General features: G+C 72.9%; 34 protein-coding genes (1 of these 34 cut by a window edge). 15 read left to right on the forward strand and 19 right to left on the reverse strand.

Annotation, left to right across the window (positions count from 1 at the left end; all coding sequences use genetic code 11):
- Nucleotides 1-218, reverse strand: partial view of a carboxymuconolactone decarboxylase family protein gene (locus tag CcI49_RS33130; protein ID WP_076833227.1) — the 5' end (the start) only. 361 nt of this gene lie to the left of the window's left edge; 218 of the gene's 579 nt are visible here — the first part of the coding sequence; its start codon is at nucleotides 216-218; the stop codon falls past the left edge of the window.
- 974 nt (nucleotides 219-1,192) lie between these two features.
- Entirely contained in the window at nucleotides 1,193-2,071 is an 879-nt protein-coding gene (locus CcI49_RS33135; protein ID WP_076833230.1) for an NAD(P)-dependent oxidoreductase, read from the reverse strand.
- Nucleotides 2,072-2,282: 211 nt separating this feature from the next.
- Here CcI49_RS33135 and CcI49_RS33140 point away from each other — a divergent pair, with 211 nt between their 5' ends.
- Both CcI49_RS33140 and CcI49_RS33145 read left to right on the forward strand, forming a co-directional pair.
- Entirely contained in the window at nucleotides 2,283-3,083 is an 801-nt protein-coding gene (locus CcI49_RS33140) for a TetR/AcrR family transcriptional regulator (protein WP_083749859.1), read from the forward strand.
- Nucleotides 3,084-3,150: 67 nt separating this feature from the next.
- On the forward strand, nucleotides 3,151-3,912 hold the full coding sequence (locus CcI49_RS33145) for an SDR family NAD(P)-dependent oxidoreductase (RefSeq protein ID WP_076833327.1): 762 nt from the start codon (nucleotides 3,151-3,153) through the stop codon (nucleotides 3,910-3,912).
- Between the two features lie 161 nt (nucleotides 3,913-4,073).
- Here the strand turns inward: CcI49_RS33145 and CcI49_RS33150 are convergent, their stop codons facing one another.
- The 3 genes from CcI49_RS33150 to CcI49_RS33160 all read right to left on the reverse strand — a co-directional run bounded on the left by CcI49_RS33150 (nucleotide 4,074) and on the right by CcI49_RS33160 (nucleotide 7,687).
- Nucleotides 4,074-5,372 carry an acyl-CoA dehydrogenase family protein gene (locus CcI49_RS33150; protein ID WP_054565561.1) on the reverse strand — a complete coding sequence of 433 codons (1,299 nt, stop codon included), beginning with the start codon at nucleotides 5,370-5,372 and terminating at the stop codon, nucleotides 4,074-4,076.
- Complete coding sequence (locus CcI49_RS33155; RefSeq protein ID WP_054565562.1) at nucleotides 5,369-6,511, reverse strand: acyl-CoA dehydrogenase family protein; 1,143 nt, start codon at nucleotides 6,509-6,511, stop codon at nucleotides 5,369-5,371. The genes CcI49_RS33150 and CcI49_RS33155 overlap by 4 nt, the downstream gene beginning before the upstream one ends.
- Nucleotides 6,512-6,721: 210 nt before the next feature.
- Entirely contained in the window at nucleotides 6,722-7,687 is a 966-nt protein-coding gene (locus CcI49_RS33160) for a hypothetical protein (RefSeq protein WP_241840376.1), read from the reverse strand.
- 193 nt (nucleotides 7,688-7,880) lie between these two features.
- Here CcI49_RS33160 and CcI49_RS33165 point away from each other — a divergent pair, with 193 nt between their 5' ends.
- Nucleotides 7,881-8,684: an enoyl-CoA hydratase-related protein gene (locus tag CcI49_RS33165; RefSeq protein ID WP_076833237.1), complete on the forward strand. Its 804-nt coding sequence runs from the start codon at nucleotides 7,881-7,883 to the stop codon at nucleotides 8,682-8,684.
- 200 nt (nucleotides 8,685-8,884) lie between these two features.
- Here the strand turns inward: CcI49_RS33165 and CcI49_RS33170 are convergent, their stop codons facing one another.
- From CcI49_RS33170 to CcI49_RS33190, 5 genes are all read right to left on the reverse strand, one after another.
- On the reverse strand, nucleotides 8,885-10,108 hold the full coding sequence (locus tag CcI49_RS33170; RefSeq protein WP_076833241.1) for a low temperature requirement protein A: 1,224 nt from the start codon (nucleotides 10,106-10,108) through the stop codon (nucleotides 8,885-8,887).
- Nucleotides 10,080-11,750, reverse strand: coding sequence for a HAMP domain-containing sensor histidine kinase (locus CcI49_RS33175; RefSeq protein ID WP_076833244.1), 1,671 nt, complete (start codon nucleotides 11,748-11,750; stop codon nucleotides 10,080-10,082). Before CcI49_RS33175 ends, CcI49_RS33170 begins: the two co-directional genes overlap by 29 nt.
- Complete coding sequence (locus tag CcI49_RS33180; protein WP_076833247.1) at nucleotides 11,743-12,609, reverse strand: response regulator transcription factor; 867 nt, start codon at nucleotides 12,607-12,609, stop codon at nucleotides 11,743-11,745. The genes CcI49_RS33175 and CcI49_RS33180 overlap by 8 nt, the downstream gene beginning before the upstream one ends.
- 316 nt (nucleotides 12,610-12,925) lie before the next feature.
- Nucleotides 12,926-14,284, reverse strand: a complete 1,359-nt coding sequence (locus tag CcI49_RS33185; RefSeq protein ID WP_076833250.1) for a DUF1501 domain-containing protein — start codon at nucleotides 14,282-14,284, stop codon at nucleotides 12,926-12,928.
- Nucleotides 14,285-14,400: 116 nt separating this feature from the next.
- Nucleotides 14,401-15,798, reverse strand: coding sequence for a DUF1800 domain-containing protein (locus CcI49_RS33190; protein ID WP_054565567.1), 1,398 nt, complete (start codon nucleotides 15,796-15,798; stop codon nucleotides 14,401-14,403).
- A gap of 422 nt (nucleotides 15,799-16,220) precedes the next feature.
- Here CcI49_RS33190 and CcI49_RS33195 point away from each other — a divergent pair, with 422 nt between their 5' ends.
- Nucleotides 16,221-17,387 (forward strand): acyl-CoA dehydrogenase family protein, encoded by a 1,167-nt coding sequence (locus tag CcI49_RS33195; RefSeq protein WP_076833255.1) that lies wholly within the window; start codon nucleotides 16,221-16,223, stop codon nucleotides 17,385-17,387.
- Nucleotides 17,388-17,444: 57 nt separating this feature from the next.
- Here CcI49_RS33195 and CcI49_RS33200 read toward each other — a convergent pair whose 3' ends face one another.
- Nucleotides 17,445-18,278, reverse strand: coding sequence for an alpha/beta hydrolase (locus CcI49_RS33200; RefSeq protein ID WP_076833259.1), 834 nt, complete (start codon nucleotides 18,276-18,278; stop codon nucleotides 17,445-17,447).
- Nucleotides 18,279-18,529: 251 nt separating this feature from the next.
- A complete protein-coding gene (locus CcI49_RS33205; protein ID WP_076833263.1) occupies nucleotides 18,530-20,134 on the reverse strand; it encodes a WS/DGAT domain-containing protein in 1,605 nt (534 codons plus the stop codon).
- 1,064 nt (nucleotides 20,135-21,198) lie between these two features.
- Between CcI49_RS33205 and pdhA the strand changes: the two genes are divergently transcribed.
- The 7 genes from pdhA to CcI49_RS33245 all read left to right on the forward strand — a co-directional run bounded on the left by pdhA (nucleotide 21,199) and on the right by CcI49_RS33245 (nucleotide 28,985).
- Nucleotides 21,199-22,386, forward strand: a complete 1,188-nt coding sequence (gene pdhA, locus CcI49_RS33215; RefSeq protein WP_076833266.1) for a pyruvate dehydrogenase (acetyl-transferring) E1 component subunit alpha — start codon at nucleotides 21,199-21,201, stop codon at nucleotides 22,384-22,386.
- The gene (locus tag CcI49_RS33220) at nucleotides 22,383-23,366 is read left to right on the forward strand and encodes an alpha-ketoacid dehydrogenase subunit beta (RefSeq protein ID WP_076833269.1); all 984 of its coding nucleotides are present in this window, start codon (nucleotides 22,383-22,385) and stop codon (nucleotides 23,364-23,366) included. Before pdhA ends, CcI49_RS33220 begins: the two co-directional genes overlap by 4 nt.
- Before the next feature lie 5 nt (nucleotides 23,367-23,371).
- Nucleotides 23,372-24,934, forward strand: coding sequence for a dihydrolipoamide acetyltransferase family protein (locus CcI49_RS33225; RefSeq protein WP_076833333.1), 1,563 nt, complete (start codon nucleotides 23,372-23,374; stop codon nucleotides 24,932-24,934).
- Between the two features lie 83 nt (nucleotides 24,935-25,017).
- A complete protein-coding gene (gene pheA, locus CcI49_RS33230; RefSeq protein ID WP_054566481.1) occupies nucleotides 25,018-25,965 on the forward strand; it encodes a prephenate dehydratase in 948 nt (315 codons plus the stop codon).
- A gap of 54 nt (nucleotides 25,966-26,019) precedes the next feature.
- Nucleotides 26,020-27,471, forward strand: a complete 1,452-nt coding sequence (locus CcI49_RS33235; RefSeq protein ID WP_076833336.1) for a CoA transferase — start codon at nucleotides 26,020-26,022, stop codon at nucleotides 27,469-27,471.
- Between the two features lie 296 nt (nucleotides 27,472-27,767).
- On the forward strand, nucleotides 27,768-28,613 hold the full coding sequence (locus tag CcI49_RS33240) for a pentapeptide repeat-containing protein (RefSeq protein ID WP_054565573.1): 846 nt from the start codon (nucleotides 27,768-27,770) through the stop codon (nucleotides 28,611-28,613).
- A 147-nt stretch (nucleotides 28,614-28,760) separates the two neighbouring features.
- A complete protein-coding gene (locus tag CcI49_RS33245) occupies nucleotides 28,761-28,985 on the forward strand; it encodes a hypothetical protein (RefSeq protein WP_054566483.1) in 225 nt (74 codons plus the stop codon).
- A gap of 36 nt (nucleotides 28,986-29,021) precedes the next feature.
- Here CcI49_RS33245 and clpB read toward each other — a convergent pair whose 3' ends face one another.
- The 5 genes from clpB to dnaK are packed head-to-tail and all read right to left on the reverse strand — an operon-like array spanning nucleotide 29,022 to nucleotide 35,783.
- Nucleotides 29,022-31,664 carry an ATP-dependent chaperone ClpB gene (gene clpB, locus CcI49_RS33250; protein WP_076833273.1) on the reverse strand — a complete coding sequence of 881 codons (2,643 nt, stop codon included), beginning with the start codon at nucleotides 31,662-31,664 and terminating at the stop codon, nucleotides 29,022-29,024.
- A complete protein-coding gene (locus CcI49_RS33255; protein WP_076833277.1) occupies nucleotides 31,655-32,080 on the reverse strand; it encodes a chaperone modulator CbpM in 426 nt (141 codons plus the stop codon). Before CcI49_RS33255 ends, clpB begins: the two co-directional genes overlap by 10 nt.
- A 16-nt stretch (nucleotides 32,081-32,096) precedes the next feature.
- Nucleotides 32,097-33,140: a DnaJ C-terminal domain-containing protein gene (locus CcI49_RS33260; RefSeq protein ID WP_076833339.1), complete on the reverse strand. Its 1,044-nt coding sequence runs from the start codon at nucleotides 33,138-33,140 to the stop codon at nucleotides 32,097-32,099.
- Nucleotides 33,137-33,814: a nucleotide exchange factor GrpE gene (grpE, locus tag CcI49_RS33265; RefSeq protein WP_076833280.1), complete on the reverse strand. Its 678-nt coding sequence runs from the start codon at nucleotides 33,812-33,814 to the stop codon at nucleotides 33,137-33,139. The genes CcI49_RS33260 and grpE overlap by 4 nt, the downstream gene beginning before the upstream one ends.
- Complete coding sequence (gene dnaK, locus CcI49_RS33270; protein ID WP_076833283.1) at nucleotides 33,807-35,783, reverse strand: molecular chaperone DnaK; 1,977 nt, start codon at nucleotides 35,781-35,783, stop codon at nucleotides 33,807-33,809. Before dnaK ends, grpE begins: the two co-directional genes overlap by 8 nt.
- Nucleotides 35,784-36,156: 373 nt before the next feature.
- Here dnaK and CcI49_RS33275 point away from each other — a divergent pair, with 373 nt between their 5' ends.
- Nucleotides 36,157-36,660, forward strand: coding sequence for an Hsp20/alpha crystallin family protein (locus CcI49_RS33275; RefSeq protein ID WP_054565578.1), 504 nt, complete (start codon nucleotides 36,157-36,159; stop codon nucleotides 36,658-36,660).
- A 381-nt stretch (nucleotides 36,661-37,041) separates the two neighbouring features.
- Nucleotides 37,042-38,370 carry an aminotransferase class I/II-fold pyridoxal phosphate-dependent enzyme gene (locus tag CcI49_RS33280; RefSeq protein ID WP_083749861.1) on the forward strand — a complete coding sequence of 443 codons (1,329 nt, stop codon included), beginning with the start codon at nucleotides 37,042-37,044 and terminating at the stop codon, nucleotides 38,368-38,370.
- On the opposite strand, the gene CcI49_RS33285 is transcribed toward CcI49_RS33280, so the two are convergent.
- A complete protein-coding gene (locus CcI49_RS33285) occupies nucleotides 38,260-39,177 on the reverse strand; it encodes a hypothetical protein (RefSeq protein WP_076833286.1) in 918 nt (305 codons plus the stop codon). The two genes, CcI49_RS33280 and CcI49_RS33285, sit on opposite strands and share 111 nt — an antisense overlap.
- 10 nt (nucleotides 39,178-39,187) lie before the next feature.
- Complete coding sequence (locus CcI49_RS33290) at nucleotides 39,188-39,949, reverse strand: helix-turn-helix domain-containing protein (RefSeq protein WP_076833289.1); 762 nt, start codon at nucleotides 39,947-39,949, stop codon at nucleotides 39,188-39,190.
- Between the two features lie 140 nt (nucleotides 39,950-40,089).
- On the opposite strand from CcI49_RS33290, the gene CcI49_RS33295 reads away from it, so the two are divergent.
- Together CcI49_RS33295 and CcI49_RS33300 are read left to right on the forward strand one after the other, a co-directional pair.
- Nucleotides 40,090-41,265: an alpha/beta hydrolase fold domain-containing protein gene (locus CcI49_RS33295; RefSeq protein ID WP_076833292.1), complete on the forward strand. Its 1,176-nt coding sequence runs from the start codon at nucleotides 40,090-40,092 to the stop codon at nucleotides 41,263-41,265.
- A gap of 142 nt (nucleotides 41,266-41,407) precedes the next feature.
- Complete coding sequence (locus CcI49_RS33300) at nucleotides 41,408-42,769, forward strand: phosphoribosyltransferase family protein (RefSeq protein WP_054565581.1); 1,362 nt, start codon at nucleotides 41,408-41,410, stop codon at nucleotides 42,767-42,769.
- Nucleotides 42,770-42,969: the final 200 nt, after the last annotated feature.

The following is a 42,969-nucleotide window of genomic DNA, read 5'->3' on the forward strand; positions in this document are numbered from 1 at the left end:
AGCGTGAGCGTCGTGCCGCGCAGGATGTGGCCGTTGAACGTGAAGAACGCATGCGCCAGCTCGGGATGGTGGGCCATCGTTCCCAGCGTGTTCAGGGCCTTCGAGCGCCCCTCGGTGGGCAGCGGAGGATGCCGGGGCGCCGCCGGGGTCATCGCCGCGAGGGCCGCGCGCATCTCCTTCGGCCACTCCCGCAGGGGACGCGGTTCGATCCGTGCCATGTCGACGGCTCCTCTGCCCTCAAACCCAGAACATGCCCTTGAACCCAGCACACGCCCGACAACCAACCGTGATAGCCGTCACACCGGACGCCTTCAGGCCATCATCCCCGAGCCCGGCCCCGGAGGCACGCGATTGATCGAGCCTGTCCGGCAGATCGATCGGAGCCCATGCGATCACAGCCGATTCGACCGACCCGCGATACTGCGGCCAAAAAATGCCTATCACCTGGGCTTCAGCTGGTCAAGAGCCGCGGATTCGACCTTCAGCCGGCCATCGGGACGGGTTCGGCAGCACCCGCACTGGCCGCTCTTACCATAGCGCTCCCAGCCGCTGTAAGGAAGTCTGAGAGAACCTCATATGTCTGGTTCGAGAATGACACCACCACGCACCTGTACCCCCACCCTGGGCTCACGGTGAGGCCTGGACCGGGGCCGAACCGCACGCCCGCGACAGGGCTCCGCAGCCGGCCGCGGACGACACCTGACCCGACTTCCTTCTGCCGGTTTTGACATGTCAGTTGAATTCTTTGAATATGAGAAGCTTCTTTCCGCTCGATGTCGAAGCATTCCGGCAGCCGCGCCCGGCGGCACGACAAGATCTCCGGGCGAAGTTTCCCGATCGGTTCCGGAGGAATTCCGCAGGAACTCCTCGGCCGTATCTTTGCCAGCCACCAGTTTCATTCGGCGGCGGCATCCAGGACGCTTCCCGGATTTCTGCACACTTCCTCACCGAGGCCTCCCCGGGAAGGCACGGGCTCCGACTCGCCCCCTGCCGACACCGGGGCAAGGACCCAGAGGATTTCGGCCGCCGGAGATCCTGCCGCACAATCCCCGCCGCACCCACCTAGCCACAGCTCGAAGATCCGAGGATTCTGGCTGTTCTGTCGAGGCTCAGGATTTCGCCACACGCTCTGGAAAGACCAGAATCTTCGACTCCTCCGGCTCCGGCCGTGGGGTGCGTGGGTGCCGCGGGTTCAGCCGCCCCGGACGAAGGGGTAGATCCGGGTGAAGTCGGCCCCGGCCTCGGCGGCGGCGAACTGCTTCCACAGCCGCGCCGTGACCGGAGCGACCACCGGGGTGCGGCCGACCTCGCCGACGGCCTCCAGGTACAGCGCCACGTCCTTGGCCATCAGCGTGTTGGCGAAGCCGGCGGCGTAGCGCCCGGTGAGCACGTGGTGGGGGAACTTGTCGCTGGTCGCCGTGTTCTGGCCACTGGCAGCGTTCAGGACGTCCAGCATGGTGGCCATGTCGAGCCCGGCCGCGGTGCCGAACGCGACAGCCTCGCTGGTGGCGATGAGCGCGGTGGCGGAGAGGAAGTTGTTCGCCAGCTTGAGCGCCTGGGCGAGCCCCGGCCGCGCGCCGACCCGCCGGCACCGGTCGCTCAGACCGGCGAGAACAGGCCCGACCGCCGTGCAGTCGTCATCCGAGCCGGCGAACATCACCGCGATCGTGCGGGCGCGGGCCCCCGCGACACCGCCCGACACCGGGGCGTCGACATAGCCGATGCCCGCGCCGGCCAGCAGTGCCGCCACCTGCCGTGCCGCCGCCACCCCGATCGTCGAGGTGTCCACGACCCGGGTGACCCGCCGGGGCGACCGCCCGGCGATCCGCTCGGCGACCTGGTGGCTGGCCGCGCCGTCGGGAAGGCTGAGCACCACGACCTCGGCCCGCCCGGCGACCTCGGCGACCCCGCCGGCGCCGGCGGCACCGGACGGCACCCGCTCCGGACCGGCCGGGTCGAACGCCACGACCTCGTGCCCCGCGGCGACCAGGTTCGCGGCCAGGGCCCCGCCCATGCTGCCCAGGCCGACGAAGCCGACCACCGGCCGGCCACCCGAACCCGCGTCCGTCATCGCACGTCCCTCCCGCCGCCGTCTCCCGCGGCCCCAGCCCCGGCGCAGCCACAGCCACAGCCACAGCCAAAAGTACACGTCTACGTATATTTGACGTTCATCACAGCAGAGGCTGGCGGGGACGGCAAGCGGCAGGAGCCTCGCAGGCCGTCCTGCCGGACGATCAGCGCAACGGCTTGACAATAAGTATACGCATCGGTGTACTTGTCGCATGAGGTCGGAGGCCGAGGCCATCGAGGTCGGCACCAGCGGAGCGAGTACCCCGCAGGCGCGCACCACCCGGGCCGGCGCCGTTAGGGCCGACACCAGCGGTCCCGGCACCACCGATCCCGGTACCACCGGGGCCGGGGCGGCGGGGCGGTCCCGCACCGGGCGGCCGACACCGACCGAGGCCGCCGAGATCACCGCACGCCTCCGTCGGGCGGCCGTCGAGATCTTCCTGCGGGACGGCTACGACCGGACCACGATGGAGGCGGTCGCGCAGGCCGCGGGGATCACCAAGCGCACCCTCTACGCCCGCTTCCCCGACAAGCGGACCCTGTTCCTCTCCGTGATCTCCTGGGCGCTCGCCCGGCACGAGAACGACCCGGTCGAGCTCGACACGGTGCCCGACGACCTGGCCGAGGGCCTGACCGTCATCGCCCGGTCGCTGCTGGCCCGGGCGGTCGACCCCGACCTCGTCGCACTGCACCGGATGGCGATCGCCGAGGCGGCGCGGTTCCCCGAGTTCGCCGCACATTCCCGCACGCTCGCCTGGTCGCCGCGGCTGCAGGCGGTCATGAGCCTGCTGCGCCGGCACATCGAGCGGGGCACGATCGTCGTCGACGACGTCGAGATCGCCGCCGAGCAGTTCATCGCCCTCGTCAGCATGTCTCCGGCCTGGCTCGCCACGTTCGGCGTCACTCGGGATCCCGAGGTCAGCGAGCGGCACCTGCGCCACGCGGTCGCGCTCTTCCTCAACGGAGTGCGCCGCCGGGACGACGCCGGCCTTCCGGCGTCGCGGTCACGTTGACGTCTGACGCGCTGACGCGCCGGCGGGTTTCCTCGCCGGCGACCACCCAGGAAAGGACGTGATCGAGATGGCCGGGAACCCTGCCGGCAAGGTCGCCGTCGTCACCGGTGGCGCCTCGGGGATCGGCCGCGCCTGCGCGGTACGCCTCGCCCAGGACGGCGCCCGGGTGGCGGTGCTCGACCTCAACGGCGGCGAGGCCGAGGGCGTCGCCGAGGAGATCCGGGCAGCCGGCGGGACGGCCCTGTCCGCCACGGTCGACGTCGCGGACCGCGCGAACATCGACCAGGCCCTGGCCGACGTCCGCGAGCGCCTCGGCCCGGTCGCCATCCTGGTCAACTCGGCCGGCAAGGAGGGCTTCAAGCGCTTCCTCGACATCACGATCGAGTCCTGGACGTCGATCCTCACCGTCAACCTGACCGGGACGTTCCACTGCTGCCAGGCCGTCGTCCCCGACATGGTCGAGGCCGGATGGGGCCGGATCGTCAACATCTCCTCCTCCAGCGCCCACAGCGGCCAGCCGTACATGACCCACTACGTCGCCTCGAAGGCGGGCGTGATGGGCTTCACGAAGGCGCTCGCGCTGGAGCTCGGTCCGGCCGGCATCACCGTCAACACGATTCCGCCCGGGTTCATCGACACCCCGATGACCCGCCGCAACGAGGAGCGGGGCTTCTTCGGCTCGACCGTCGACGAGCTCGCGGCCCGCACACCGGTCCGCCGCGCGGGGCTGCCGCAGGACATCGCCGCGGCCTGCTCGTTCCTCGTCTCCGAGGAGGCCGGCTACATCACCGGCCAGGTCATCGGTGTCAACGGCGGCCGCAACACCTGAGCCGGCCGGCCGGGCCGCCGACCACGCCGACGGCCACGCCGCCGTCAGCAGGCGGCTGACCGGGCGGATTGTGGCCGGCTGACCGGGCCGAGCAGAACGAGCGCGGGCCCCGTCCGGAATGTTCCGGACGGGGCCCGCGTCGCTGTACAGGTGCGCGCCGGTCAGCGGCGGCTGGAACCGCCCCGCGGGACGTCGCGGAACGCGACCCCGCGGTCCAGCGCCTGCTCCCGCGGCATGCCGAGCACCCGCTCGGACACGACGTTGCGGGCCATCTCGGTGGTGCCACCGCCGATGCAGCTCACCTGCCGCAGCAGGTAGTCGTTGCCGCATTCGGCGGTCGCGCCGTCGGCATCCTCCCAGGCCGCGCCCGTGCCGCCGGCGATCTCGAAGGCCAGCGTCGTCGTCCGCGCGGCGACCACACCGGTGAACAGCCGCCCGACGGCCGCCGACTGGTCCGGGATCCGGCCGGAGCGCAGGCCGGCGGCGACCCGCTCCTGCAGGGCGTGGGTGACGACGTCGAGGGTGCGGCCCTCACCGATGAGGTCCCGGGCCAGCGGGTCGTCGAGGCGGCCCGCGTCCCGGGCGATCTCGACGAGGTGGGCGGCGCGGATACTGCCGCGTGCCCCGCCCTTGGGAATGGTGACCAGGGGCGAGTTGTGCAGCATGCGCTCGTGGAACATCCACCGGGTGCCGACGGTCCAGCCGTCGTCGATGTTGCCGACCCGGTCGGAGTCCGGCACCCGCACGTCGGTGATGAACTCCTGGCAGAACTCCTTGTTGCCGTTGAGCATCTCGATGCGGTTCACCTCGATGCCGTCCTGGTGGATCGGCAGGATGAAGACCGTCAGTCCACGGTGCTTCGGCACGTCCCAGTTCGTGCGGGCGAGCACCAGGCCCCAGTCGGACCACCAGGCGCCGGTCGTCCAGATCTTGGAGCCGTTGAGGATCCAGTCGTCACCGTCCCGGACCGCCGTGGTCAGCGCCGCGGCGACATCCGAGCCCGCGCTCGGCTCGGACAGGAACTGCATCCACAGTTCCTCGCCCCGCAGGATCGCCGGGATGTGGCGGCGCTTCTGCTCCTCGGTGCCGAAGTCCAGGAGCACCGCGGCGCACGGCGAGAAGGTCGGCGCCTGGATCTCCGACGGGTACTCGTACCCGGAGATCTCCTCGCTGAAGGCGGCCTGGTGCTCGGGGGTGAGGCCCTGCCCGCCGTACTCCTTGGGGAAGCAGATGCCGGCGAAACCCGCGTCGAAGAACATCCGCTGGATCTCGCGCTGGCGAGCGATGGAGGCGAGCTCCTCCTCATCGCTGTGGCTGGCCCGCATCACGCCGACCAGGGCGTCCGCTGAGAGCGGCGCCAGGTTCGAGCGGATCCAGTTCCGCGCCCGGAGCCGGAAGCTCTCGACGTCCTCGATGTCGCTCGCCGTCGCGGCGCTGCCGCCTGTCGCGCCCGTGCTCATGCTGACCTCTCCTTGAGGTGCTCGACCACACCGGCGATGCGCTGCCGGTGCTCGGCCGGTGTTCCGAACAGTGCCCGGTCAAGCACGACCCGGCGCAGGTAGAGGTGCAGGTCGTGCTCGAAGGTCACACCGATGCCACCGTGCATCTGGACGCAGTCCTGCAGCAGCTCGGACCCGTAGTCGCCGATGAACGCCTTGGCGATGCTGACCAGCTCGGCCGCGTCGGGCGACTGGGCGTCCACCGCGGCGGCCGCCTTGTCACTGATGGCGTGCGCCGCCTCCAGCCACGACTTCATGTCCGCGAAGCGGTGCTTGAGCTCCTGGTAGGAGGCCAGCGGCCGACCGAACGAGTAGCGCTCGAAAGCCCACTGGACGGTCAGGTCGAACGCGGTCTGCATCGCGCCGACGCTCTCCGCGGTCAGGATCACCAGCGCGATCTGGAGCTGGCGCTCCACCTGCTCCGCGGCACCGCCCAGCTCACCGACGACGGCGCTGCGCGGCACCCGCACACCGTCGAACCGCACCGTCGAGAAGCGCCGGGTCAGGTCGACCGTCTTCAGCGGGGTGATCGTGATCCCGGGTGCGTCGGTCGGGACCAGCACCTGGGTGAGGCCCTCCTCGGAGCGCCCGGTGACCAGCAGGTACCCGGCCTGGGCGGCCGACTCGACCGGCCGCTTCACCCCGTCGAGGACAATCTCGTCGCCGTCGACCCGGCAGGTCAGCGTGACCGTGCCCAGCCGGTCGTTCGGCGCCGGCTCCGTGTGCGCCCACGACGCGATGGTCTCCCCGGCCAGCAGCCCCTCCAGGACCGCCAGGTGCGCCTCACCGCCGGCCGCGCTCAGCGCCGCGGCGACGACGTTCGCCGACGCCAGCGGGCCCGGGGCCGACCGCACGCCGAACTCGTAGGCGGCGATCGTCAGGTCGACCAGGGGCGACCCGCTGATCGACCCACCGCCGTGTTCCTCCGACACCAGCAGGGACGTCCAGCCGAGCTCCGCCCCGGCCTGCCAGTAGCCCGCGTCGAAGCCGGCGGGGTCGTCACGAAGCGCCCTGATCCGGTCGACCGGGACGCGGTCGGTCAGATACCGGGCCGTCGCCTCCCGCAGGACTTCCTGATCAGCGTCCAACTCCAGCAGCACAGTCTGATACCTCCAACTTGCTCGAGCCCTCACGCGACATCCAGGTCCGCAGGAGGTGACAAAAACTTATAGGCGTATTTGACCGGCGTTCAACCCTTGCCGCGACATCGGACGTCCGGACCCGGAGCGGACCCCCCAGCAGCAGCGATACTGGCCTGCGCCGGGTGCCGCCAGCAGCCGACCAGCCCCGCAACTGGGACACCGGTCAGCTCACCCGTCAGCCGTTCCGGCGGCAGCCTCGGCGGCGCTTCCGGCGACCGTCCCGGTGGCGCTTCCGGTGGCGCTTCCGGTGGCGCTTCCGGCGCTTCCGGCGGCGGTCCCGGTGGCGGCCTCGTCGTCCGCGCCGATCTCGAAGTCGTACTCCAGTGGGACGATCGACCGGTACGGCAGAAAGGCGAGCTCCTCGTACGCCCCGCGGTGGGCCGGGTACCGGCCGACGGCCCGCCAGTACACCCTGGCCCGGTCGATCCGCTCCATCACGGCCGCGGGATCGTCCTCGCACAGCAGCAGGTGCAACACCAGGTCGGAGGCGTCGGAGGCGCCCCGTTCCTGTGCCGACGGCCACTGGCCCGGATCGACCCCCGGCGCGGCCCCCGAATCAGCCTCCGGACGAGCCGCGTCGTCGGCCCAGCCCAGCCGGACCGCGGCGAGCACGCCGGGCACCGCGGCCAGGTCGGGCAGGTGCACCCGCTCCCACCAGTCCACCGCCTCGCCCAGCCGGTCGGCCGACGGCGCCCGCCCCAGCGCCACGATCACCCCGCGGTGGGCCAGGTACGGCACGGCCACCGGACGGACCAGGCAGCCGGGCCGGGTCCACGCCGAGGTGACCCGCCACCGCGAGTTGTGCCGCGCCCGGCCGGGCCGCCAGAACCGCCCGGAACGCAGGATCGTCCGGTCCAGCGCGAGCCAGCCCTCGCGGGCCTGCTCCCCGCACATGTCGAGCGGCCCGCCGAACCAGTAGGTGGTCAGGTACGGCGGATGCCCGCCGAGCAGGTCCGAGCGGACGATCCCCGGCGCGGCGCGCAGGTCGCGAGCAGCCACGTAGCGGCGGCCGGCCAGCACGTCCGGTTTGGCGAGGTGCTCGGGCATGTGATCGAGGTCGTACCAGCGGTTGTACTCCGCGGTGAACTCCGCCGGGATCTCCAGCAGCGCGAGCATCATTCCGGTGATCTCCACACCAGCCCCTTCCAGTCGCCCGTTTCACCCTGGCACCCGGCGACCGCACGGGCCCGGGACGCCACCGGTCGCCGGTGTTTGGATCTGTTGACCCTCGGTGTACTGGTGTGGGTCAATGCGGCATCGGCACCGAATTTCGGGGGCCGTCGATCACGGTTTGCATCCGTCCGCCTGCTTCCGGCGAAGGAGACCGATGCGTCCCGAGCATGTTGGGTACGACGTCGTCGACGATCACATCGGTGTCATCACGTTCCGCCGACCCCGCGCCGTCGAGGAGCACGGCGCCCGCGGCGCCCACCACGCGCAGCTCCTGCGCGAGCTGGACGACGCCTGGCAGACCGCCGCGGCGGACAGTCGGGCTCGGGTCATCGTGCTGAGATCAACCGGCCCGAACTTCTTCGCCGGGCCGGGCGGCTCCGGCGACCGCGCGGGAGCCGGTGCCCGCGCCGGAACCGGTGCCGGTGTCCGCGGCAGCGACAGCGCGGTGGGCGCCGCGGCCGGCGCGTGCGGTGGCGACCACGACTGGGAGGTCCGCCAGCAGCTCCACTACGCCCAGGTCTGGCGCGACATCCCGAAGCCCGCGGTCGCGGCTGTCCAGGGCCGGTGCATGGCCGGCGGGGTGTTGCTCTGCTCCCCCTGCGACCTGGTCGTCGCCGCCGACGACGCCGAGTTCGCCCGCCCCGTGACCGGCACGGCCGGCGGCACAGCCACGGCAGGCCGCACGGCCACGGCAGACGGCGCGGTCACGGCAGACGGCGCGGTCACGGCAGACGGCGCGGTCACGGCAGACGGCGCGGCACAGGCAGGCGACCCGGTCACGGCAGGCGGCCCGGCTTCGGTGGGGGGCCCGGCCGGGGCAGGCAGCTCGGCTTCGGCATGCGCCATCCTGACCGCCGCGCAGGCTCAGGACCTCGGCCTCGTCACCACGGTCGTGCCGCTCGCCGCACTGCATCGCACAGCCCTCGCGCTGGCCCGCGACCTGGGCGCGAGCCGGTGACCACCGAGGCCGTAGCCACCCGACGAACGCCGCTGGACGCCTGAGCGTGATGGCCGGGGAGGCTCGCACCGCAACGCAAAACCGGTAGTTCACACCAAAAGGCCCGCAGACTTGCCTGGCGACCCGCAAGCAAGAAGAATCTTGGTCGTCGGAACAACCGAAATCCTTCACTGCTGCGACTCGCCGAGCCTCCGCTGGCCTCAGGCGGCGCGGGCCCGCCGGTCGTCCAGGACCACCACCAGCGCGACGAGCGCCCACACCGGCACTGCCGCCAGGACCGCGAACCAGGGCAGTGGCAGGCCCGCCGCGGCCGCGGCCGCGATGGCGGCCAGTGCGCCGCAGGCGATGATGACGACGCCGAGGCCGGTGATCGGGAACGCGTGCAACGGGGCATGCAACACCCATACCAGCAGCAGGAACACGATGACCGGCAGCGCGATCGCGAACCCGACGACACCGTCGGACACCTTGATGTGGTGGACGAGCGTCTCCGCCGCCACCTCCAGACCGGCACCCAGCGCGGCCAGCGCGGCGAAGACACCGTAGTGGCCGTAACCCCAGCCGAACGCCCGCTCCGGGTGGCGGGCCAGCCCGTGCCCGGCGGGGGCCGCGAAGTACAGCCACCAGCATCCGAAGAGCAGCAGCAGACCGCCGGCACCGAGCAGGACGGTGTCGGTGGTCGCGCCCGCCTCGACGGCCGGCGCGAGCGCCCGGGACGCGGCCAGCACGCTCTCCCCGAGCACGATGATGACGAACAACCCGTAACGCTCGGCGATGTGATGGGGATGCCAGGACGTCCGGGCGGCGCGCTCGGCCCACGGCGGGACGGCCAGCTCCAGCGGCACGAGTACGAAGAACGCGATCAGCCCGGCGGTGTCCGGCAGCGCGAGCCGGGCGAGCCAGCCGGCCTGGATCACGGCGGTGCCCAGCGCGTAGCGGTACGCGGTCGCCCGGCTGGCCCGATCGCCCCGACCGGCACGCACCCACTGCGTGACCATCGCGACCCTCATGATCACGTAGCCGACCGTGACGGCGGTGTAGTCGGTGTCGTCGAAGGCGGCCGGCACACCCGCCGCGAGCACCAGCACCCCGGCCATCTGCAGCAGGGTCAGCAGCCGGTACGGGACGTCGTCGCTGTCATAGGCGGAGGCGAACCAGGTGAAGTTCATCCAGGCCCACCAGATGGCGAAGAAGACCATCACGAAACCGACGACACCGTGGCCCAGGTGGTCGTCGGCCACGGCATGCCCGAGCTCCGCCGCCGCGGCGGCGATGGCCACCACGAAGGTCAGGTCGAACAGCAGCTCCAGCGGGGTGGAGGCCCGGTGCGGCTCCTCGGCGGAACGCGCACCCATCGGCAGCCGCCACCGGCGCCCGGCGGCCGGGCTCGCCGGTTCACTCGCCGGTCCAACGGTCTCCGGCATACACGCCCCCTTCGTGGTCGGTCGCTGTGGCATCGTCGCCTACCGGCAGCGAGACACCGAAGGCGGCGCCGCCCTCCGGGGCGTGGCCGGCGAAGGGGGTGCCGCCGAGCCGGCGGGTCAGGCCTGCGACCAGCGCGAGACCCACCCCGGTCGAGACCGGCCGCCGGCCGCGGTAGCGCTCGAACAGCGCCGAACGCTCGAAGGCGACGGCGAGGTCGTCGTCGGTGAGGCCGGGACCACCGTCACGGACCTCGATCACGGCGGTGACCGGGGCGGCGACCGGGTCCGCGCGCAGCGCGATCACCACCGGCTGGCCGGCCGGCACCACCCGCAGGGCGTTCTCCGCCAGGCCGTCCACGATCTGGCGGAACCGCATCGGATCGGTGCGGGCGGTCACCGGTGCGCCGGGCAGCTCGACCCCGAGACGGACACCGGCAGCCTCGCAGCGGGGGCGCCAGACCGCGGCCGCCTCGGACACCAGTGCCCGCAGGTCGACCTCGGCGAGATCGACGCGGAAGTCGTCGGCGCCGAGGCGGGCCAGGTCGAGCAGGTCGCTGACCAGCCGGTCCAGGCGCTGGGCCTCGCCGAGAATGATGCGCCCGGTGCTGGTGACGTCGGCCGGTTCGGTCACGCCGTCCGCGAGGGCCTCGGCGAAGCCCCGCACCGCGGTCAGCGGTGTGCGCAGCTCATGCGAGACGGACAGCAGGAACCTGCGCTGGCGGTCCTCGCTCTCGGCGAGCGCGGCGGCGAGACCGTCGAGCGCCGCGCCGACGTCCGCGACCTCCGCCGGCCCGCAGCGGGTGGTCGCCGGCTCCGCGACCACCCGCTCCGAACGGCCCACTCGCCCCAGACTTCCCAACCACCCGGGACTTCCCAACCACCCGGGACGGCCCACCCGCCTCGGACCTCCCGCCCGCTCCGGGGCCACGTGCGCCGGGGCCGCATGCTCCGAGGCCAGGTACTCCGAGGCCAGGTGCTCCGAGGCCAGGTGCTCCGGGCGCACGGCGGCCCGCGGGTCACGGTCTCGGCGCCCGGCGGCGAGCTGGTCGGCGACCTCGGCGAGGCGCCGCAGCGGCCGGGCGAGCCGGCGGGCGAGCAGCAGCCCGACGGCCGTCGCCGCGGCGAGCCCGCCGGCCAGCGCGACCCCGAACCGCCGCAGCATCGCGCCGGCCAGCTCACCGTTCTCGGCCGCGGGCTGCACCAGCGCGATGGCCCCGCCGCCGTCGAGCGGCCTGGCCGCCACGATCACCCGCCGGCCACCGACCGTGCGCGCCGCGCCGACGTCCTGTCCGGCGCCGATCCTGGTGAGGACGTCCGTGGGCAGTGCGAGGCCGCGGCCGGCCCCGGGGCCCTGGCGGGTGATCGGGCGGCCGTCGGCTGTGACCCGCACGAAGGTCACCCGCTGGGCCGCGATCGTCCGGGCCACCCCGGCTCGCAGGTCCGCCGTGGCGTTCGGCCGGGCGAACAGGGTCGCGACGACGTCCGCCTGCCGGCCGAGCGCGCGGCGGGCCTCGTCGTCCGCGGCGCCCCCGACCAGACCAGCGAAGATCGTTCCGGTGAGCGCCACCGCCAGCACGGCGACGGCGGTGGTCGCCAGCGCGATGCGCGCGGCGAGGCCCGCGGGCCGCCGGGCGTCACGCATCGGCGGTGTAGCCGACGCCGCGGACGGTGCGCAGGGGGCTCGCCGGGCCGAGTTTCGCGCGCAGCTGCGCCACATGGACGTCGACGGTCCGGCTGCCGGCCGCCGCCTGGTAGCCCCAGACCTCCGCCAGCAGGCGGTCCCGGGTGTGCACCAGGCCGGGCCGGCGCATCAGCACCGCCAACAGGTCGAACTCGGTGGCGGTCAGGGTCACCTCCCGGTCGCCGGCCATCACCCGGCGGCGGTCCACATCCAGCCGGACCTCGCCGGCGCGCAGCAGGCGGCCCGGTTCGGAGCCGAAGCCCGAGTCCGAGTCCGGGCGGCTTGGGCTTGGGCTCCGGTCGGGAGCCGGGTCCGGGCTTGCGCTCGACCTCGGGTGGTCCGTGACCGCGCCGGGCGACGACGAACCCCACGCTGGCGTATCCCGCGCCGGCGCTGCCCCGGCCGCCGCTGCCCTGGCCGCCGCCGCGGGCCCGGACGTGCGCCGCAGGACGGCCCGCAGCCGGGCGACGAGCTCCCGCGGGGAGAACGGCTTGGTCAGGTAGTCATCGGCACCGAGCTCAAGTCCGACGACGAGGTCCACCTCCTCGTCCCGGGCGGTCACCATCAGCACCGGAACCCAGTCACCGTCGGCACGCAGCGCGCGCAGCAGCTCGCGGCCGTCCAGGCCGGGCAGGCGGACGTCCAGGATCACCGCGGCGGGCGCGAGGGCGCGCGCGGCGGCGAGGCCGGTCGGGCCGTCGGTGCGGATCTGGACCTCGAAACCCTCCCGGGCAAGGTACATGCGGATGAGCGCGGCGATGTGCGCCTCGTCCTCGATCACGAGGATCAGGTCGGCGCGGTCGGCGCTGTCCGCGGGCACGCGGGTATCCACCGGTCTGAGTGTGCTTGCCGTGGTCGGCCGCGCCGGCACCGGCTGCGCTCGCCTCCCTGTATCGACCTCGCGGTCCGTGCCCAACCGCCGCACGGCGACCCACCGGGGATCCCGCGCCCCCGCACAGCGCGCGCAATTCACCCCACTAGCCGCAAACAGGACAAATGGTCGCTTGACAACCCGCAAGAAGGAAGGACTTTGGTCGTTGCAGCAGCCAAAATCCTTCGTTCTTTGCTCGGTGGACGCGGCGGCCCGAGGCTCGGGATTCCGTGACCGGACCGGATGCACCCGCACGACAGGCCGGTCAGAGGAACGCCAGGCGGGGAAGGCGTGCGTCCGAGCCGAGGACGACGTCCGCCTCGGTGCCGAGCACGCCTTCCAGCAGGGTCGCGTACACCGAGCGGAAGTCGGTGGTCACCCGCAGGTCGCCGTCGTCGAGCGCGGTGAGGCTGGGCTGCTCGCCGAAGCAGCCGCCACGCACCGGGTGGCCCAGGATCAGCACGGGGCCCGCCGTTCCATGATCGGTTCCTCCGCTGGCATTGGGCACGACCCGCCGGCCGAACTCCGAGTAGACCATCGTCGTCACCGCGCCGGCCCGCGGGTCGGCGGCCAGGGCCCGGTCGAAGCGGGTCAGCGCGGCGTCGAGCTCGCCGAGCAGGCGGGCGTGGGTGCCGCTCTCGGCGGCGTGGGTGTCGAAGCCGCCGAGGCTCACCGAGTAGACCCGGGTCGGGACCCCCGCGGCGATCGCCCGGGCCACCAGGTCGAGCTGCACACCCAGCTCACCGCCATCACCGCCGTCATCCCCGGCTGCGCCGGCACCACCGGCACCACCGGAAGCGGCGGAAGCGGCGGAAGCGGCGGAAGCGGCGGAAGCGGCGTCGTCCCCGCCGGGCGCCGCGCCCTCGAGCTGGCCGGAGGTCCCCGCGGCGCGCTCGGGGGCGTCGGCCAGCACCGGCCCGAGCGCTCCGGCGACCGTGAACATGTCGGCCCCGGACCGCGCCACCCGGGCCCGCAGCGGGCTGTCGGCCGGGTCGGGGCGATACAGCGTCCGCAGCAGCTCCCCCGCCCGGCCGTCCGGCGCGGCGAACTGGCCGGTGGGGACGGCCGCGCCGACCGCGTGCTCCCCGACGAGCAGTGGCGGGAGCGTCGGCCCGATCGCCAGCGCGAGCAGCGGATCACCGCCGGACGACCCGGCCCGCGTCGCCGTGGCGTCCAGCCACCGCCCGATCCAGCCGGAGGTGGACGCCGTGCGTGGCGACGCCGACTGCCAGATGGCCATCGACCGGAAGTGGCTGTGGTCCGGATCGGGGTAGCCGACTCCGGACACGACCGCAAGCCGGCCCGCGTTCCACAACCCGGCGAGGCCGGACAGCGCCGGGGCGAGCGCGAGGCCGTCGGCGAGCGGGTGGACGTCCTGGGCCGCCGCGGCGAGGTCGCCGCGGGCGGTGCGGTACGCCGGGTCCTCGATGGGCACGACGGTGTCGAGCCCGTCGTTGCCGCCGTAGAGGGTGACGATCACGAGAATCCCGGTGCCGGCCGCGAGCGGTCGCCGGGTCGCCGCGTCGTGCAGGACATCCCAGCTGACGGCCCCGGCCCCGGCGGCGACGGCCGCCGCCCCGGTCACGCCGGAGGCGAGGAGGAAACGGCGGCGGCTCAGCGGCATGGCGGTCCTTCCGGTTCGGGACGGGGTCGCGGTTCGGCAAGGCCGCGGTTCGGAGCCGGAGCCGGGGCTGCGGAGCCGGAGCCGGGGCCGGGTTTCGGGGCTGGGATCGGGATCGGTCAGGTGACGACGTACTCGGGCGCGAGCAGGGCGAGGGTGACCAGCTGCCGCGGGTCGTCCCGGGCCGCCGACAGCGCGTCGCGGGTGCGGGTGCTCCACGCCGGCACCGAGAGCAGCCGGGCCGCGGCGTCGACCCGTTCACCGGGCGGGACGTCCGCCACCGCCGACAGGTCGGCCAGGCCGGTGACGGCGGTGGCGAACCGGGACCTGGTCAGGCTCGCCGCTGTCGTCAGCCAGGCGCCGCCGGCCGGCCAGCCACCGACGCTCGGCGGGATGAACGGGACCTGCCCGAGGCCGCGCAGCACCGCGATCAGGCGGCTCGGCGCCGCCGCCCCCGCCGCACCCGTCGCCGCCCCCGGCTCCGGCACCGTGAGCCGCAGCGCGCGGAGCACACCGACGACGTACTCCACCGGCTGGACGACCAGCTGCCCGGCGGTGGCGCGCAGGCCCGGCGCGAGCAGCAGCGCGCGCAGGGCCGCGCCGGTGTCGAGACCGGGACCATAGGCGGCCAGCAGCCCGGCGATGGCCGGATCGCCCGGTGCCACCGGTGCCGCGTACCGGCTCCACAGCCGGGAGCACACCCAGCGTGGGGACGCCGGCGTGTGCGTCACCAGGTCGATGACGTCCTCGCCGCCGAGGTTCCCGGTCTGCCCGAGCACGGTCTTGGTGCCGGAGTCATGCTGGCGGGCCAGCACGGTGAACCGCCCGGACCGGTCGGCCCGCCAGCCGGTGAACGCCCGCGCGGCCTCGCGGACGTCGGTCTCGCCATACGCGCCGATACCGAGGGTGAACAGCTCCATCAGCTCGCGGGCGAAGTTCTCGTTCGCGTTGGCCTTGACGTTGCGGCCGGCGTCCAGCCAGAGCAGCATCGCCGGATCCTGGGCGACCGCGAGCGTCAGCTCGTCGAACCGGCCGCGGCCGGCGCGGCGGAGGATCTCGTTCTGCGCCAGCATCAGGGCCGGTGACCGCACCTTCTGGATGGAGGTGGCGAAGTGGCCGTGCCAGAAGAGAGTCAGCTTCTCGGTGACCGGGTCGGCGGTCGCCACCATGCGGCGCAGCCACCAGCCGATCAGCGCCTCGGTGCGCTCCCGCAGGCCTTTCGCGTAGGCGGCACGGGCCGCCTTGTCGGCCAGGTCCGGGGGTCGGTGGTCGGCCTCCCGGTCGAGGTCGGGGGGTGCCACCGCGGCGGGATCCGGGCGGTCGCGTGCTCGCAGCAGGGCGTCGACGGTCGCCTCGAAGCCGGCCTTCTCGGCGGCGTCGAGCTCGTCCGGGCGGGCGCCGAAACCGGCCCGGCGGAACAGCAGCGCGAGGGCCGCCCGGCCCTCGGCCGGTGCGGGCGGGCTGGCGGCCCGGCCCGGTGTGGCGGCGGTTGGGCCGGATGTGGTGGCGAGAGCCATGGCACCGAGGATGGCGGCGCGACATCAGGAACCGGCGAGGGTCCTGTTCGGGTTCGGTAAGGATCCGAATCGGCCCATGCCGGGCGCGAGTCGCCCGCGTGAGGCGTTTCGCGACCGGGTCGGCTGCCGTCCGGGACGCTTCCGGACGTGGCGATCTCACCGTCTCCGGATCGGCGTCCCATCACCGGCGCCGGTTCCGGCACAGTCGACGAATGCGACGCCTTCGGGGCTCCCGCGTCGGCGACGGGTTTCCCCGAACGGCCCATACTGTCACACTCCGCCACCGATTAGCATACGGAATGCGATGTTCGTCTTTGGCGAATCAGATGCGCAGCGGCGCCCGGCGCGGGATTGTCTGTCATGGCGGATCCGCCGGGTCCCGCCGCCGTCCCGCTCAGCCTCGTCCAGTGGAAGGTCGACCGATGCACTTCGAACTCACGTCGGATCAGGAGCAGCTCAGGGCCGGGGCGCGCGAGCTCGCCCGCAGCTTCGGGGACGACTACTGGGCGGACAAGGACCAGAAGTGCGAGTTCCCGTGGGAGTTCTACAACGCGTTCGCCGAGGGCGGCTGGCTCGGCATCGCCATCCCGACGGAGTTCGGCGGCGGCGGGCTGGGCATCACCGAGGCGGCGCTGCTGCTGGAGGAGATCGCGGCGTCGGGCGCCGGCATGAACGGGTGCAGCACGATGCACCTGACGATCTTCGGCCTGAACACCATCGTCAAGCACGGCAGCGCCGACCTGCAGAAGGAGATCCTGCCGAAGGCGGCGGACGGCTCCCTGCACGTCTGCTTCGGGGTCACCGAGCCGAACGCCGGTACCGACACCACCCGGATCTCCACGTTCGCCCAGCGGGTCGACGGCGGCTATGTGATCAACGGCCGGAAGGTCTGGATCACCAAGGCCGGCGACTCGCAGAAGATGATCCTCATCACACGGTCGACGAAGCGTGAGGAGGTCACCCGTCCCACCGACGGCATGACCCTTTTCCTCATCGACATCGACCGGGAGAAGATCGACCTGCGGGCCATCCCGAAGATGGGCCGCAACGCCGTCTCCTCCTACGAGGTGTTCATCGACAACCTCTTCGTACCGGACAGCGCGCGTATCGGCGACGAGGGCAAGGGCTTCAGGTACCTGCTGGACGGGCTCAACCCGGAGCGCATCCTGCTCGCCCACGAGGCGCTGGGGATCGGGCGCGCGGCCATCGAGAAGGCGACCCGGTACGCCAAGGAGCGGGTCGTGTTCGAGCGGCCGATCGGCCAGAACCAGGGCGTTGCCTTCCCGCTCGCCGAGGCCCAGATCCGCCTCGACGCCGCCGAGTTGATGGCGCGCCAGGCCGCGTGGCGCTACGACCAGGGCCTGCCCTGCGGGCCGCAGGCGAACATGGCGAAGTGGCTGTGCGCCGAGGCCGGGTTCCAGGCCGCCGACCAGGCCGTCCAGACCCACGGTGGGATGGGCTACGCCCGGGAGTACCACGTGGAGCGCTACTTCCGGGAGTCCCGCGTCATGCGGATCGCGCCGGTCAGCCAGGAAATGGTGCTCAACTACGTCTCCCAGCACGTGCTCGGCCTGCCCAAGTCGTACTGAGCCCCAGGCCCCGGATGGCCGGCGGGTCCCCTCCCGCCGGCCCCGGGAGCGCCGGGCTCAGGCCCGGGTGGAGGAGACGAACTCCAGCAGGTCGGTGCTCAGGCGTTCCCGATGGGTGGCGGGCAGGCCGTGCGGACCGCCCTCGTACACCTTGAGCGTCGCGTCCTTGATCAGCTCCGCCGAGCGCTTCCCGCCGACCTCGAAGGGAACCACCTGGTCGTCGTCGCCGTGGATGACGAGGGTCGGCACGTCGAACGCGGCCAGGTCCGGCCGGAAGTCCGTCGCCGAGAAGGCGGCCACGCACTCGTAGGAGCTGCGCAGGCTGGACTGCATGCCCTGGGCCCAGAAGGAGTCGCGGGCCCCCTGCGAGACGTTGCTGCCGGGCCGGTTCGCGCCGAAGAACGGGCCGTCGGCGAACTCACGGTAGGCTTGGGCGCGGTCGTTGACCAGGCTGGTGCGGATCCCGTCGAAGACCTCGATCGGCAGGCCCTCGGGGTTGTCGTCCGTCCGCAGCATGAACGGCGGCACCGCGGAGACCAGCGCGACCTGCGCCACCCGGAACGTGCCGTGCCGGCCGATGTAACGGGTGACCTCTCCCCCGCCCATCGAGAACCCGACCAGTGTCACGTCGTGCAGATCGAGGTGGTCGATCAGGGTCGAGAGGTCGTCGGCGAAGGTGTCCATGTCGTTGCCGTCCCACGGCTGCGACGAACGGCCGTGCCCGCGACGGTCATGCGCGACGACGCGGTAGCCGTGGGCCGCGAGCGCGGCCGCCTGGGACTCCCAGCTGTCCGCGTTCAGCGGCCAGCCGTGGCTGAGCACCACGGGACGCCCCGTGCCCCAGTCCTTGTAGTAGATCTCGGTTCCGTCCTGCGTCGTCACGGCCGCCACGATCGTCCCCTTCTCCGCGTGGGTGGGTGGGGGTTACCTCCCCCTCCCTCACGCTAGGCCCGCCCACGGGAGAACGCGCACCGATCAGGCACCGACCGGCACCGCTCGGGCGGGGCTCGGCGGGGCTCGGCGGGGCTCGGCGGGGCTCGGCGGGGCTCGGCGGGGCTCGGCGGGGCTCGGCGGGGCTCGGCGGGGCTCGGCGGGGCCGGCCGGCGGCTGCGCGGGCAGCCACCGGCCGGCTCAGGCGGCTGTCAGGCCGCGGCGGGCCGGCGGCGCCACGGCCGGAGCAGGCCGCCGGGATCGCGGGCGACCACGCCCGTCACCGCTCCCGAGACGGCACCGCTGACGGTGCCGGTCATCATCGCCGTCACCGCGGCCGCGGCGGTGGGCAGGCGCTGGGCCGGCACGCTGACCCGGGCCCGCGGGGCGCAGTCACGCAGCGCGGCGAGCTCGTCCAGCCACAGCTGCGCGAACCGGTCGTGGTTCGGCACGCTGTCGCTGGCGACGACCATGACGCCGACCCGGTCGTCGACACCGAACATCGCCACGGCCAGATGCTGGCGCCCGACCAGCAGCGGACCCATGCCGATCAGGCCGGTCATCCGCCGGCCGGCGACGGACAGCGGGCCGCGGATGGTCCGCGCGTTGGTCGCGACCAGCGCCATCTTGCTGATCTGGGTCGGGTAGCTGCCGACACTTGCGAGCATGCGCTTGCTGGCGTACCGCGCCATGGCCGGGAAGTGGGCCCGCTCGACCAGGCCGAGGCCGCCCTTCTTCATCCGCGCGGTCGCCTCGGCGGTCCGGGCGAGACGCCGGGCCGGGTCGGGCTCGCCGCAGTACAGCGGAACCCGCACCCCGGTGTTGTAGTTCGACAGGACGTCCTGCTCGGCCAGCGTGCGGATGCTCACCGGCATGAGCGCGTGGACGGGGCGTGACCCGGTCTCCCAGTCGGCCGGTGACCAGGCGCGCAGCGCGCCGGCGACCGCGGCGAGGTACACGTCGTTCACGGTCACCCCGTGCTGGCGGGCGATCGACCGCAGGGTGCTCAGCTCGGTGGTGACCCAGCTGTGCCGCGCGGGGCCGGACGGCGGGCCGCCCCAGCCGGCGAGGCGGCGGGTCGGCAGCAGGCAGCCGATGCCGCGGCTGACGAACTTCGCGTACTCGACCGGGCGGGGGCGGCGGATCGTCTCCGGCAGGCCCAGGTCGATCCGGTCGCTCTCCCCGAAGAGCAGGTACATGACGCGGTAGAGCGCCATCCCGTCCTGCTGGATGTGGCTGGAGCGGTAGACCATCGCCGTCCGGGTCGCCGCCGGGTCCGGGTCGCGAAGCAGGTAGAGCATCCACGGCGGCCGGGTCATGTCGACGGGCCGGCTGACGATGCTGTCGACGGCCGCCTGCAGCCGGGCGTCACCGAAGCCCGGGTCCCCGTCGGTGCGTGCGTCGGCGGCGGCGCCTTCCCCTGCGCCGGCACCGGCGTCGGCACCCGCGTCGGCACCGGCACCCGCGTCGGCGGGCGGCAGGTCGACGACGACGATGTGGTGGTCGAGGTCCACCCCGGGGTCGGAGACCCAGCGGGTCTCCTTCGCCGAGGATCCCCGCTCGGGCGACCAGATCGTCACGGTCTCCAGCCGGTCGGTCAGCATTCGCGCCCGCGGGTCGCGCAGCCGTTCGGCGATGTGCGCCCGCAGCTCGTCGATGCCCACCTGGGGACCGTCGAAGAACAGCAGGGCGCCGATGTCCTGGTGCTCCCCCGGATTGCGGTCGACGAACGCGAGATACGCCCGGTCGCCGGGGGTCAGCGGGCGCACGTGCGCCGGCGTGTAGTCGGTCTTCCTGAGCGCGCCGAGCAGAGCCATCAGACGCTCCCCCAGCCCGTCCGCGGGCGGTGGGTACAGGTCTGGACCGTCCGGCCCTCAGCCCTGACAAATGAGCGCAACTGTGCGCAAAACGTACCTATACCCATGAACCAATTACAACTGGTCACTAACGCGGTGAGCGTGGCTGTGTCGGACGTCTCCACGCCAGCGTTGTGACACGCACGGCAAGAGGGTTGTCGCAAGTAGCGATGAAGAAGGGTGAGCTGCGGATACGCCGCGTTCCCTCATGACAACGGTACAACCGGCCCGCGGGCACCTAGGTGGCTCGGCACCGGCGCGGCGGCGGCGAGCGGCTCAGTTCCAGTGCGCCGCGGGGCTCATTCCCAGTGCACCGCGAGGCCGTCCCGACGCCCGAACCGCTCCAGGTGCGAGCCCACGACGTCCTTCACCACGTCGAGCTCCTCGGGTTGCCCTTCGGCGGAGCCAGGCGTTCCGGGCGGGTCCGGGCCTGGGCCCCGTCACCCCGACCACCTGCCCGGATATCCGCCGGTAAAAGACCCGGCCCGACCTGGGACGGGAAGGCGACAACACCGGAGGGCACCTTCGGCAGGCACTCCCGAGACGCTGGTCACAGCCCTCCAGAAGGCGCCGCAGAGCGTGTTCATCCAGGATTCCCTCCGGCGGGGGCCCCGATTCCCGGCCGCGCCGGACGAGCCGGCGGCCACGGCGCCCGCATCGCACCGTCCTAGGCCTTTCTCCCCGCGAACAGGCCGCCCAACCACGAGCCGCCAGAGCCCTGACCAGGCATAACCCATGCCCGCGCCGGGTTCGGGACGAACCCGGCGCGGCAACGGAAATCGGTTTCAGCCGCAGCGGCGACCTTCTTTTCCGGCAGCTTCCCGAGTTCCCCGGGCTTTCTTCCGACGGCCGGCCACACCATTCTCCGGCGATTTCCGGCACGGCTCCGCCCAGGCCCCAGGGTGATTCTGAACACGATCCGCCCCCGCACCCGAGGCGGAAAATCGGTTGGCAGCGACCGACCACCGCCGCAGTTCTGGTCCGCCACCACAACCGCCTCCGCCACCAACCGCCGAAGGTGGACCTTGACGATCCTCGACGCCAACACCACCCCCGGGCTCGCCGGGCAGCCGAGCTCCCACGGCCCGCGGCGCGACGCCGCGCCGCTGCTGCCCGAGCGTGAGCCGGTCCGCGTGCTCGGAACGGAGGCGGCCGGCACGGTCGACCCCGACCTGCTGCGCGATCTGCACCGCCGCCTGGTGCTGGGGCGCCGTTTCAACCAGCAGGCCACCACGCTCGCCCGGCAGGGCAGCCTCGCGGTGTACCCGTCGTCCACCGGGCAGGAGGCGTGCCAGATCGCCGCCGCGATGGTGCTGCGCGAGACGGACTGGCTGTTCCCCACCTACCGCGACACCCTCGCGGTGATGGCCCGGGGCGTGGCGCCGATGGACGTCCTGGCGCTGATGAGAGGTCACACGCACTGCGGCTACGACCCGCGCCGGTACCGGACGGCCCCGCTGTCGACCCCGCTGGCGACCCAGGCCTGCCACGCGGTCGGGCTCGCGCACGCGGCCCGGCTGCGGGCCGCCGGCGATCCGGGCGGTGGTCACGACGTGGTGGCGCTCGCACTGATCGGCGACGGCGGGACCAGCGAAGGCGACTTCCACGAGGCGCTGACCTTCGCCGGGGTGCTCAACGCGCCCGTGGTCTTCCTCGTGCAGAACAACGGCTACGCGATCTCGGTGCCGCTGGCCCGGCAGAGCGCGGCGCCGACGCTGGCGCACAAGGCGGTCGGCTACGGCATCACCGGCCGTCTGGTCGACGGCAACGACGCGCCCGCCGTGCATGCCGTGCTCGGCGCCGCCGTCGAGCACGCGCGGTCGGGCCGGGGCCCGGTCCTCGTCGAGGCCGTCACCTACCGCCTGGACGCGCACACCAGCGCGGACGACGCGACCCGCTACCGGACGTCCGAGGAGGTCGAGGCCTGGCGCGCCCGCGACCCGCTCACGCTGCTGGAACGGCACCTGCGCGGCGCCGGCCTGCTCGACGACGCGGGCCTGGCCGCCGTGACCGCCGCCGCCGAGGAGCTGGCCGCCTCGATGCGGGCCGCGGTGGCGCGGACGGAGGAGCCCGACCCGCGCTCCCTGTTCGCCCATGTCTACGCCGAGCCGACCAGCCAGCTCCGGGAGCAGGCCGCGGCCCTGGCCACCCGGATCGCGGACGAGGCCGCGACCCCGGCGACCCCCGCGACGCACGCCGAGGCCCGGGCATGAGCGGCGCCGGCGGAACGACCATGGTGCAGGCCCTCAACACCGCGCTGCGCGACGCGCTGCGCGAGGACCCCGACGTGCACCTGCTGGGTGAGGACATCGGCGCCCTCGGCGGCGTCTTCCGGGTCACCGACGGGCTCGCCGCCGAGTTCGGGACCCAGCGCTGCCTGGACACCCCGCTGGCCGAGGCGGGCATCCTCGGCACCGCCGTGGGCATGGCCATGTACGGCCTGCGCCCGGTCGTGGAGATGCAGTTCGACGCCTTCGCGTACCCGGCGTTCGAGCAGCTCGCGTCGCATGTCGCCAAGATGCGCAACCGCACGGCGGGCCGGCTGCCGCTGCCCGTCACGATCCGGATCCCGTACGGGGGCGGCATCGGCGGGGTCGAGCACCACAGCGACTCCAGCGAGGCGTACTACGCCCACACCCCGGGCCTTCATGTCGTCACGCCCGCGACGGTCGCCGACGGCTACGGTCTGCTGCGCGCCGCGATCGCCTCCGACGACCCGGTGGTCTTCCTGGAGCCCAAGCGCCTGTACTGGTCCAGCGAGCGGTTCCCGCCGACCGCGGTGGCGCCGATCGGCCAGGCGGTGGTGCGCCGGCCCGGCACCGACGCGACCCTGCTGACCTACGGGCCGTCACTGCCGGTGTGCCTGCGGGCCGCCGAGGCCGCCAGCGCCGAGGGCCTGGAGCTCGCCGTCGTCGACCTGCGCTCGCTGGTGCCGTTCGACGACGAGACGGTCTGCGCGGCGGTGCGCGCCACCGGGCGTGCCGTGGTGGTGCACGAGTCGGTCGGGTTCGCCGGGATGGGTGCGGAGATCGCCGCCCGGGTGACCGAACGCTGCTTCCACCACCTGGCCGCCCCGGTGCTGCGGGTGACCGGGCTCGACATCCCGTACCCGGCGCCGCTGCTCGAACATCACTACCTGCCCGGCGTGGACCGGATCCTCGACGCCGTCGCCCGACTCCAATGGGAGCAGTGACCTCCGTGGCCGCGGTACGCACCTTCACCCTGCCCGATCTCGGGGAGGGACTGACCTCCGCCGAGATCGTCCGCTGGCTCGTCGCGGTCGGGGACGTGATCGTCATCGACCAACCGGTGGCCGAGGTCGAGACGGCGAAGGCCGTCGTCGAGGTCCCCTGCCCACACGGCGGTGTGATCACCTCCCTGGCCGGGCCGGCCGGGAGCCAGCTCCCGGTCGGCGCGCCCCTGGTCACCGTGGCCGTCAGCGAGGCCGTTGACGAGGCCGCCGCGGGCGAGACGCCGGCCGGCCCGCCGCAGCCTCCGGTCGCCCCGGCACAGCATCCGGCCGGCCCGGCACAGCATCCGGTCGCCCCGGCGCAGGCTTCGGTCGGCCTGGCTGCCGCGCCCGACGCCGGCGGTCCCGATTCCGGGGGCCCGGGCAGTGGCGGCCCGGGCAGTGGCGGCTCGGGCAGCGTGCTCGTCGGGTACGGCGTCCGGGACGAGCTCGGTGGCTTCGGCACCGCGGGCAGCACCGCGGCCGTGACCGGTGCGCCGCCGCCCCGGACGGGCGCCAAGGTCATCTCACCGCTGGTCCGCCGGCTCGCGCGCGACCACGCCATCGACCTGACCAGGCTCACCGGCAGCGGACCGGACGGCCTGATCCGCCGTGGGGATGTCGAAAGCGCCATCGCCGCCAGCCGGTCCGCGCAGCCGACGACATCCACGCATCCGGCGGCATCCGGCCAGCCGGCGACGTCCACCCAGCCGCCGGCCGGAGCCGGGGCCGGCACGGGCGCCGGGACGGGCGCCGGGACGGGCGCGATCACCGGGCCCGTCGGTTCCGCGGAACCGTCCGTCGTCGCCCTCAGCCCGCTGGCCCGGCACGCGGCGGAGACCTTCGTCCGCAGCCGGCGCGAGGTCGCCGACGCCACCTGCTGGGTCGATGCGGACGCGACCGCCCTGCTGGCGGCCAAGAAGGAGCTGAACGAGGGCACCGGCGCCGGAGCCGGGGCTGCGGACGGTGCTGCACCGGCGGACGGCCCCATCGGCCTGCTCGCGATCATCGCGCGGATCTGCGTCGCCGCGCTGCTGCGCTTTCCCGACCTGAACTCCCAGGTCGTCACCGATCTGGACGGGCGGGCGACCGCGGTGCGCCGCCACGGTGCCGTCCATCTGGGCTTCGCCGCGCAGACGCCGCGCGGCCTGGTCGTCCCGGTGGTCCGTGACGCGCACGCCCGCAGCACCGCCGCACTCGCCGCCGAGATCACCCGGCTGACCGCGGCGGCCCGGGCCGGCCGGCTCACCCCCGCCGACCTCGCCGGCGGCACGTTCACGCTGAACAACTACGGCGTCTTCGGCGTCGACGGTGCCACGCCGATCATCCACCACCCCGAGACCTCGATGATCGGCATCGGCCGGATCATCCCCCGGCCGTGGGTGGTGGACGGGGCGCTGGCGGTCCGCAGCGTCACACAGCTGTCGTTCACCTTCGACCATCGGGTCTGCGACGGGGCGACAGCGGGATCGTTGCTGCGGTTCGTCGCGGACGCCGTCGAGGCGCCCGCCCGCCTGCTGAGGTTCCTTTGACGACCCGCCCGGTCCTGCCGGTGTTCGACGTTCCCCGGCAGGCAGGCGACAGCCGCCGCCGGCCCCGTCCGGGAAAGGATCTTTTGCCTGCTCACCCGCAGCGATGCACCTACCTCGGGCCGGAGGGGACCTTCACCGAGGCCGCGCTGGGCACGCTGCCCGAGGCCACCACCCACGAGCTGTTCCCGTCCGCGACGGTGGCCGCCGCACTGGACGCCGTACGCGACGGCGACGCCGCGGCGGCGCTCGTGCCGATCGAGAACTCGGTGGAGGGGCCGGTGACCGCAACCCTCGACGAGCTCGCCACCGGCCAGCCGCTCACGATCCGTCGGGAGGTCCTGCTACCGATCAGCTTCGCGCTGCTGGTACGTCCGGGCACCACCCTGGACGACGTCAAGAGCGTCACCGGTCATCCGGTCGCCCAGGCGCAGGTGCGGCGCTGGCTCGCCCGGCACCTCCCGCACGCCGTGTGGGAGTCGGCGGCGTCCAACGCCGAGGGAGCCCGGCTGGTCCGGGACGGCCGCTACGACTGCGCCTTCGCCGGCGAGTTCGCCGCGCGCCGCTACGGGCTGGAGGCCCTGGTCACCGACGTCAACGACGCCGCCACCGCGACGACCCGCTTCGTCCTGCTCGGGCCGCCGGGCCGGGCCGCGGCGCCGACCGGCCGGGACAAGACCTCGGTGGTCGTGTGGCCGGAGGCCGACGGCCCCGACGCGCTGCTGGAGGTGCTGCGGGAATGGGCCGTGCGCGGGGTCAACCTGCTGCGGGTCGAGTCCCGGCCGACTGGCGAGGGCCTCGGCCGGTACTGCTTCTCCATCGACGCCGAGGGCCACATCGGCGACCGGCCGGTCAGCGAGGCCCTGATGGGCCTGCACCGCATCAGCCGCAAAATCCGCTACCTGGGATCATACGAACGCGCGGACCGGGCGGACGCGACGATGCAGGCCCGCCGGGCCGAGCGGAGGTTCGCGCTGGCGGCGGACTGGCTCGCCCGGTGCCTGCACGGTCTCGGCGACAACACGGAGCCCTGACCTGGGAGACCGCGACGGGGAACGGGGGTGGGTGGCGTGGTCGGTGGCGGCCCGATGTCCGGGGTGCGCGTGCTGGAGGTCGCCACCCATGTGTTCGGGCCGGTGGCGAGCGCGGTCCTGGCCGAATGGGGTGCCCAGGTCGTCAAGGTCGAGCATCCCGGGACGGGCGATCCCTACCGGGCCCTGACCACCGTCGGCCTGCATCCCGAGTACCGGGGAGTCGATCCCTACTTCCAGTCCGCGAACCGGGGGAAGCGGTCGGTCGGCATCGACCTGACCCACCCGCGGGGACGCGAGCTGCTCGACCGGCTCCTGGCCGGCAGCGACGTGTTCGTGACCAACCTGCGTGAGGGCGCCCGGCGCCGGCTGGGCATCGACGTCGACGACATCCGCGGGCGGCACCCGTCGATCGTCTACGTCCGGGCCAGCGCGTTCGGTGCCCGCGGGCCGGACGCGCACCGCGGCGGCTACGACGCCGGGGCGTTCTGGGCCCGCAGCGGCATGCAGCACCTGCTCGGCGCACCGGGCACGGCGGATGCGGCGGGTGCGGCGGGTGCGGCGGGTGCGGCAGGCACGGCGGACGCGCAGTGGCCGGGGCCGCCGCGGCCGGCCTTCGGGGATCTGGTCGCCGGGCTGGCACTGGCCGGCGGGGTCAGCGCCGCCCTGTACCGCCGGGCGACGACCGGGGAGGGCGCGCTCGTCGACGGATCACTGCTGGCCGCGGGCCTCTGGCAGGTTCAGCCGGACATCATCAACGCCTGGATCGACCAGGCCGAACGCTCAGCCGCGGAACCCGCCGGCGGCTCCGCGGAACCGGACGGCAGCACCGAACCGGGTGGCAGCCTGGAACCGGCTGGCAGCCTGGAACCAGGCGGCTCCGCGGAGCCTGGCGACACCGTGGATCCCGGCGGCACCGTAGATCCCGGCGGCACCGCGGAGGAACCAGACGGCACCGCGGAACCTGGCGGCTCCACCGGCGCCCGGTCCGTCCGGCGCCGGGCCTGGAATCCGCTGATGCTGCCGTACCGGACCGCCGACGGCCGCTTCGTCGCGCTGATGATGCTGTCCCCGGACCGCAACTGGCCCGCGCTCTGCGATGCCCTGGGCCGGTCCGACCTGGCCACCGACCCGCGTTTCGTGGACCTCGACGCCCGGCGCCGCAACGCCCCCGCCTGCGTCGACGAGCTCGACGCGATCTTCGCCGCACGCCCGCTGGCGGCCTGGCGGGAGGCCCTCGCCGGATTCGGGGGCGAATGGGCGGTCACCCAGCATCCGGGTGAGGTGCACGATGATCCGCAGGTGGCCGCCAACGGCTATGTCACCGAGGTCCAGACGGGCGGCGGCTTCGGGATGCCGATGGTCACGACCCCCGTGCAGTTCGACGGACGTCCAGGAAGCCCTACCCGCGCGCCCGAACACGGCGAGCACACCGAGGACGTCCTGCTCGAACTCGGGCTGACCTGGGAGGAGATCCTGCGCCTCAAGGAACATGGCGCGATCCTCTGACGGCAGCTCCCCCGTGCCCGGCGGCCCGACCCACCCAGGCTCGGGCTCGGCTCGGGCTCGGCTCGGGCTCGGCTCGGGCTCGGGCTCGGCTCGCCGGAAGAGTGAAGGATTTTGGTCGTTCCAAGAGCCAATATCCTTCGCTCTTGCCCGGCAGCAACAGCAATCCCGGCGGCAACCCTGAGCTCGCGAGTTGCTGTCGGCTCCCCAGCGACCAAGATCCCGGGCGGTGGCGGCCAGACGATCGGTTGGGCGCAACTACTCCCCTGTCAGCCACAATGTGGCTAATCTCACCGTCTATGACGCGGGACGAGCACAACGGGGCGCTTCGGCCGTACCAGGCGGTGCGGCCGTCGGAGGAGTTACCCGTCACGTCAGCGTGGTGGAGCCACCCACTCACCGGGCTCCTCGCCGCGATCCGCGCACGGCCCGCTGGTGCCGCGGTAACGGCTGGAACCCCTGGAACCACCGGAACCACCGGGGCCGGACGCTCCGAGGCGGGGGCCGGCCGTGCTGGCGCCGACCTGGCCGGCCGGACCTTCACCGGCCGGAACCTGCGCGGGGCAGACCTGCGCGGGGCCTTCCTCAGCGGCGCCGACCTGCGCGGAGCGGACCTGCGCGGGGCGTGCCTGCGCGGTGCCGATCTGCGGGACGCCGACCTGAGCAGCGCCGCGCTGTCCGGCGCGGACCTGCACGGGGCGCTGCTCGTCGGCACCTATCTCAGCCGCGCGGACCTGCGCGGCGCCGATCTGGGCCGGGTGTACCTGCGCCGGGCCGATCTGCGTGGCGCCTTTCTCGGGCGCGCCGACCTGCGGGGAGCGGATGCCGCCGAGATCGTCCTGCGCGGTGCGGTCCTGCGGGGCGCCGATGCGACGGACGCCGTCCTGGACACCGCGGACCTGCGGGGGGCGGACCTGCGTGGGCTCCGGCTGGCCGGTGCGCGCCTGCTCCGCGTCGATCTGCGCGGGGCGGACGTCCGTGACACCGACCTCGGCGAGGCTGTCCTCTGCGCCGCCCGGCTTGATCGACTGCGCTGGTCCACGACGACGACCTGGCCCCGCGACGAGTGGGCTCACCGGGTGCGCTCGGCCTCCCATCGGACCTCCCCCGACGTGTTCGAGGTCGTCGACGGCTCCGCGCGCTGACCCGCGCCGGTTCCCTTCCTCGCATGACGCTTCGGCCTTACCAGTCGAGTCCGAGACGGGTTCGTCCTACGATCTGCTGATGAGGCTGAGCCTGATGAAGCTGAACCCGCGGCGCACGACCACGGTGTGTGCTCCGAGGTCGGCCTGATGGGCCTGTTCCGGCGCCGCCCCGACGCGGCGCGTGACGACGATCCGGCCCCGACCTTCGGCGGGCGGACGCTGAGCCGGCTGTTCGGTGTCTCGTGCACCGAGTGCCGGCTCGGGCCGGCGTCGTTCACCCGGGTCGCGGCCGAAGCCTACGCCTGGGCCAACACCCACAACGAGCTGCACCACCCGGCCAGATCCTCAGCCCGGGTCGTCACGCACCGCTGACCACGGCTCACGACTCACGGACCGCTGACCACGGGCTCACCCGCCGCCGACGGCGACGGCAGCCGAGCGCGGTGCCTGGTGAGCGAGAGCCAGATGTTCGCCGGCGAGGTCGATCACGATACCCGACCCGTCCGCCACCTCGCCGGCGACCAGGGCCCGACCGATGCGGGTCTCGACCTCCCGCTGGATGAAGCGGCGCAGCGGCCGGGCGCCGAACACCGGGTCGAAACCCTCCCGGGCGATGAACTCCCGGGCCTCGTCGGTGATCTCCAGTGTGATCCGACGCTCGGCCAGGCGGACGCGCAGGTCCGCGAGGAGCAGGGTGACGATCCGCTCGATCTCGACCAGGGTCAGCGGCTTGAACAGCACGGTCTCGTCGAGCCGGTTGAGGAACTCCGGCCGGAACCGCTCCCGCAGCTCGGCCGTCACCCGGGAACGGGCCTCCTCGTCGATGTCGCCGTCCGGCCCCACCCCGTCGAGCAGCCACTGCGAGCCGATGTTCGAGGTCATGATGATGACGGTGTCGGAGAAGGAGACCGTGCGGCCGCGGCCGTCGGTGAGCCGGCCGTCGTCGAGGACCTGCAGCAGCGTGTTGAAGACGTCGGCGTGCGCCTTCTCGATCTCGTCGAGCAGAACGACGCTGTACGGCTTGCGGCGCACGGCCTCGGTGAGCTGGCCGCCCTCCTCGTGGCCCACGTAGCCGGGCGGCGACCCGATGAGCCGGCTGACGGTGTGGCGCTCCTGGTACTCGCTCATGTCGATGCGGATCATCGCGTCCTCGGAGTCGAACAGCGCCTCGCACAGCGCGCGGGCGAGCTCGGTCTTCCCGACGCCCGTCGGGCCGAGGAACAGGAACGATCCGACCGGGCGCCGCTGGTCGCGGATGCCGGCCCGGGCCCGGATGACCGCGTCGGCGACCAGCCCGACGGCCTCGTCCTGGCCGACCACCCGCTCGTGCAGGATGTCGTCCAGGCGCAGCAGCTTTTCCCGTTCGCTCTCGACGAGGCGGGTGACGGGGATGCCCGTCCAGCGGGACACGATGTCGGCGATCTCGTCCTCGGTGACCTGCTCGCGCAGCAGCGGCTGGCCCTGCTGGCGCCCGCCGAGCCGGTCCTCCTCGGCGGCGAGGCGCCGGCGCAGGTCGGGCAGCTTCCCGTGGCGCAGCTCGGCGGCGGTGTTCAGGTCGTAGGCACGTTCGGCCTCCTCGGCGCGCCGGCGTACCTGCTCGACCTCCTCGCGCAGGTCCCGCACCCGGCGGATCGCCTGGCGCTCGGACTCCCACCGGGCCCGCATGGCGTCCGCCTCGGCCCGCAGGTCGGTGAGCTCCTTGCGGAGCTGGTCGAGCCGGGCGACGCTGGCCGGGTCGTCCTCCTTGGCCAGCGCCGCCTCCTCGATCTCCAGCCGGGTGACCCGTCTGGTGGTCTCATCGAGGGCGGCGGGCATGGAGTCGATGTCGGTGCGCAGCATGGCGCAGGCCTCGTCGACGAGATCGATCGCCTTGTCGGGCAGGAACCGGTCGCTGATGTGGCGATGCGACAGCACCGCCGCCGCCACCAGGGCGCCGTCCTGGATGCGCACCCCGTGGAAGATCTCGAACCGTTCCCGCAGCCCGCGCAGGATCGAGATCGAGTCGGCGACGGACGGCTCGTCGACCGCCACCGGCTGGAACCGGCGCTCGAACGCGGCGTCGGACTCGATGTGCCGGCGGTACTCCTCCACCGTCGTCGCGCCGATCAGGTGCAGCTCGCCGCGGGCCAGCATCGGCTTGAGCATGTTCCCGGCGTCCATCGCGCCTTCGGCCGCACCGGCACCGACGACCGTGTGCAGCTCGTCGACGAACAGCAGGATCCGGCCCTGCGCGGCCTTGACCTCGGCCAGCACCGCGGTGAGCCGCTCCTCGAACTCCCCGCGGTACTTCGCCCCGGCGATCAACGCCGCCAGGTCCAGCCGGAACACGATCCGGTCGCGCAGCCCCTCGGGGACGTCCCCGTGGTGGATGCGCTGGGCGAGGCCCTCGACGATCGCCGTCTTGCCCACCCCCGGGTCACCCAGCAGCACCGGGTTGTTCTTCGTCTTCCGGGAGAGGATCTGGATCACCCGGCGGATCTCGGCGTCCCGCCCGATGACCGGGTCCAGGCGGCCTTCGGCCGCGGCGGCGACGAGGTCCTGGCCGTACTTCTCCAGCGCCTCGTAGGTCGCCTCCGGGTTCGGCGAGGTCACCCGCTGGTTCCCACGGATCCCGGTGAGGGCGGCGAGCAGCTTCTCCCTGGTCACACCGCTGCCGGTCAGCAGACGCCCGGCCGCGGTCGTCGGGCCCTCCTCGGCGAGGGCGAGCGCGAGATGCTCCACCGAGACGTAGTCGTCACGCAGCCGCGCCGCCTCGCGGGCGGCGGTGTCCAGCAGGCGGGCCATCCGCTGGGTCACGTACACCTCGCCCGGGCGCGCGCCCGGCCCGGACACCCGCGGCCGCCGGTCCAGCTCGGCCGTGACCGCCTCCGCCAGCGCGGCCGGGTCGGCACCGACATCCGCCACCAGCCGCCGGACGAGGCCTTCGGACGGTTCGAGCAGCGCGGCGAGCAGATGCTCGCCGTCGACCTCGGCGTTGCCCTGGCGGACGGCGCGGGCCTGGGCCTCGTCCAGCGCCTCGCGGGACTTCTCGGTCAGCCGGTTCATGTCCATCGATGCAGCACCTCGCCTCGGGCGGGTCGGTCGGCTCGCAGCAGCCGTTCCAGATCGTCGATGCGGTCGAGCAGGTCGAGCACGACCCCGGACGCCGTGTAGGTGATCCCGAGATCGCGCCGCAGCCGTTCGATGCGCCCGGCGCGGGCCACCGCCCGCGCTTCCAGGACGTACCGGCCACCCGGGTCGGTCTCGGCGTCGAGCAGGCCCAGCGCGACCAGCCTGCGGACCAGGTCGGGATGCAGGTGGGTCACGGCGCAGAACGCGTCGAGCTCGAGGCGGTCGGGGCCGCCGGGACGGTCCGCGCCGCCAGGGCGGTCGGRGCCACCGGGTCTGTCGGGGCCACCGGGTCTGTCGGGGCCGCTGCCCGCGGGACGGTCGCCCCGCGGCTGGACCCGGACGAGCAGCGCGCTCATGCCGCCTCCCTCACCGTCATGCCGCCTCCCTGGGGTTGAAGGAGGAATCCCGGGCGAGCTCGCGGAACAGCTCCGTCTCACGTTCCGTCGGGCTGGCCGGGACCATGATCCGAACCTGCGCGTAGAGGTCACCGCCGCTCGGTTGTTTCCGTCCGGGCAGGCCCCGGCCTCGCAGGCGCAGCCGGCGGCCGCTGGAGGTGCCCGCCGGCACGGCGAGGCTCACCCGCTCGCCGTCCGGCGTGCCCAGGCTGACCGTGGTCCCCAGTGCGGCCTCCCACGGCGTCAGCGGCAGTTCGGTGTGGACGTCTCGCCCCTCGACCCGGAACCGCGGGTCGGGCAGCAGCCGCACCACCAGGTACAGGTCGCCGGCGCTCCCGCCGCCCCGGCCGCGCCCGCCCTGGCCGGCGAGCCGCAGCCGCTGGCCGTCGCGGATGCCCGCGGGGATCGTCACCTCGATCTCCCGCGGGCCGTCGGCGCCCGGTAGCGTCACCCGGCGCCGCCCGCCGTGGTACGCCTCGCTCAGGGTGGCCTGGATCTCCGCCTCCTGGTCGGCACCAGGCACCGGGCCGGCACCGCCCCGCCGGCGGGAGAAGGCGTGCGCGCCCATGCCGAACAGGTCGCCGATGTCGAACCCCTCGAACCCCTCGAAGCCGCCGCCGAATCCTCCGTCGAAGCCGCGAAAGCCCTCGGCGTCCTCGAAACCGAACCGCTGGCCGGCTCCCCCACCGGCTCCACCGGCCCCGGCCCGACCGCCTCGGCGGGCGCCGGCCCGCGCCCCTGCCGCCCAGTGCTCCGCCCCTTCGGGGACGCGGCGGAAGTCGGCGCCGAACCGGTCGTAGCGGGCCCGGGCACCCGGGTCGGAGAGCACGTCGTACGCCTCGGACAGATCCTTGAACCGTTCCTCGGCCGACGGATCGGAGTTGATGTCCGGGTGGTACTTCCGGGCGAGCTTGCGGTACGCCCGCTGGATCGCGTCCGCGTCGGCGTCCCTGGGAACGCCGAGGACCTCGTAGAAGTCCTGGCCGGTCGCCCCGGTCGCCCCGGTCGCGCCGCCGCTCACGGCGACGTCCCCGGCGGCGTCCAGGCCGGTCGCCCCGCCGGCCTCGGCCCGTCCGGCCGCGGCGATTCCGGCCGCGGTGCTTCCGGCCGCGGTGCTTCCGGCCGACGGCCCACCGTCCATGGCGTCTGAAGCGCACGTGGCGCCTGCGCTGTCTGTGGCGCCTGCGCTGTCTGCGGCGTCCCCGTGTGCGGGCCGGCGCTCACCGCGACCGACGCGGGCCGCAGCACCCGGCCGTCCGCGGCGAACCCGGAACGCAGGACGTCCATCACGGTGCCGGCGGGTGGCGGGTCCGGTGTGGCCGAGACGTCGACCACCGCGCCCGCCTCGTGCCGATTCGGGTCGAACGGGCCGTGCTCGTCGTCCAGCCGGACGACACCGCAGCGGCGCAGCGCCTCCAGCGCGAGCTGGCGCACCCCGCGCACCCCGTCGAGCAGCGAGCCGGGGTCAGCGGACGCGTGCGACAGTGCCAGCTCAAGGTGATCGAGCACGGGCAGCCAGGCGAGCACGACCCGGTCCCGCTCGGCGGTCCGGGCCGCCGCCAGCTCCCGGCCGGTGCGGCGGCGGAAGTTGTCGAAGTCGGCCAGCGTCCGCAGCTGTCGGTCCCGGCATTCCTCCAGCTCGACCGCCAGTTCCGGCGCCGCCGGCGCCTTCTCGGGACGCCCGTTCTCAGTCATCGCCGCGGGTGGTGAACTCGGCGTCGATCACATCGTCACCTGCCGCGCCGCCCCGTCCAGCACCAGCCCCGCCAGACCCGCCAGCCTCACCGGGCCCGCCGGCTCCGGCTCCAGTTCCCGCTCCCGTTCCCGTTCCCGCGGAGCGACCGCCGCTCGGCGCCGACGCCGTCTCCCGCGCCGCCGCCGACGGCAGGCCGTAGAGCACCTGCTGAAGATCGTTCACCAGCGGGCGGACCCGGTCGAGATCGGCCCGCTCCTCCAGCGCCCGGCGGGCATCGGTGATCAGCTGATCGGCACGGGCCCGCTCGTGCACCGGCACCTCGTCGCCGAGTTCCGTCAGCCGACGTTCCACCTGGTAGACGATCGTGTCGAGCTGGTTGCGGGCGTCGGCGTTCTCGCGCAGCGCCGCGTCCTCCGCACGGTTGCGCTCGGCGTCGGCGACCATCCGGTCAATGTCCTCCGACGGCAGGTTCGTGTTCTCGGAAATGGTGATCTGCTGTTCCGCGCCGGTGTCGGCGTCTTTCGCGGTGACCTTCAGAATGCCGTTGGCATCGATGTCATAGGTGACGTCCACACGGGCCTCGCCGCGGGCCGCCGGGCGTATTCCCTCCAGCCGGAAACGGCCCAGCGTCCGATTGTCCGCGGCCATCTCACGCTCGCCCTGCAACACCACGATGTCGACGGCCGACTGGTTGTCCTCGGCTGTCGAGAACGTCTCCGTGCGCCGGGCGGGAATCGTGGTGTTGCGCTCTATCACCCTGGTGCTCACACCACCGAGCGTCTCCACTCCGAGCGAGAGCGGGGTGACGTCGAGCAGCAGCACGTCGGACACCTCGCCCTTGAGCACCGCGGCCTGCACGGCGGCACCGACGGCGACGACCTCGTCCGGATTGACGGTCATGTTCGGGTCCTTGCCGGCCGTGAACCGGCGCACCGCGGCCTGCACCGCCGGCATTCTGGTCGCACCGCCGACCAGAATGACCTCGTCGATGTCCTGCTCCGCGGTCTTCGCGTCCTTCATCGCCTGGCGCAGCGCGGGTGTGCACCGCTCCAGCAGGTCGGACGTGCTCGCCTCGAACTGCGCCCGGGTGAGCGTCGTGCTCAGGTGCTGGGGACCGTTCGCGTCGGCCGTGATGAAAGGCAGACTGACCTGCGTCTGGGTGACCGACGAAAGCTCGATCTTGGCTTTCTCCGCCGCCTCGAACAGCCGCTGCAGCGCCTGCGGATCCTTACGCAGATCGATACCGGACGTCTTCGCGAAGTCGTCCGCGAGGACGTCCACCAGGCGGCGGTCCCAGTCGTTGCCGCCCAGGTGGGTGTCACCCGCCGTCGCCCGCACCTCGACGATGCCGTCACCCACGTCGAGAACCGAGACGTCGAACGTGCCGCCGCCGAGGTCGAACACCAGGACGGTCTCATGTGACCGTTTCTCCAGCCCGTAGGCGAGCGCCGCCGCAGTCGGCTCGTTGATGATCCGCAGGACCTCCAGGCCGGCGATCCGGCCGGCGTCCTTGGTGGCCTGTCGCTGCGCGTCGTTGAAATAGGCCGGTACGGTGATCACCGCTTCAGTGACCCGCTCCCCCAGGAACCGGCCGGCGTCGTCCACCAGCTTGCGCAGCACCATCGCCGAGATCTCCTCGGGCGCGTACCGGCGCCCGCGCACCGCGATCCGGACGGCGTCGTCCTTTCCCGGCTCCAGATCGAAGGTGACGGTCTTGAGCTCACTGGCCACCTCGCTGTAACGGCGGCCGATGAACCGCTTCACCGAGGTGATCGTGCCCTTCGGGTTGAGGATCGCCTGCCGGCGCGCCAGCTCACCCACCAGCCGCTCGCCGCTCTCCGTGAAGGCGACCACCGACGGTGTCGTGCGCGAGCCCTCGGAGTTGGGAACGACGGTCGGCTGACCGCCCTCGACGACCGCGATAACCGAGTTGGTCGTCCCCAGGTCTATTCCAACAGCCTTTCCCACAATGTCCTCCCGCTGGGGGATCGTCCTGCGCAGCGTTGCCACCGAAAACGGGCGGTTGCCGTCGAAAGCCGTCACGGGCGCGCACCTGGCTCGCGGGTTTTCCAGCACCCGTGGGAGAACCACGATCACCGGCCGCCGTCGTCTGTGTCACCGGACCCGCCGATGCTGTCTCACCGGACCGATGGCGCCTGACTGTGCGATACCACTGGTTGCCGCCCCAAAACTCGGCGAGCGTTCGGTGGGCCGTAGCGGCTCCTGCCGTACCCGATCAGGCCGATCAGGCCGCCTGCGCCCGCCCGAGTTGCCGGTCGGACGGCGCGGACAGACCATCGCCAGGTAGCCGACCGAGGGCATCGAGGGAGGTACCACGATCATGTCTCATCCTGTGCGCGCCGGGGGCGACCGACCGCTCCCGACCGTCCGCTGGGACCCGTTCCGCGAGATCGAGGACGCCTGGAGCCGAATGGGCAGCCTGCTCGGTGACGTCGTCGGAGGCGAACGCCGGCCCTACGGCGTCCTGGCCGGCCGGACGCCCGGCCTGGACATCGAGGAGACCGACGACGCCTTCATCGTGGAGCTGGAGCTGCCCGGTGTCCGGTCCGAGGATCTGTCGATCGACCTGCGGGACAACGAGCTGACGGTGAGTGGCGAGGTCAGGGAACGGGAAGCCCGCGGAACCCTACGCCGCCAGGGCCGGCGCACCGGTCGTTTCGAGCACGCGATCGCCGTCCCCGGCGAGGTCAACCCGGATACGACAACCGCCAGCCTCGACTGCGGCGTCCTGACACTGCGCCTGCCGAAGGCCCACCGCAGCCAGCCCCGCCACATCAGCGTCTCCGAGCCGACGTCCACGGAGACGTCCACGGAAACGACGTGACGTTCCCGGGAGCGGGGCATCCAGATCGGGGTCAGGCTTCGCCGGGCGTCGAAGCGGACACCTCGGCGAGCAACGCCCTGGCGTTCCGCGTCGAAGGGTGATCGGGCCCGAGCACCCGCTCCCGATCAGCGACAACACCCTCGTACAGCGCAACCGCGCGGTACCGCGTCATCCCGCAAAAGCTGCGAGACCGCTGTCCAGGACACCAGGGAGGACGGCGCACCCCACGGGAGCGCCGCCGCCGGAAAGCCGGTGTCGACGAGCAGCACACGCGCTTACGCGGGATCAAGAAGCGGTCGGAGAGGGCTCGGATCTGTGGGCCCGACCGGCCTTGTTCCACCCCGCTGAACCGCTTCCGGTGCGGGTGATAAGTACCTGTTCGTGGCATTATTCGTCCGTCACCGCATCGACGCGACCATGGCTGACGTCCTGGCCGCCCTGCTCGCCGTGGCCATCGGGGCTACCGGGGCTTGGTCCCGCACCCGCCGCCGGTCGGCGGACGTCTCCGGATCCCGGCTCACCACCGRTGCCAGCACCGGAGCCGCCAGGTGGGGACAGCTCGAGGAAGGCCTGTTGTGCCTGTCGGTGCGGTCCGCCTTCCACCTGCTGCTTAGCGCCGCCGAGGTTCCCCCCGGAAGCGAGGTCGCGATCTCCGCGGTGACCCACCCGGACATGGTGCGGCTCATCGAGCTGCACGGACTGCGGGTCGTCCCGGTGGACATCGACCCCAACACCCTCGCCGTTGACGAGCGGGCGCTGGACGCGGCCATCACCGAGCAGACCCGGGTCCTGGTCGTCACGCACCTCTTCGGCGCTCGGTCATCGTTGGACGCCGCCGCGCGGGCAGCGCGCGACCACGGTCTTCTCCTCGTTGAGGACTGTGCGCAGTCCCTCCAGGGACCGGACGACCGGGGTGATCCGCGGGCCGACGTGTCGCTGTTCAGCTTCGGGCTGCTCAAGACCGCGACCGCGATGGGCGGGGCGGTCGCCTGGGTACGCCCGCCCGGGCTCGCCGCCGCCATGCGGGCCCGGCAGGACGGATGGCCCGAACAGTCCCGGCGCTCCTACGCATCGAAGGTGCTCACCTGCCTGGTGGCGCTCGTCGCGTCCCATCCGGTGCCGTACGGGCTCCTGTTCGGTGGGGGGCGGCTGGACCCGACCGCTCTGGTGCGTTCCCGGGTGCCGCGGGACGAACCCGGCTTCACCCGGTGGCTGCGGCGCAGGCCCTGCGACGCGCTGGCCCGGACCGTCGCCCGGCGGCTGGCCCGGTTCCCCTCGCACCGGCTGCGCCGCCGCACCGAGGCCGGCGAGGCATTCGCCGCCGCGCTCGGCCCGGGGGTGCTTCGCCCGGGTGCCGCCGCGCCGCAGCACACCCACTGGGTCTTCCCCGTCACCGTTGACGACCCGGATCGCGTGGTCCGTGAGCTGCGCGCCGCCGGCATCGACGCGACCCCCGCCACCAGTCAGATCGCCGCGGTCGAACCCGCGCCGCCGGGCGCCGCCCAGGTGCTCGCCGGCCTGGTCTTCCTCCCGGCCTACCCCGGACTGCCCGCGGCGCGGCGGGACCTGATGGCTGCCGCTGTCGCCACCGGCGTGGCGTCAGGGGTGCGCGGCGGCGAGGGCCTGGTGCGGGATGCGGTCGTGGGCGGCGAGGGTGACGATCGCGCGCACCGTCACGATGCCGCGCCATTCCACCGTCTGCGCCGGTGACCATCCGAGCCAGCCGAATGTCCACCCGCCGTCCGTGCGCTGCCCCTGTTCGAGCTGGTCCAGCCCTGCACCGATCTGCTCGTCGCTGAACAGGGCCCGGCTGCGCAGCCCTGGCCGCGGGGACAGGTCCAGCGCGGTCAGCCGCTCGCCCTCGATGCCGCCGGGCACCGGAACCGAGCCGTCGGCTCCGATATGGGGCCGCAGTGCCTCGATCGATCGCCTGGCGCGTTCCGCGTCGGGTGCCCGGTCGAGAAAGTCCAGCGCGAACTTCAGCACGTAGCCGCCGAGCGACTCCGGATCCGCCAGGGCCGCCCAGCACCATTCGGTAGCACGCTCCAGCCACACCCGCGTGGCATCGGCGGCGCGTGCGCGCGGCTCGACACCGGAGAGCAGCTGCCCCAGAGCACCCGCGAACGCGAACGTGAGCTGGGATCCTCCTTCGCTGGGCACCATCCACGGCGCGTGCGGATGGGCCGCCGCACCGGGCAACACGAAGGGCACACCGCCATCCGGAAGGGCGATCGCCGCCACCCAGGCAGCGGCGCCGGCCACCATCGGATCGGCCGGCGCGCCCGCGGCTGCGAGCACCTCGATCGCCTGCAGGGCCGCGGTCGGCTCGCTGCCCGGGGTCCGGACGTCGGGTTCGAGGGCGTGCCCGAAGCCGCCGTCCGCGTTGCGGTAGGCACGCAGCGCGTCCAGCACCGGCGCCGCCGGCGCGCCGTGCAGGAGCCGGGCCAGTATGTGCCGCTCCAGCAGGCGGCCGTTGGCCAGCACGAACTGCTCGGCGGATGCGATGTCGACAGGCATGCGGGTGACGTTAGGCCGCGGTCACGGTGGCGTCTTCCAGAAATCGGACGGCCGTGGTCCCGGTCAGGCGGCGGACCTCGTCGTTCATGTGCGACTGGCTCGCATAGCCGGCGGCGACGGCGACGGATGCCAAGGAGAAGGAGAACGAGTCTGGCCCCTGGGTGAGTGTCACCAGCCGTCTCAGCCGCGCGACCCGGGCGAACATCTTGGGGCCGTATCCGACCGCACCCAGCATTCTGCGGTGAAGCTGACGCTCGCCGACCCCGAGTTCCGCCGCGACGACCGAGACCCGCGCACCCGGATGCGTAAGGTGGCGCACCGCGGCCCGGACCAGCGGGTCTGGGCGGGCCGTGGCCCGGCGGGTCACCACGTCGACCAGCAGCTCCAACCTGCGCGCCGGGGCAGCCTCGGCCAGCCGGCCCCGAAGCTCGGCCGTGCTGTCGCCCGCGTTCCGGGACGCCTGACCACCCCAGAGAAGATCCACATCGATCTGGAGATCACGTACATCGCACGCGGGGGCACCGAGCACCACACCTGCTGCGCCAGGACGCAGCCGGACGCCGGAGGACAACGCCCCCGCAGGCAGCGCCACGTCGCGGAAACGGGTGTCGGGCCCCGCCACCACCAGCTCACGCCCGGCGAGCCAGATCAGATCGACGCATCCGTCCGGCACCACCCGCTGGACGTGGTCACCGGCCGGCTCCTGCTCCCACATGCAGGCCACCACCGGCGCCACGGCACCGGGTGGCTGATATTCGCGGTACACCGACATCACCTCACGGCATGCAATCACACGTCACACCCGAAGCCAGACGCCTGGAATCTCGGTATCGGCAATGCCGACCCACATAGGACCGGTTCCAGCCGAGTATGGTCCCTTCATTCTCCGGCCCAGCTTCGAGGAGACCACGGATGAACGCACGCCGGATTCTCTCCGCCATGACCGGTCTCGCCCTGGCCGGCGGGCTGGCCGCCTGCGGCTCCTCGACTGACAGCCAACCGGACTCCGCGCGCACCGCGGGGATGGCGGACTCCCGGGCCGCCGCGCCGACTCCCCGGCCAGCGCCACTGGAAATCTCGTTCACCGGCCCTTCGTTCGACACCGGCACCGCCAGCGACGTCCGGTTCGCCACCGACGTCTCCTGCGGAGCGGACCGGCTCAACGCCTTCGACATCGCGCTTCCGGCATCCGCGCGGACATCCGCGACCGCGTCGGCGTCCACGTCGGCCCCTGCCCCTGCCCCTGCCTCTGCTGGCGCTGCGTCCGCTGTGCCGCTCGTCATCTACCTGCACGGAGGCGGGTTCATCAACGGGGACAAGTCCGCTTTCTGGACGAACGGGTTCGACGACCCCGCAGCCACCGGTTCGACCCCGGCGCGGCTGCTGTCCGCCGGGACGGCGGTCGCCAGCATGAACTACCGGCTTCTCGGAGCCGAGGACGACGAGGGTGTCATCAAACCGATGACCGACGTGGCGCGCTGCCTGCAGTACATCCGCTACCACGCGGACTCGTTCGGCATCGATCCGAACCGGATCGCCCTCCTCGGTAACTCGGCGGGTGCTGGCACCGCGCTGTGGCTCGGCTTCCACGACGACCTCGCGGACCCGGACTCCACCGACCCCGTCGCCCGGATGTCGACCCGCCCACAGGCCGTCGCGGTGAACCAGACCCAGGCCACCTACGACATCGTGCGGTGGGGTGACGACGTCTTCGCCGACTACGCCGATCAGCTCAAACCAGGTCTCATGAAGCTCATCGAAGCCGTCCCCGAGGGCAGGCGCATGCTCGCCTTCTACGGGATCAAGCAGTTCGGCGACGTCACCCGGCCGGACATCGTCACCTATCGGCACAACGTCGACATGCTCGGCCTGATGGACGCCTCGGACGTCCCCTTCTGGGCGGCGAACACCAGAACGCCGGAGGCTCTGCCGCTGGGTGCCGACGTCATGTTCCACCACCCCTGGCACGCCCGTGCGCTCTCCGAACGCGCCGAGCAGGTGGGCCTCGACGCGACCGCCACCTGGGGAGAGGGCAGGACCCCGCCGATCTCCGCGGTCGACTACATCCTCCGCGCGCTGAACCGCTGAACCGCTGAGCCAGCTGAGCGCCCGAGCCGAGCCGCCTGTCAGCCCAGTGCCGCTCCGACGTTCCGACGCCAGACAGCGGGGCAGGAAGAAATGGGGGTTTGCGCGGCGCAGGAGCGGACAGCGGGTGGAAGGGAGGGGCGAGATGCTCTTCCAGAATCGCGAACATGCGGGGCAGGAGCTCGGCCGACGACTGGCGTATCTCCGCGGCCAGCAGGTGGTGGTCGTCGGTCTTCCGCGAGGAGGTGTCGTCGTCGCCTACGAGGTCGCCCGGGCGCTCGGCGCACCGCTGGACGTCATCGTCGTCCGCAAGCTCGGTGTACCGGTGCAGCCGGAACTGGCGATGGGCGCCATCGCCGAGGGAGGCGTGCTGGTCGTCAACGACGAGACCCGGCTGCTGACCAGCATCACCCCGGCCGATCTCCACGCGGTGGAAGCCCGCGAACGGGTGGAGCTGGACCGCCGGATCCGACGCTTCCGCGGATCGCAGCCCCGGGCGCCGTTGGCCGGCCGCACCGTGGTCGTGGTTGACGACGGGATCGCGACCGGCGCGACCGCTGCCGCTGCCTGCCAGGCGGTCCGGGCTGCCGGCGCCACCCGGGTTGTCCTCGCCGCCCCCGTCGGTCCGCCGGAACGGATCGCGTGGCTGCACCAGTTCGCCGAGGAGGTGGTCTGCCTGGCCACCCCGGACGAGTTCTTCGCCATCGGCGCCTTCTACGTCGACTTCACCCAGACCGCGGATGAAGAGGTCACCGACCTGCTGCATCGGGCCGCCCTCATCGCCGCCCCGGCGGCCGGTCACACCGTGCATGCCAACGGGACCGCAGGCACCGCGAGGACCGGTGGCGCATCGCCGGCGCATGCCGTCGAGGTCCGAATTCCAACAGACACGACAAAACTGAGTGGCGATCTCACCGTTCCCGACCATCCGCACGGTCTGGTCGTGTTCGCCCACGGGAGCGGCAGCAGCCGCCAAAGCCCACGCAACCGGTACGTCTCCGACGTCCTGGTCGACGCCGGCCTGGCCACTCTGCTGTTCGACCTGCTCACGCCCGAGGAGGAACTCGACCGGGAGAACGTGTTCGACATCGACACCCTCGCCCGCCGCCTGATCCGCGTCACCCGCTGGCTGCGTGAGGAGCCCGATATCGCCTACCTTCCCGTCGGATACTTCGGTGCGAGTACCGGCGCCGCGGCGGCTCTGTGGGCGGCAGCCGAGTTCGGCCCGCCAGTCACCGCTGTCGTCTCCCGCGGCGGGCGACCAGACCTGGCTGCATCCCGGCTGGCTCGGGTGTCCGCCCCCACACTGCTGATCGTGGGTGAGCGCGACGAGCTCGTGCTCGACCTCAACCGGGAAGCGCAGAGTCAGCTGCGGTGTGAGAGCCGCCTCGCGGTGGTACCTGCTGCCACCCACCTGTTCACGCAGCCGGGCGCCCTGGAGGCGGTGGCGGTGCTGGCCCGTGACTGGTTCGTCCACCATCTGGCCCTGGTCGGACATTCCAGCTAGCGGACCTGCCGAAACGAGTAGGCGGCCCGGCACCACCCGCACGCGCAGGCCACTCACCACGGTTGATCGTTTTCGGTGGTGGTGCCGTGGTCGATGGTGGTGTTCTCCCCGTCGAGATACGAATGCGGCCGCACCTCATAACGGCGGCCGGTCGGACTCGTCCACCGGAACACCCCCGGCCGAGGCTGGACCACCCGCCA

Origin of the sequence: Frankia sp. CcI49 (assembly GCF_001983215.1) — a bacterium.
Taxonomy (GTDB): domain Bacteria; phylum Actinomycetota; class Actinomycetes; order Frankiales; family Frankiaceae; genus Parafrankia; species Parafrankia irregularis.

Bases quoted from the DNA above. Each gene is read 5' to 3' on its own strand.
- clpB (WP_076833273.1), bottom strand. From the start codon at position 31,664: ATGGACATGAACCGGCTGACCGAGAAGTCCCGCGAGGCGCTGGACGAG.
- CcI49_RS33275 (WP_054565578.1), top strand. From the start codon at position 36,157: ATGTCTCATCCTGTGCGCGCCGGGGGCGACCGACCGCTCCCGACCGTC.
- CcI49_RS33220 (WP_076833269.1), top strand. From the start codon at position 22,383: ATGAGCGGCGCCGGCGGAACGACCATGGTGCAGGCCCTCAACACCGCG.
- CcI49_RS33175 (WP_076833244.1), bottom strand. From the start codon at position 11,750: ATGCGTGACGCCCGGCGGCCCGCGGGCCTCGCCGCGCGCATCGCGCTG.
- CcI49_RS33185 (WP_076833250.1), bottom strand. From the start codon at position 14,284: ATGCCGCTGAGCCGCCGCCGTTTCCTCCTCGCCTCCGGCGTGACCGGG.
- CcI49_RS33195 (WP_076833255.1), top strand. From the start codon at position 16,221: ATGCACTTCGAACTCACGTCGGATCAGGAGCAGCTCAGGGCCGGGGCG.
- grpE (WP_076833280.1), bottom strand. From the start codon at position 33,814: ATGACTGAGAACGGGCGTCCCGAGAAGGCGCCGGCGGCGCCGGAACTG.
- CcI49_RS33300 (WP_054565581.1), top strand. From the start codon at position 41,408: ATGCTCTTCCAGAATCGCGAACATGCGGGGCAGGAGCTCGGCCGACGA.
- CcI49_RS33190 (WP_054565567.1), bottom strand. From the start codon at position 15,798: ATGGCTCTCGCCACCACATCCGGCCCAACCGCCGCCACACCGGGCCGG.
- CcI49_RS33140 (WP_083749859.1), top strand. From the start codon at position 2,283: ATGAGGTCGGAGGCCGAGGCCATCGAGGTCGGCACCAGCGGAGCGAGT.
- CcI49_RS33240 (WP_054565573.1), top strand. From the start codon at position 27,768: ATGACGCGGGACGAGCACAACGGGGCGCTTCGGCCGTACCAGGCGGTG.
- CcI49_RS33165 (WP_076833237.1), top strand. From the start codon at position 7,881: ATGCGTCCCGAGCATGTTGGGTACGACGTCGTCGACGATCACATCGGT.
- CcI49_RS33235 (WP_076833336.1), top strand. From the start codon at position 26,020: ATGTCCGGGGTGCGCGTGCTGGAGGTCGCCACCCATGTGTTCGGGCCG.
- CcI49_RS33135 (WP_076833230.1), bottom strand. From the start codon at position 2,071: ATGACGGACGCGGGTTCGGGTGGCCGGCCGGTGGTCGGCTTCGTCGGC.
- CcI49_RS33290 (WP_076833289.1), bottom strand. From the start codon at position 39,949: ATGTCGGTGTACCGCGAATATCAGCCACCCGGTGCCGTGGCGCCGGTG.
- CcI49_RS33170 (WP_076833241.1), bottom strand. From the start codon at position 10,108: ATGCCGGAGACCGTTGGACCGGCGAGTGAACCGGCGAGCCCGGCCGCC.
- CcI49_RS33145 (WP_076833327.1), top strand. From the start codon at position 3,151: ATGGCCGGGAACCCTGCCGGCAAGGTCGCCGTCGTCACCGGTGGCGCC.
- CcI49_RS33150 (WP_054565561.1), bottom strand. From the start codon at position 5,372: ATGAGCACGGGCGCGACAGGCGGCAGCGCCGCGACGGCGAGCGACATC.
- CcI49_RS33245 (WP_054566483.1), top strand. From the start codon at position 28,761: ATGGGCCTGTTCCGGCGCCGCCCCGACGCGGCGCGTGACGACGATCCG.
- CcI49_RS33205 (WP_076833263.1), bottom strand. From the start codon at position 20,134: ATGGCTCTGCTCGGCGCGCTCAGGAAGACCGACTACACGCCGGCGCAC.
- CcI49_RS33295 (WP_076833292.1), top strand. From the start codon at position 40,090: ATGAACGCACGCCGGATTCTCTCCGCCATGACCGGTCTCGCCCTGGCC.
- CcI49_RS33285 (WP_076833286.1), bottom strand. From the start codon at position 39,177: ATGCCTGTCGACATCGCATCCGCCGAGCAGTTCGTGCTGGCCAACGGC.